Origin of the sequence: Pseudomonas sp. BF-R-30 (assembly GCF_019956175.1) — a bacterium.
Classification (GTDB): domain Bacteria; phylum Pseudomonadota; class Gammaproteobacteria; order Pseudomonadales; family Pseudomonadaceae; genus Aquipseudomonas; species Aquipseudomonas jessenii.
Map to the genome: position 1 here is coordinate 57,672 of NZ_JAHBDE010000011.1, position 57,671 is coordinate 115,342.

The following is a 57,671-nucleotide window of genomic DNA, read 5'->3' on the forward strand; positions in this document are numbered from 1 at the left end:
GCGCACCCACCATCCTGACTTGAACCTTGTGGCGATGCCCAACGTCAGTTCGGCGCTGCAGGCGCTGGCCATCGACGAAGTAGACGCAGTGGTAGGCGATCTGGCTTCCAGCGTCTGGAGCCTGCGCCAACTCAAGCTCGATGGGTTGTATGTCAGCGGTGAAACGCCCTATCGCTATCAACTGGCCATGGGTGTACCCCGCAACAACAAGATGCTGGTCGGCATTCTCGACAAAGTCCTGGCGGACATGAGCCCGGCTGAAATCAGCGCCATTCAGGAGCATTGGGTCGGGAACGTCCTCGATCATCGAACTTTCTGGAGTGACTTGCTGGTGTACGGCCTGCCCGGATTGCTGCTGCTGACTACCGTGCTGGCGGTGGTTATCCGCATCAACCGCCGCTTGAGCTCGGAAATCGCCCGCCGGGTCGACCTTGAACAGGAACTGCGCAGCAGCGAATACCACTACCGCGGCCTGGTGGAGAGCCTGTCGGCAATCGCCTGGGAAGCAAAAGTCACGGACTTCACCTACAGCTATGTATCGCCCCACGCCGAAGACCTTCTCGGCTATCCCCTGTCCCATTGGCTGATTCCAGGCTTCTGGCGCAACATCATTCACCCCGCCGACCTGACCCGAGCCCAGACCTTCTGCGATCACGAAGTACTGGCCGGGCGCGATCACCGCCTCGATTACCGGGTGATCACCGCCGACGGCCGCTGCCTGTGGGTGCGAGATATCGTCAGCCTGATCGAGCACGGGCATGAGCCGGTGCTGCGCGGCTTGATGATCGATATCACCGACGCCAAGCGCACTGAAGAAGCACTGCGCCTGTCGGAACAGAAATTTGCCTCCGTGTTCCAGCAATGCCCGGACATTCTGGTGATCGCGCGCCTGAGCGACGGTTGCCTGCTGGAGGTCAACGAAGCGTTCGAGGAGCAAATCGGCCTCAAGGCCGAGGACGTCATTGGCCAGACCGCCACCAACCTGAACATCTGGGGGATTCCCGGTGTCGGGCCGGGCCTGCTGCAACGCTTGCAGGCCGGCAGCATCCGCAACCTGGAAATGCCCTTTCGCCGCAGCAACGGCCAGGTGTTTACCGGCCTGATCTCCGCCGAACCGTTCGACCTCGACATGACACCGGCGCTGGTGGTCGTGGTGCGGGACATCACCCAACTCAAGGAAACCCAGCAACAGCTGCAAACATCCGAAGAAAAGTTCGCCAAGGCCTTCCACGCCTCCCCCGACGGTTTGCTGCTGTCACGGCAAAGCGATGGCTTGCTGTTGGAGGTCAACGACGGTTTTAGCCGCATCACCGGGTTCAACAGCGCCATGTCGGTGGATCGTTCGGCGCTGGACCTGGGGATCTGGGTCAACCTCAATGAACGCAAGCAAATGCTCGATCTGCTGCGCCGCGATGGTTTTGTCCGCGACTTCAGCTGCCATATCCGCCGCAGCGACGGGCAGATCCGACTCTGTGAAGTATCCAGCCGACCACTGCCGATTGGCGATGACGACTGCATGCTGACCATCGCCCGGGACATCACCGAGCGGCACCTGATGCAGGAAAAACTGCAACAGGCCGCCACCGTGTTCGAAAGCACCGCCGAAGGCGTATTGATCACCGACACCCAACAGCACATCAGCGCGGTCAACCGTGCTTTCACCGAAATCACCGGTTACAGCGAAAGCGAAGCCCTGGGCCACACGCCACGCCTGCTCGCCTCGGGCCTGCATGACAGCGCGTTCTACGCGGCCATGTGGCATCAATTGACCGCCGAAGGCCACTGGCAAGGCGAGATTTCCAACCGACGCAAGAATGGCGAGCTGTATCCAAGCTGGCTGACCATCAGTGCCGTGCGCAACCGGGAAAACTTCATCACCCACTTTGTCGCGGTGTTCGCCGACATTTCCAGCCTCAAGCACGCCCAGGCCAAACTCGACTACCAGGCACACCACGACCCGCTGACCGGCCTGCCGAACCGCACGCTGTTCGAAAGCCGCCTGCTGACGGCGCTCAACAGCCAGCAGGAAAACGGCGGCCAGGGCGCGGTGCTGTTCCTCGACCTCGACCGCTTCAAACACATCAACGACAGCCTCGGCCACCCGGTCGGCGACCTGCTGCTCAAGGGCATTGCCGTGCGCCTCAAGGAGCAGTTGCGTGACATCGATACCGTGGCGCGCCTGGGGGGTGACGAATTCATTATCCTGCTGCCGGGCCTGCAACAATCCAGCGATGCCGACCACATCGCCACCAAACTTCTCAACTGTTTCGCCGCGCCGTTCCAGGCCGGTGAACACGAGTTTTTCATCAGCGCCAGCATCGGCACCAGTCTCTATCCGAAGGATGGCTGCGACGTTGCCACACTGATCAAGAACGCCGACGCCGCGATGTACCGCTCCAAGGCCAAGGGCCGCAACCGTGTCGAAAGCTACACCCGCGACCTCACCGCCCAGGCCAGCGAACGCGTGGCGCTGGAACACGAACTGCGCCGTGCCATCGAGCGCAACGAGTTGCGCCTGTGCTACCAACCGAAAATCAGCCTCGAAGACTACAGCCTGGTCGGCGCCGAAGCCCTGATCCGCTGGCACCATCCGACCTTTGGCGACGTGCCGCGGGAACACTTCATCCCGCTGGCCGAAGAAAACGGCATGATCCTGCAAATCGGCGACTGGGTCCTGGAAACCGCCTGCCGGCAGATGGCCGAATGGCACCGGCTGTACGAAAATCCCGGCCCGCTGTCGGTCAACCTGGCCGGCGCCCAACTGCGCCAACCCAACCTGCTGGGCCGCATCGAACAGTTGCTCAAGGACAACGGTCTCAACCCCGGTTTCCTGCAACTGGAAATCACCGAAAACTTCATCATGAGCCAGGCAGAGGAAGCGCTGGCGGTATTGCATCAACTCAAACAACTGGGCGTGCAACTGGCCATCGATGACTTCGGCACCGGCTACTCGTCCTTGAGTTACCTCAAGCGCCTGCCGCTGGACATTCTCAAGATCGACCAGTCCTTCGTCCGCGGCCTGCCGGACGATCCCCACGACGCGGCGATCGTCCGCGCCATCATCGCCCTCGGACGCAGCATGCAGTTCACCGTGATTGCCGAAGGAGTCGAGACCCACGCGCAACAGCAATTCCTCGCCGCCGAAGGCTGTGAACAAATCCAGGGCTACATCGTCAGCCTGCCCCTACCCCCCGACGAATTTGCCGCAACGTTTCTTCGTACAGCAGTAAAGGCTTTTTCGGATAGCACAGTCGCAAAACCGTCGCTATAATCCGCGACCTACTGAGGGCCTATAGCTCAGTTGGTTAGAGCAGAGGACTCATAATCCTTTGGTCCACGGTTCAAGTCCGTGTGGGCCCACCAAACAAGAAAGCCGCGCAATGCGCGGCTTTTGCGTATCTAAATAGCCCAAAACCGTAGAGCCACGTTTTAATCGTTCAGTTGGCAAAGTTTTCGATCTTTACCTGGCCCTCGGGGAAGGTGGCGATGATTTCCAGCTCGCCACCCATGGCGCGGATGTAGTTGCGCAAAGTACTGATGTACATGTCCGTTCGCCGCTCCATCTTGGAGATCGCCGCCTGGTTGACATGCAGTGTCCTGGCCAGTGTGTCCTGACTCAACGCTTGCGCCTGGCGCAACTCGTGCAGCGGCATTTGTGCTCGTAGCTTCTGATGCAAGGCCTCAACACGCGCTTGAGACTCTGGAGAGCGACGCGCCACCAAATCAGCAAATTTTTTAGCCATTGTCATAGCCCTCTTTCTTCAGTGTTTCCAAGTGCTCGTCGTAGAGACGTTCGGCCAGTGGCACGTGTTCCGTATACCAACGCTCCTGGCCGGTTTTATCACCGCCAATCAGCAGAATCGCGCTGCGCCGTGGATCAAACGCGTACAGCACACGGTACGGCCTGCCAGCATGCTGCACTCTTAACTCACGAAGGTTGCCATGCCGTGAACCCTTGATATCGCTGGTATATGGAAAACCCAAGTGTGGACCATCCTCGCCCAGCAACATCACCGTCGCCTGAACCGAGTCCTGTTCGGCCTCGCTCAGGTGATCCCACCAAGCCTCAAATTCATCCGTGTATTCGACGTCCCATTTCATACAAATATGCCATCAAAGGAATATAACCTCAAAGGAATAAATGTATGAGCTTCAGAGGTGCCCAACCACCCTGATTCCTCTGTCAATTGTTAACGACGGTTACTGGTAGAGGGTTTGCTGTTTCGCCAATTGCTTCAGTGCCCTCATGACAACGCGGGAATCAGGCGTTTGGCTCAACTAGTCAGTGGATGCACCAGCCTGGAAAATCGCTCGTCGCGCGAGTCTTCGTTTACTGAGGGTGTCGCAATATCGGATGACGTCCGTAAACCTTGTAGGCAAACTCCGAATCTTGCGTTTGGGCACTTTGCCGCCTTGTTGCGCTTTTCTTCGACGGGATAGTCTCCGGACGTCGCTGACCATTCAGCGATCGGGCTTGAAAACCCGTCGAACTCTAGTCGCAACAGCGCCCTCATCACGATTGCTTGTATTGTGTGATCCTGAGCCTCAGACCTGAAAACCGTCGGCTTCACACCCTTCCTGTACCTCTCGGATCAACCTCTGTTCCACGTCTGCCGCAACGTCCCCATCGCCGACGCTCTGGCCCAAGACTCCAACCGCCACGCCTGGGCCGCGCATTACCTGACGACGATGAGCAAAGCGGTGATTGATAATGTGGTGAAGGTGCTGACGCGGCGGCCTGTTCAAATGAGAAAGGAAGCAGACCCATCGAAAAACAGATAATCACGGCAGAGTTGATAATTCCCAAAAAGGGACCTATCGTTCCCTTTTTGGGACTTACTGAGTCGACCATGCCTGCCATCCCGCTAAGCGATGCTCTCTTTACTGCCACCCAGCAAAAAGTGCTGGGCATGTTGTATGGCAAACCGGATCAGAGCTTCTATGCCAATGAAATATCCCGCTGGGCGCAGGTCGGCAAGGGCAGCCTGATGCGTGAGCTGGAGCGTCTGCATGGCGCAGGCATTCTCACCATGAGTCGACGGGGTAATCAGACACACTACCAGGCCAACCCTGAGTGCCCCATCTATGTTGAATTGCTTGGGATAGTGCGTAAAACTTTTGGCATAGCAGAGCAGCTGCGTGCGGCATTGTCTCCACTGTCTGATCAGTTGGTATGGGCGTTCATCTATGGCTCCATTGCCAAGGGTAACGAGCATGCAGGCAGTGACATTGACCTGATGTTGATTGGCGAAAATCTCAGTTACAGCGACTTGATGGAACGGGTACTACCCGTAGAGGAACAACTAGGCCGCACCATTAACCCAACGCTCTACACCCTGGCCGACTGGCAAGCCAAGAAGGCGGCCGGCAACAGTTTTGTAGTGCGGGTTGAACAACAGGACAAAATTGATTTGATTGGCCGCAATCCAGCAGAGGTAGCCGATGGGCAGTAACGAAAATCTGGAGAACCTGGTGCGTAGCGGCGGCCTCAAAGCCGAACCTCCAGATCGCAAGGAATGTGAAGGGCTGCTTAGATCGGCCACGGACCGTTTGAAGGATGCTCACAGTTCGGCCCTGTCCTTCGCCAGTCGCTTCGACCTCGCCTACAACGCTGCACATGCCCTGGCACTGACGGCCATGCGTCTACAGGGTTTTCGCTCTGACCGCCGTTATCTGGTGTTTCAGTGCCTTGTACATACTCTCGGTCTGAACAAAATCCAGGTACGCCTGTTTGCGCTTTGTCACGAGCGCCGCAATCTGGCTGAGTACGAAGGTTATATGGATGTGGACGAAACCCTTCTGGCTGAGCTACTAGGGGCGACTGATGCACTGTTGCTACGGGTACAAGACACAATGTTTGATAGCAAATAACACTTCAGCTCTTCGTTATTTCCAGTACTGAACGGCATCACTGCAACTGTCAGTCCAAACACGTAACGAAGGGATGGCCTGCACCGCCCGCAACCGTTCCAGCATCAGCCCGGTGTACACAACCTCATACGTATCCGCCCCCCGCCCCCATTGCTCAACGAGCACCATGCCGTCGACCAATGTCGCCGCCAATTCGGCAATCGTAACGGCCTGATCTTCGATAATTCCTTGAGTCCGAATCCAAACCCGATCTGTCATCGCTTTAAGCTCCGCCGCTATCTGCTCAGACGACGCAAGATCGGTATCGGGGCAAGTGATATTGCGCAGCAGATGCTGAAGCTCCCTGATTTTTGCGTAATCCTGTTCCGCCCCCTGCCCGCCTTTGAGGATGGCTGTGGCTTTCGGCTTGTCGACGCGTTTGGCGGCTGAAGGTTTTGAAGGCAGTGTTTGCGCCATTGCGCCAGCCAGGAGCACCATCATCCGGGCTTCCAGATGCTCCTTCATGGCTTCCATCGACGAAATCGGGCGCACCAGCGTAATGCAGGCCCCTCCCTGGTGCCGCAGATCCATAGTCACCGTCAGGGTCACGCCGCCCGTTTCAAACCCCAGGGCGCGGGCCACGACGTAGTGGCCCATTTCGTGGTGGGCGATCTGCAGGGCATGATCGCGTACTGCGGGGGGCATCTTCCTCGTCATATCCATTGCCTCGGAACCTTCGTTCTCGCATTCGACTACGAGTGACGGTCGCTGTCCATCCTGTCGCCCCGCACAATAATGTAGGAGCGAGCCTGCTCGCGATGGACTTGAACGCACCGCGTCCATCCAGACAGCAAGCGTTATCGTTCACGACCTTCGCGAGCGAGCTCGCTCCTACATCACCTTATTTGGGCAAAGCATAGGCAATCACATAATCCCCACGATCGGTCGACTGCCGCGCACCGCCCACCGTCAGCAGGATGTACTGCCTGCCGGTTTTCGGCGATACGTAAGTCATCGGCCCGGACTGGCTGCCCACTGGCAAACGCGATTTCCAGATTTCGTTGCCGTTGCCGGTGTCGAAGGCGCGCAGGTAGAAGTCCTGGGTGCCAGCGAAGAACAGCAGGCCCGACTGGGTGGCCAGCGATGCGCCGAGGGTCGGCATGCCGATAGGGATCGGCAGGTGCATGCGGATGCCCAGCGGGCCGGTGTCTTGCACGGTGCCGACCGGGACTTGCCACACCAGCTTGTGGGTCTTGAGGTCGATGGCCGACATGGTGCCGAACGGTGGTTTCTGGCACGGAATGCCGACCGCCGAGAGGAAGCGCTCGCGCATGGCGCCGAACGGCGTGCCTTCCTGCGGTACCACGCCCATTTCGATACCGCTGGCCCCGGCTTTGATCTTGTCGCGCGGAATCATGTAGTTGGCCAGGCCCAGGCGCATGTCGTTGACGAACATGTAGTGGGTGTTCGGATCAACCGAGACGCTGCCCCAGTTCATGCCGCCCAGCGAGCCGGGGAATTGCAGGGCGCGATCCATGCCCGGCGGGGTGTAGACGCCTTCATGGCGCATGCCTTTGAACTGGATGCGGCACATCAACTGGTCAAACGGCGTGGCGCCCCACATGTCGGATTCAGTCAGGGTCTTGTTGCCGATTGACGGCATGTCCACCGAGAACGGCTGGGTTGGCGAGTAGCGTTCGCCGGGAACCTTGCCTTGCGGCACCGGGCGCTCTTCGACGCGGGCGATAGGCACGCCGGTTTCGCGGTTTAGCAGGAAGATCTCGCCCTGCTTGGTGACTTGCGCCAGGGCTGGCTGGGTGCCGCCCTTGTCGTCCGGCACGTCGTACAGCAGTGGCTGTGCCGGCAGGTCAAAGTCCCACAGGTCGTGGTGAGTGGTCTGGAAGTGCCAGCGTACCTGGCCGGTCTTCACATCGATAGCGACGATGGACGAGCTCCACTTGTCGTCGAACTTGGTACGTTGGCCGCCGAAGAAGTCTGGCGTCGCGTTACCAGTCGGCAGGTACACCAGACCGAGCTTGGCGTCGTAGGACATGGCCGACCACACGTTCGGCGTGCCACGGGTGTAGGTCTCGCCAGCAGGTGGGCGTTTGGTGGTGTAAGGGTTGCCCGGGTCCCATGCCCATACCAGTTCACCACTGCGTACGTCGTAGGCGCGGACTACACCCGGTGGTTCGCCGGTGGAGTAGTTATCGGCCACGCGACCGCCGACGATCACTACGTCCCCAGCGACCAATGGGGTCGAGGTTTGCTGGTAGTAACCGGGCTTCACTTCGCCCATGTCAGTGGTCAGGTCAACGGTGCCTTTGTTGCCGAACTCTTCGCAGGGCTTGCCGGTGTCGGCGTTGATGGCGATCAGACGCGCGTCGCCGGTCGGCAGAAACAGACGTTTCGTACAGGCTGCTGGCTGATTGTCCGAAGACACCGGGGTTTCGGAGTAACCCAGACCACGGCAACGCTGCCAGTTGGGCGCGGTGCCTTGCGGGTCGAACTTCCAGCGCTGGGCGCCGGTGTCGGCATCCAGGGCGAAGACTTTGCCGTAGGCGGTGCAGGTGTAGACGGTGTCACCGATTTGCAGTGGAGTGTTCTGGTCTTCGGCGCCGGCACCGGTGCTTTGCGGAATATCGCCGGTGCGGAAGGTCCAGGCGACCTGCAATTTGTCGATGTTGCCCTTGTTGATCTGGTCCAGGGCGGCAAAGCGATTACCGGCGGTAGTGTTGCCCCAGTGCGCCCAGTCTTTCTGTTCGGTGCCCGGAGTGACCGGCGTTACCGCAGGTTCGGTGGTGGCCTTGACCACGTGGGTCGGCACGAACATGTAGGCCATCGTCGCAACGACTGCGACACCCAAAATGCCAGCCAGACCATAAGCGCCACGCCCGCCGGTCGCGCCCGAAGCACGGACCAGGGTCGGATAGATCAGCGCCACAACCAGACCGATCACGGCAAAGGTCAGTATCCGTGAGACCAGCGGCCAGTATTCGAGGCCCGCATCCCAAACGGCCCAAATCGCAGTGAGGGCCAACGCCACACCATACAGCCAGGCGCCGAGCGGCTTGCGCCGGGCAATCATCAACCCGGACGCCAGCATCGCCAGCCCCATCAGCAGGAAATACCAACTGCCACCCAGCGCGATCAGATAACCACCGCCACCGGCCAGGCCGAGCCCGATCAGTGCAATCAGCACACCCAGCCCCGCCAGCAACCATTTACTGCCGGCGGCAGCCCCAGAATTGTTCATGTCGGAAATTTTCCCCATTTGTGACAAGAGCAGAATAATGTACTACCTAGTTACTTATGGCAATTTGTCGCAGGCAAAAATGTCATGAACGGTGATTGAGGCTAGATCAAATCTCCGTCGCGAGCGTCCTGCAGAAACTGCCTGTAACATGCTTGCGCACTGATCCATGCCGCTGGAGATAACCCTTTGCCTGACACTCGCACGCCTGTTCTCGATGAAATCGACCGCCAACTGATTGCCGCCCTGCAGATCAACGCCCGCGAGAGCGTGGCCATGCTCGCCCGGCAATTGGGCATTGCCCGCACCACAGTGACGTCGCGCCTGGCGCGGCTGGAAAAGGCCAAGGTGATCACCGGTTACGGCGTGCGCCTCGGGCAGCGGGTGGTGGATGGCGGGTTGCAGGCGTATGTGGGGATCACCGTGCAACCACGCTCCGGCAAGGAGGTGCTGCGGCGCCTGAGCGCGATGGCGCAGGTGCAGCAGTTGTGTGCGGTGAGTGGCGAATTTGATTATGTGGCGTGGTTGCGCACCGATTCGCCGGAGCAGCTGGATCAGTTGCTGGACCAGATTGGCAGTGTGGATGGGGTGGAGAAGACCACGACTTCGATCATCTTGAGCAGCAAGATTGATCGGGGGCAGCCGGTTTGAGTTTCTGCCTGTAGTTTTTTGGGTGCCAGAGCTGGCCTCTTCGCGGGCAAGCCCGCTCCCACAGTGGTCAGTGTGTATTGATAGATCGTCATACTGATCAAACAAATAGCAAAATGACGACACTTTGCGTCTTATTAACGTGTTCCGTGCTCTCTAGAATGGCTGGCATCTTTTCCTATACTCAGATGCGCATTGCGCGTCGGGTCGCCAGCAAGGTCAGCCATGAACAAGAACAATCGCCATCCTGCAGACGGTAAGAAACCAGTCACCATTTTCGGCCCGGACTTTCCTTTCGCCTTCGACGACTGGATCGAACACCCGGCCGGGCTGGGCAGTATTCCCGAGCACAATCACGGTGCCGAAGTGGCGATTGTCGGCGGCGGGATCGCCGGCCTGGTGGCGGCGTATGAGTTGATGAAGCTGGGCCTGAAACCGGTCGTCTACGAAGCTTCGAAAATGGGTGGCCGTCTGCGCTCCCAGGCATTCAATGGCGCCGAAGGCATCGTTGCCGAACTGGGCGGGATGCGCTTCCCGGTGTCGTCAACCGCGTTCTATCACTACGTCGACAAACTGGGTCTGGAAACCAAACCTTTTCCCAACCCGCTTACGCCCGCGTCGGGCAGCACGGTGATCGACCTCGAAGGTCAGACCCATTACGCACAGAAGCTGTCGGACCTTCCTGCACTGTTCCAGGAAGTGGCTGACGCCTGGGCCGATGCCCTGGAAGCCGGCTCGCAGTTCTCCGATATCCAGCAAGCCATTCGCGACCGCGACGTCCCGCGCCTCAAGGAGCTGTGGAACACCTTGGTGCCGCTGTGGGACGACCGCACCTTCTACGACTTCGTCGCCACGTCCAAGGCGTTCGCCAAGCTCTCGTTCCATCACCGTGAAGTGTTCGGCCAAGTCGGTTTCGGCACCGGCGGCTGGGATTCGGACTTCCCGAACTCGATGCTGGAAATCTTCCGCGTGGTGATGACCAATTGCGACGATCACCAGCACCTGGTGGTCGGCGGCGTGGAACAGGTGCCACAAGGCATCTGGCGCCATGTGCCGGAGCGTTGCGCGCATTGGCCGGTCGGCACCAGCCTCAGCTCGCTGCACAACGGCGCACCGCGTACCGGCGTGAAGAAGATTGCCCACGCGCCGGGCGGCCGTTTCGCCGTCACCGACAACTGGGGTGACACCCGCGAATACGCGGCCGTACTGACCACCTGCCAGAGCTGGCTGCTGACCACCCAGATCGAATGCGACGAAACCCTGTTCTCGCAAAAAATGTGGATGGCTTTGGACCGCACCCGCTACATGCAGTCGTCGAAGACTTTCGTGATGGTCGACCGCCCGTTCTGGAAGGACAAGGATCCGGAAACCGGTCGCGACCTGATGAGCATGACCCTCACCGACCGCTTGACCCGTGGCACTTATCTGTTCGACAACGGCGACGACAAGCCGGGGGTGATCTGCCTGTCGTACTCGTGGATGAGCGACGCGCTGAAAATGCTGCCCCAACCGGTGGAAAAACGCGTGAAACTGGCGCTGGATGCACTGAAAAAGATCTACCCGAAAGTCGACATCGCCGCGCGGATCATCGGCGACCCGATCACCGTTTCGTGGGAAGCCGACCCGCATTTCCTCGGCGCGTTCAAAGGCGCCCTGCCCGGCCACTACCGCTACAACCAGCGCATGTACGCCCACTTCATGCAGGACGACATGCCAGCCGAACAGCGCGGGATCTTCATCGCCGGCGACGACGTTTCGTGGACGCCGGCCTGGGTTGAGGGCGCGGTACAGACCTCGCTCAACGCAGTGTGGGGCATCATGAAACATTTCGGCGGTGCAACTCACGCCGAGAATCCGGGTCCAGGAGATGTGTTCAACGAGATCGGACCGATCGCCCTGCCCGAGTAAGAGGAATCCGAAATGCGCGTAGCCCTTTACCAATGTCCGCCGCTGCCCCTGGATGTCGTCGGCAACCTGCAACGCTTGCAGCAGCTTGCGCTGGAGGCAAAAGGCGCCGATCTGCTGGTGCTGCCGGAGATGTTCCTGACTGGCTACAACATCGGCGTCGATGCCGTCAGCGTGCTGGCGGAGGTGTACAACGGTGAGTCGGCGCAGCAGGTTGCGCGCATTGCCAAGGCTGCCGGGATCGCCATTTTGTATGGCTATCCCGAGCGCACCGAGGACGGACAAATCTACAACGCCGTGCAGTTGATCGGCTCTGACGGCGAGCGCGTCTGCAACTACCGCAAAACCCATCTGTTCGGCGATCTGGATCACTCGATGTTCAGCGCAGGTTCCGACGAGTTTCCCATCGTTGAGCTCAACGGCTGGAAGCTCGGCTTCCTGATCTGCTACGACCTGGAATTTCCGGAGAACGCCCGACGCCTGGCCCTGGCCGGTGCCGAGCTGATCCTGGTGCCGACTGCGAACATGATTCCGTTCGATTTCGTCGCCGATGTCACCGTGCGCGCCCGCGCCTTCGAAAACCAGTGCTACGTGGCTTATGCCAATTACTGTGGGCACGAAGGCGACATCCACTACTGCGGCCAGAGCAGCATCGCTGCGCCGGATGGCAGTCGCATCGCTCAGGCGGGACTGGATGAATCGCTGATTGTCGGCGAGCTGGATCGTCAGTTGATGGTCGAATCCCGCGCCGCCAATCGCTACCTCCTCGATCGCCGCCCCGAGCTTTACGGCGAGCTGAACAAGTCCTAATCCGCTAGCATTGGCACTTCACTGTTCTGGAAGTGCCCATGCCCGCGCTGAATCACCCTCGCCCCCACACTGAAACCTTGGCCAATGGCCTGCAGGTGACGCTGCGTCATGCCCCGAATTTGAAGCGTTGCGCAGCAGCGTTGCGGGTGGCCGCGGGCAGCCATGATGTGCCGCTGGCGTGGCCCGGCCTGGCGCACTTTCTTGAGCATCTGCTGTTTCTGGGCACTGAGCGTTTTCCCGCCGGGCAAGGGTTGATGGCCTACGTCCAGAGTCATGGCGGCCAGGTAAACGCGCGGACCAGCGAACGCACCACGGACTACTTTTTCGAACTGCCACCCCAGGCGTTTGCCGGTGGGCTGGAGCGTCTGTCAGACATGCTCGCCCATCCGCGTATGAATCCGGACGACCAGCAGCGGGAACGGGAAGTGCTGCAGGCAGAGTTTGTCGCCTGGTCGCAGGATGCCAAGGCGCAGCAGCAATTTGCGCTGTTCAATGGCCTGGCCGAGGCTCATCCACTACGGGGTTTTCATGCCGGCAATCGCGACAGTCTGCCACTGCAACAACCCGAGTTTCAGCAGGCGCTGCAGGATTTTTATCAGCGGTTTTACCAGACCGGGCAAATGACCTTGAGCCTGGCCGGGCCACAGAGCCTCGTTGAGTTGAAGGCAATGGCCGAAGCCTTTGGCAGTGTCATTGCCAAAGGCCAGACAACCACTCAACTGCCCCCAGTACCGCTGATGGACGCCTCAACCAACAGTTATCAACAGACTGGCGAGCGACGCCTGGATCTGCTGTTTGCCCTTGAAGTGCAGCCAGATTTCTCTGCCGATGCGTTGGCGTTCCTGTGCCACTGGCTGAACCTGGCAAAACCCGGTGGCTTAATGGCGGACCTGCGCGAGCGCGGGCTGGCCGATCACCTCAAAGCCCAGCCACTGTACCAGTTCGCCGGGCAAGCCTTGCTGCATATCGAATTCACCCTGCCCACCGCAGACCCGGCTTCAGGCATCCGCGAACGCTTGATGGATTGGCTCGGTTTCTTTGCCGCGCAAGACTGGAGCCGATTGCGCGAAGAGTACGCCACCCTGCTCCAGCGCCAACAGCAAGTCAGCGGCGCCTTGCAACTGGCCCGACTGGACAGCGAACAACGCGAAGTCGGGTTATCCGAGCCGGGTGTTACAGCCCTCAAGCAAATCCTTCAACAAATCGGCGCTGTGGATAACTTCAGCGGCCCATGGCAACTGCCAACACCCAACCCGTTCTTGTGCGCCGAAGCACCGGCAGCCAACGCCGGATTGATTCGTGGCCAGACCAGCGCCCACCGAGGCCTGCGCACTTTTGCCCAGGACCGTTCGCGCAGCCGTCGTGAACGTTCGCCGATGCAATTCAGCCAGGCATGGCCAGACAACGGTGCTGAAGGCGCGATTTATCTGCGCTGGCGTCTGGACTCGGCTCCTGGCAGCCACCTTCAATCACGGCTGGAAAACCACCTGCAACCGTTACGCGAAGACGCGCACCAGGCCGGTGTGGAATTTTCCTTCAGTGCATCGGGCAACGAATGGCTGCTCAAACTGAACGGGCTACAGGAGCCGATGCCCAGCGTCCTGGAGCATGTGCTGAAAGAACTGACAAAACCTGACGCCGCTGTCTCACAAGCCGAATCGACGAGCGTTGCGCCAATACCGATTCGACAACTGCTCAAGGCATTACCCGAACACTGCCTCGGGCAGTCCGCGAACTCGGATGACGTGCAGCCACTCTGGTCGAGTGCGCGATGGGATGGGCTGGCCATCGGGTTATCGGCTCAGACTCAAGCGGCTATGGGCCTGGCCTTGAGCCGCATACCCGGCACGCCGGACAATCAACTGACGCCGCCCTCTTCGATCCTTGCACGGCATCTGTGGAGCACTGTCGATACCGCCTCCAGCGAGCACGCGTTGCTGCTGTTCTGTCCTGCAGCCACCCAGGAAATGGCCGACGAAGCCGCGTGGCGTTTGCTCGCGCATGTCTGCCAGACACCGTTCTACCAACGCCTGCGGGTGGAGTTGCAACTCGGCTATGCGGTGTTCAGCGCCCTGCGGCAGATTCACGGGCAAACCGGGATGCTGTTCGGCGTGCAATCGCCAAGCGTTGCGCCTGTGGAGCTGCTGCAACACATCGAGCAATTCCTGAATCGATTGCCGGAACTGATCAACGCACTCGACGACACCACCTTCAACGCTCAACGCCAGGCTCTGGCGGATCAGTTTTGCAGCGCTGCGCTCACCACGGCTCAAGCGGCCGAACTGCTCTGGCAAGGCAAACTGGCCGGCCGCTCGTCGGATTATCTGACGCACCTGCCCGAGGCCATTGTGCGCATTGACCGGAGCGTTCTACTGGCTGCGGCCCAACGCCTGAATCAGGCCGAAGGCGGCTGGCTGTGCCTTGCCAACAGCGTTACCCCGGGTGCGCCATGGCAAGCGGCAAAATGATCATTACCGGGGCTGCAAGGAGCTTTCTCAAAGTTTCACGGGCAATTTCTTTGAAATTTTGAGTAACATAGCAACCTAACTATCTGGAACCTCTCTGATTTGAGGTGGACTATACCTATAGATAGCGCTGTCCTACCCTACCTGAAGGAGTTCAATTTATGGCCTGGACCAAACCGGCTTACACCGACCTGCGTATTGGCTTTGAAGTCACCATGTACTTCGCAAGCCGCTAATCTCAGCTTTGGCAGAGATGCAGCACAACGCCTCGGTTATCCGAGGCGTTTTATTTTCAGCGTTGAAATGATGGAGCGTCCATGTTTGTCCAGATTCTAGGTTCCGCTGCCGGCGGTGGCTTCCCCCAGTGGAACTGCAACTGCGTGAACTGCGCGGGCTTTCGCGACGGCAGCCTGCGGGCCAAGGCGCGGACGCAATCGTCCATCGCGATTTCCGATGACGGCGTGAACTGGGTGCTGTGCAACACCTCCCCGGACATCCGCGCCCAACTCCAGGGCTTCGCCCCGATGCAGCCGGGCCGCGCCCTGCGCGATACCGGGATCGGCGCGATCATCCTGATGGACAGCCAGATCGACCACACCACCGGCCTGCTCATGTTGCGCGAAGGCTGCCCGCATCAGGTCTGGTGCACCGACATGGTCCATGAAGACCTGAGCACCGGATTTCCGCTGTTCACCATGCTCAACCACTGGAATGGCGGGCTGACCTGGAATCGCATCGAACTCGACCAGAGCTTCAGCGTACCGGCATGCCCGAACCTGCGCTTCACCCCGCTGCCGTTGCGCAGTGCCGCGCCGCCGTACTCACCACACCGCTTCGACCCCCATCCGGGCGACAACATCGGCCTGATCGTCGAAGACCTCAACACCGGCGGCAAACTGTTCTACGCACCGGGCCTGGGCAAGGTGGATGAAGGGCTTCTGGAAATCATGGCCGGCAGCGATTGCCTGCTGGTCGATGGAACGTTGTGGGATGACGATGAAATGCAGCGTCGCGGCGTCGGCACCCGCACCGGTCGCGAGATGGGACACCTGGCGCAGAGCGGCCCCGGTGGCATGCTCGAAGTGCTTGAGCAATTGCCCAACCAGCGCAAAGTACTTATCCACATCAACAACACCAACCCGATTCTCGATGAAGACTCGCCAGAACGCGCGGAACTGGATCGGCGTCAGGTTGAAGTGGCGTATGACGGCATGAGTATTGTGCTGTAGCGGATGGCCCTATCGCGAGCAAGCTCGCTCCCACAGTTGACCGCATTCCCCTGTGGGAGCGAGCTTGCTCGCGATGAGGCCGGCAGCAGCAACACATATCCTGGTTGTTCCCCGGAGAACCGCAATGACTGACACCCCGATGTCCCCCGCCGAATTCGAAGCGGCTCTGCGCGCCAAGGGCGCCTACTACCACATCCATCACCCCTATCACGTGGCGATGTACGAAGGCCGGGCCACCCGCGAACAGATCCAGGGCTGGGTCGCCAACCGTTTCTACTATCAGGTGAACATCCCCCTGAAGGACGCGGCCATTCTGGCCAACTGCCCGGACCGCGAGATCCGCCGCGAGTGGATTCAACGCCTGCTGGACCACGACGGTGCGCCCGGTGAAGACGGCGGCATCGAAGCCTGGCTGCGCCTGGGCCAGGCCGTGGGCCTCGACCCGGACCAACTGCGTTCCCAGGAGCTGGTACTGCCCGGCGTGCGCTTCGCCGTGGACGCCTATGTCAATTTCGCCCGCCGCGCCAGTTGGCAGGAAGCCGCGAGCAGCTCGCTGACCGAACTGTTCGCCCCGCAGATCCACCAATCGCGCCTGGACAGTTGGCCCCAGCACTACCCATGGATCGACCCGGCCGGCTACGAGTATTTCCGCACGCGCCTGGGCCAGGCACGGCGTGATGTCGAGCATGGTCTGGCGATCACGTTGCAGCACTACACCACCCGTGAAGGCCAGGAGCGCATGCTGGAAATTCTCCAGTTCAAACTGGACATTCTTTGGAGCATGCTTGATGCCATGAGCATGGCCTACGAACTGAAGCGCCCGCCGTATCACAGCGTGACCGGGGAACGGGTCTGGCACAAAGGAATCACCTTATGAGTTTCGATCGCAGCAAGACCCCGACCTGGCGTCCCGGCTACCGCTTCCAGTACGAACCGGCGCAAAAAGGCCACGTGCTGCTGTACCCGGAAGGCATGATCAAGCTCAACGAAAGTGCCGCGCTGATCGGCGGTTTGATTGATGGTGAACGGGATGTCGCGGCCATCATCAATGAGCTCGACCAACAGTTTCCCGGCGTGCCCGAACTCGGAGACGACATCGAGCAATTCATGGAGGTTGCCCGTGCGCAGCACTGGATCGAACTTGCCTGATTCATCAAGGCAAGTACCGCCCAAACCCGAGGTTGGCTTGCCGCTGTGGCTGCTCGCCGAGCTGACCTATCGCTGCCCGCTGCAATGCCCATACTGCTCCAATCCGCTGGATTTCGCCGAGCAAGGCAAAGAGCTGAGCACCGAGCAGTGGATCAAGGTGTTTCGTGAAGCGCGGGAAATGGGCGCCGCGCAGCTTGGCTTTTCCGGTGGCGAACCGCTGGTGCGTCAGGACCTCGCCGAGCTGATCGTTGAAGCGCGCAAGCTGGGTTTCTATACCAACCTGATCACCTCCGGCATCGGCCTGACCGAACAGAAAATCAGCGACTTCAAGAAGGCCGGTCTCGATCACATTCAGATCAGCTTCCAGGCCAGTGACGAGCAGGTGAACAATCTGCTGGCCGGCTCGAAAAAGGCCTTCGCGCAGAAACTGGAGATGGCCCGGGCGGTGAAGGCCCACGGTTATCCGATGGTGCTGAACTTCGTCACCCATCGGCACAATATCGACCAGATCGACCGCATCATCGAGTTGTGCATCGCACTGGAAGCGGACTTCGTTGAGCTCGCTACCTGCCAGTTCTACGGCTGGGCGCAACTCAATCGCGTTGGGCTTTTGCCGACCAAGGAGCAACTGGTGCGCGCCGAACGCATCACCAACGAATACCGCGCAAAACTGGAAGCCGAAGGGCATCCGTGCAAGCTGATTTTCGTCACACCGGACTATTACGAAGAACGCCCGAAAGCCTGCATGAACGGCTGGGGCAGTATTTTCCTGACGGTCACGCCAGACGGAACCGCCCTGCCCTGTCACGGTGCCCGACAGATGCCGGTGCAGTTTCCCAACGTGCGCGACCACAGCATGCAGCACATCTGGTACGACTCGTTCGGTTTCAACCGCTTTCGCGGGTACGACTGGATGCCCGAGCCGTGCCGCTCCTGTGACGAGAAAGAAAAAGACTTCGGCGGCTGCCGCTGCCAGGCGTTCATGCTCACCGGCGATGCAAGCAACGCCGACCCGGTATGCAGCAAGTCGCCACAACACGGCGTGATCCTCAAGGCTCGCGAAGAAGCCGGGCACGCGACCCAGACCATCGACCAACTGGCCTTTCGCAATGAACGAAACTCACGCCTCATCGCCAAAAGCTGAACCTTTCAGCGCTGCCAAAGCCGTGGCCGCCGGTATCGACTTTGCCGAACTGCAGGTCGGTCGACAGGGCCTGTTCTGGAACGAATACCGCCCCGAAGACGCTGCGTGCCGGATCTGGCATTGGCGTGACGGCGCAGCGAAATGCCTGACGCCACCAGAGTTCAGCGTGCGCAGTCGGGTGTACGAATATGGCGGTGGAGCGTTTTGTCTGACGGACGATGGAATCGTTTTCGTCAATGAGGCCGACCAGCAGTTGTATCGGCAATCACTGCAAGACGAAGCGCCCGAAAGGCTGACGTCCGGAGCGTGCCGTTATGGCGATCTGCAGTTCGCCAACGGGCAAGTGCTGGCGGTCGAGGAGCACCGCGATCAACACCGATTGGTGGCGATCGATCTGTTGGATGGCGCACGTCACTTGCTGGCCGAGGGTGCTGATTTCTACGCGGCACCGACACTGAGCCCTGATGCCCGGCGCCTGGCCTGGATCGAGTGGAGTCGCCCGGATCAGCCATGGACAGCGACCCGTTTGATGGTTGCCGAGCGCCTCGCCAACGGCGGCTTTGCCGAGGCTCGTTGTGTGGCGGGCGACGGCACTCAAGAGTCTGTGCAACAACCGCGGTTTGATGCCGGCGGTCGCCTGTATTGCCTGACGGATCGCGCAGGTTACTGGCAGCCATGGAAAGAGTCTGAAAAAGGCCTGAGCCCATTGCCAAGTGCCAGCGCCGACCATGGCCCCGCGCCCTGGCAACTCGGCGGCAGCACCTGGTTGCCGCTGAGCGATAACAGTTATCTGGGCAGTTGGACCGAGGGCGGGTTTGGCCGACTGGGCATAGGCGGCGACTCCAGCGCCGACTTTACCGGCGACTACAGCCGCTTCCGCCATCTCGCCGTGGATGAGCAGTTCATCTATTGCATCGCTGCGTCGCCCGTCAGTTCAACCGCGGTCATCGCCATCGACCGTCAGAGCCGGCAAGTGCAAGTGCTGGCCGGCGGCATCGCACCGCTTGCTCCCGAACAGATCAGCCGCCCGCAAACCTTGTGCTACCCAAGTGGCTCAGGCGAAGCACACGGCTTCTTCTACCCGGCGATGACCGGCGAGGCGAAACCGCCATTGGTGGTGTTCGTCCATGGCGGACCGACTTCGGCGTGTTACCCGATGCTCGATCCGCGTATCCAGTACTGGGCACAGCGCGGCTTCGCCGTGGCTGATCTCAACTACCGCGGCAGCAGCGGTTACGGCCGGGCCTATCGCCAGGCATTGCACCTGAGTTGGGGTGATGTTGATGTGCAAGACGCCTGCGCCGTGGTCAGTTTCCTCAAGCAGCGAGGCCTGATCGACGGCGACCAGGCGTTCATTCGTGGCGGCAGCGCCGGCGGCTACACCAGCCTTTGCGCCTTGGCCTTTCACAACGTGTTCCGCGCCGGCGCCAGCCTGTATGGGGTCAGCGACCCGGTGGCGCTGGGGCGCGCGACCCACAAATTCGAAAGCGACTATCTGGATTGGCTGATCGGCGATCCGCAACTGGATGCCGAACGCTACGCCGCACGCACGCCGCTGCTGCATGCCGGCAACATCCGCGTGCCGATGATCTTCTTTCAAGGAGAACTGGATGCCGTGGTCGTCCCGCAACAGACCCGCGACATGGTCACCGCACTGCAGGACAACGGCATCCTGGTCGAAGCGCATTACTACGCCGATGAACGCCATGGCTTTCGCAAGGCCGGTAACCAGGCCCATGCGCTGGAGCAGGAGTGGTTGTTTTATCGGCGGGTGATGGATTCAGTGGACTGAAGCCCGCGCTCATTGCCGAAACGGTGGCGTCCCCTTCGCGGGCAAGCCCGCTCCCACAGGTTCTGCTGCGTGCACAAATCCTGTGGGAGCGGGCTTGCCCGCGAAAGCGATCGATCTAACGCCGCAAAAATTCAGCGCTTGGCGATGATGTACACCGCATGCACGATCCCTGGAATGTAACCGCACAACGTCAGCAGAATATTCAGCCAGAACGCCCCGCCGAATCCTACTTGCAGAAACACACCCAGTGGCGGCAACAGGATGGCGATGATGATGCGAATAAAGTCCATGGGACAGCTCCTGATTGGGGGTGGACTCGTTCGAGCCCTACAGCTAATCGACCTGCGCCGTTTGTCAGGGTTCAGCCCGATTCCTCAGGCCAGTATCTCCAGACCGTGTTTGCGCACGATACTCAGCAACTTCAACGCCATGCCACTGGGGTGCTTATCCCCTGCTTCCCATTGCTTGACCGTGGAAGCACTGGTGTTCAGGTAGCGCGCGAACACCGGTTGGCTGACATTGTTGCGCTCGCGCAGTGCCTTGATCTCCTGCGCGGGAATCGCATCCGGCACTCTTGCAAGACAGGATTCATCGAACTCACGCATGGTCGCCTTGCTGATTGCACCTATGGCGTACAAGGCACTGGCCGATTCGTGGATCGACTCCGATAGCTCACTTTTGAATTTTTTACTCATTTAGTATCTCCACAAACTCCTTTGCATCCAGCAATTGCTGAATTTCCATTTCGGTCAGTCCACCATATGTCTTGGCCAACTCTCGCAAGTCGAGCAACTGCCTGGGACTGATATTGCTCTGATCTTTTTTTGCGTACAGAAACTGATAGACCCAATGAGCACCGCCCCTGGCCAGGATAATCGAGCGATGGCGGTTGGCATTCAAGCGCTTCTTCCAGACCCCGCCACCCAAATTGTCAGCCCGACCATTGAGCATTTCGGTGAATGCCTCCCGGAGCTCGTCATCACCGATCCAGGCCTTGGCAGCCTGCATTGCGAAGCGCTTTGTCTTGAACAGCCTTGGTGACATGGGCATCCCTTCCATAAAACATACCACTCAGTGGTATAGAAATCAAAACCAACGCGACAGCAACACCGTTTCGCTGGTACCGGCACTCCCTGCCGATGCACGCTAGAAAGCCATTAATGTGTTAACCGCTCAAGCCGAAACTGCCTTTGGAAAAAACCGGCCACAAAAAAACGCCCCACGCCAAAAGTGTCGGGCGTGAGGCGTGCGTTATACCGCGAGACGGTTCTGGAATGTGTACAGGGCGCGCCTGATCAGACGGCAATCCCTTTGCGGCACTGCAATTGTGCGGTTCGCACTCGGGAGAAGGCGCGCGCCAGGCGCAGGAGCATTTCATCGATGTTGGCGTTGCTGACATTTAGCGCTGGGGTAAAGCGCAGGCAGTCGGCTTGCGGGGCATTGAGCAGCAAGCCTTCGTACAGCGCGGCCTTGACCACCGCGTCAGCGGAGTCGTCCGACAGCGTCAGCCCCCAAAGCAACCCTTGTCCGCGCAACTCGCCGTGACCGTAACGATGGGCCAAACGCCCTAACCCTTCACGCAGGTGTTGACCGGCCTCTGCGACGTGCTTGAGGAAAGCCTTGTCCTGCACGGTATCGAGCACCGAAAGCCCCGCCGCGGTCATCAACGCATTACCGTGATGAGTACCTGCCAACTCGCCAATGTCGAAACAGCAAGCTTTGCCCCGCGCCAGCAGTGCGGCCAATGGCACGCCGCCGCCCAAGCCTTTGCCGAGCACGACGATATCCGCCGTGACGCCGCAGGACTGTTCCGCGAGCAAGGTGCCACAACGGCCGATGCCGGTTTGCACTTCGTCGAAGATCAGCAAAATGCCGAGTTCACGGCACAAGCGTTCGACGCCCTTGAGGTAGTGCGCGGCGGCCGGGATCACGCCGGCTTCGCTCTGGATCGGCTCGAGCATGATCGCTACGGTTCGTTCATCCACGGCCGCATGCAACGCTGGCAGGTCATTGAACGGAACACGACTGAAGCCTGGCAATTGCGGCTCGAACCGGTTGATCAATGTCGAACTGTCCGATGCCGAAATCGTCCCCAGGCTGCGGCCATGGCAACCGTTGTTGGCCACAATGATTCGCGACGCACCGCCGCGATGCCGTTGACCCCATTTACGCGCCAGTTTGATCGCCGCCTCGCAGGCTTCGCTGCCGGTATTGAGCAGGTAGGCCTGGTCACTGCCGGTGCTGGCACACAAATGTTCGGCGAGGCTGAGCATGCCACGGTTATGCAGGCCAAAACCCGGGTTGATCAGCGACTGAGCCTGGGCTGCGATTGCATTGACCAGTACCGAAGGGCTATGACCGAGGCTGTTGGCCCCGCCGCCCTGGGAAAAATCCAGGTACGCACGGTCATCGCTGTCCCACAACCATGAACCCTGGCCACGCACAAACACCTGTTTTGGCCGCTCGACACTGGGCATCAAGTACTCGCTGGAAAGGTTAACGCCTTGGGATGGCGGGGAGGTGTCCATGACCAGATCATCAAGACTGGGAGGACTGCGGCGCAGACTGAACAGATTCATCTGAAAAAAACCATTTTGAGGTTTTTTGCCTTACCTATGTAAATACCATCGAAGCAAAGGGTATTCATCGCGCTCTGTGGCCCTGTAAGCCCTGTGAATGCGGTTAGACTAGGCTCAGGCGAGGCGTTCAGCCATTTCGATTTCCCAGCATTTTCGATAAGTAATACTTATGGATTTCAAGCAACTGCGTTATTTCGTCGCGGTCTATGAAGAAGGCCACGTGGGCCGGGCCGCCGAGCGCCTGTCCATCTCCCAGCCGGCGCTGTCCCAGCAAATCCGCCACCTCGAGCAAAACCTCGATGTGAGCCTGTTCGAGCGCAGTAGCAAACGCCTGTTGCCGACTCTCGCGGCCCACACGCTGTACAACCATGCCCTGCCTTTGCTCGATGGCCTGCAACGGGCACGGGAAGCGCTCGGCAACTTCAAGGGTCAGGCGCTGCGCACCCTGGCTATCGGTGTATTGCAAACCGTGCACACCAGCCTCGTTCCGCAGATGCTCGAGCGGGTGCGCAAGGCGCAGCCGCATCTGGTGGTGCAGATCTACGAACTGACCGGCCTGGAAATCGAGCGGCGACTGCTCAACGGTTCTCTGGATATCGGCATCAGCTACCTGCCACCCCGCCAGCCTGGCTTGCATGGCGTGATGCTGTACGAAGACGAACTGACCCTGGTCATCCCGGCGGAGCATCCGCTGCGTGAATTCAAGAAGGTGTCCATGAGTCAGGCTGCCGAACTGCCGATGTTGCTGCTGGGCGAAGAGTTTCAGATCAGGCAGATCTGGCAGGCACAGCTGACAAGCCTCGGACGTCGCCCACAGGTGCAAGCCGAATTGAACAACATGGCCGGCATCCTCGACAGCCTGCCCCATACGCGCCTGGCGACGGTGTTGCCTGGACGCTCGCAAAAGACCCATGGCAATCACGAACTGCTGTGGAAACCCCTGAGCGAACCGCGAGTGCCGCTGAAAGTCGGGTTGGTGTGTCGGGATGTGCAACGGCAGCAGGCCTCGCTGGCATTGCTGCGGACATTGCTGGAAGAAGTGATAAATGGCCCGGACGGGCGCTTGAACAGCGCGCAGGCTCTGGATGGGCCAAGCTGAAAACTTTTCTTCAGGCAAAAGAAAACCCCGCCGAAGCGGGGCTTTGCAGACTGTTTCCCTGACATCCATTTCACTCCGCCGTCCTGGCAGAATCCTACGTGTCCCTGTTGTTGCTTTGCGCTTCCTGCGCTACGTCCATGAGAAGTAGATTAGCTCTGGATCCAATTTGCATCTATGGGAGAACAGCAGCACGTTATGTAAGAGAATGCTTACATAACGTTACTTCATCAGAATTGTCCCGCATCCAGCAGGAACAACGATTCGCTACCGGCCTTCACCGACGCGCTCAACGAGTGAATGCGCGGTAGCAGGCGGGCAAAATAGAAGCGCGCCGTGCCCAGTTTGCTGGCGTAGAAATCGTCCTGCGCTTCCTTGCCGAATGCCGCCTTGGCCATCAGGGCCCACATGTAGGCGTAGGCCACGTAGCCGAACACCTGCAGATACTCGACCGACGCCGCGCCGATTTCGTTCGGATTGCTCTTCGCCCGGTCCAGCAACCACGCAGTCAGTTCATCGAGGGAAGTCACGGCGTCGTTCAGTGGCTTGGTGAACTCGACGAGGTCCGCGCTGGCGGTCGCCGTGAAGTGGCGAATCTCGTCGGCGAACAGGTTGTAGAACGCCCCGCCGCTGCCGACGATCTTGCGCCCGACCAGGTCCAGTGCCTGGATGCCGTTGGTGCCTTCGTAGATCTGGGTGATGCGCACGTCACGCACCAGTTGCTCCTGGCCCCACTCACGGATGTAACCGTGGCCGCCGAAGATCTGTTGGCCGTGTATGGTGGTTTCCAGGCCGAGGTCGGTGAGGAACGCCTTGGCCACCGGGGTCAGCAACGCCACCAGGTCTTCCGCGCGCTTGCGGGTGGCGGCGTCTTCGCTGAACTTGGCGGTGTCCAGTTGCATCGCCACGTAGGTGGAGAACGCACGCCCCCCTTCGTTCGAGGCTTTCATGGTCAGCAGCATGCGCCGCACGTCCGGGTGGACGATGATCGGGTCAGCCACTTTGTCCTTGTTCTGCGCGCCGGTCGGCGAACGGCTTTGCAGACGGTCACGGGCGTATTCCACGGCGTTCTGGTACGAGCGCTCGCCCGTGGCCAGGCCCTGGATACCGACGCCCAGACGCTCGTAGTTCATCATGGTGAACATCGCCGCCAGGCCTTTGTTCGGCTCGCCGACCAGGTAACCCACGGCTTCATCAAAGTTCATCACGCAGGTCGCGGAGGCCTGGATGCCCATCTTGTGTTCGATCGAGCCGCAGTTTGCCGGGTTGCGCGCGCCCAGGCTGCCATCGGCATTGACCATGAACTTGGGCACCAGGAACAGCGAAATGCCTTTCGGACCCGCCGGTGCATCCGGCAGCTTGGCCAGCACCAGGTGGATGATGTTTTCGGTCAGGTCGTGTTCGCCACCGGTGATGAAGATCTTGGTGCCGCTGACCTTGTAGGAACCGTCGGCCTGAGGCTCGGCCTTGGTGCGGATGATCCCCAGGTCGGTACCGGCGTGGGGTTCGGTCAGGCACATGGAGCCGGCCCAGATGCCGGCGTACATGTTCGGCAGGTACGCGGCTTTCAGTTCTTCGCTGGCGTGGGCGTTGATCGACAGGCAAGCGCCGGCGGTCAGCATCGGGTACAGGCCGAACGACAGGCTGGCGGAGTTGACCATTTCCTCGACCTGGGCCGAAACGGCTTTGGGCATGCCCATGCCGCCGTAGGACGGATCACCACCGACACCGACCCAGCCGCCTTCAGCGTAGGTCTGATAGGCCTGTGGGAAACCTGCCGGCGTGGTGACGGCACCGTCCGCCCAATGGCAACCTTCTTCGTCAGCGGCACGGCTCAGCGGTGCGATGCTTTTGCTGGTGACTTTGCCGGCTTCTTCCAGGATGGCTTCGACGGTTTCTGCATCGACGGTTTCGGCCAGTGCAGGCAGTTCGGCCCAGAGTTTGGCGACCTCGAAAACTTCATTGAGGACGAAGCGCATATCGCGCAGGGGCGCTTTGTAGTCAGCCATGGCAAACCTCGCAAGATCTATACAGGTGATTCACAGGAAGAGTGTTTTCGTTGGGCCGGAGTGTACCTCAACAACTTTTGCGACACATAGGGTCAACTCATGACCATTTTGTTATTTTTAGTCATTGCCGCAGGCGGGAGTGAACGGATGAAACTGTAGGAGCGAGCTCGCTCGCGAAAAACCCGAAGACGCCGCGGGCATCGGGTTTTACGCGTTTTCGTTGACGACCATCGCGAGCAGAGGGCGATGTCAGAGCGCAAACAGCTCCGCCGGCAGTTGCATCAGACAATCGCTACCTGCTTCGACGGCCGCCCGATGAGCGGCAGTGCGTGGCAACAGACGCTTGAAGTAAAACTCGTTGGTCGCCAGTTTGGCCCGGCAAAAGTCACCATCACCGCTGCCCGCATCGAGCTGCGCCTGAGCCACCAGCGCCATGCGCAACCACAGGTAGCCGAGGATGATGTAACCGCTGTACATCAGGTAATCCACCGACGCAGCACCGACTTCGTCCGGGTTTTTCATCGCTGCCATACCGACCCTGGTGGTCAACTCACCCCACTGCTGGTTCAGTTGATTGAGCTGCGCCACATACCCGGCCAGTTGTGGATGTTCGGCGTTCGCCGCGCAGAACTTGTGGACGATTTTGGTGAAGCCACGCAGCAGTTTGCCCTGGCTGCCGAGTACCTTGCGCCCGAGCAGGTCCAGCGCCTGAATGCCGTTGGTGCCCTCATAGATCGGCGCGATCCGGCAGTCGCGTACCAGTTGCTCCATTCCCCATTCACGAATGAACCCGTGACCGCCAAACACTTGCATGCCGTGGTTGGTCACCTCCAGCCCGGTGTCGGTCATGAAGGCTTTGCAGATTGGCGTGAGGAACGCCAGCAAGTCTTCGGCATCCCGGCGCGCCGTTTCGTCCGGGCTCAGGTGTGCAACGTCGAGCAACTGTGCGGTGAAGTAGGTCAGCGCGCGGTTGCCCTCGTTGAAGGCTTTCATGGTCAGCAACATCCGCCGCACATCAGGGTGCACGATGATCGGGTCGGCGGCCTTTTCCGGCGCTTTCGGGCCGGTCAGCGAGCGCATCTGCAAACGGTCGTTGGCGTATTTGATCGCGCCCTGAAAGCTCGCCTCCCCCAGACACAGCCCTTGCATGCCGGTGCCCAGTCGCGCGTGGTTCATCATGGTGAACATGCAGTTGAGGCCCTTGTTCGGCTCGCCGATCAGGAAGCCCTTGGCCTCGTCGAAGTTCAGCACGCAGGTGGCCGAGGCCTTGATGCCCATTTTGTGTTCGATCGAGCCGCAGGACACGCCGTTGCGCTCGCCCGCTTCCCCCGTCGCATCGGGCAGGTACTTGGGCACGATGAACAGTGAAATGCCCTTGGTTCCGGCCGGTGCGTCCGGCAATTTGGCCAGCACCAGGTGAATGATGTTGGCGCTCATGTCGTGCTCGCCGGCGGAGATGAAGATCTTGCTGCCGGAGATCGCATAGCTGCCATCGGCCGCAGGCACGGCGCGGGTCTTGATGATGCCCAGGTCGGTGCCGCAATGGGCTTCGGTCAGGCACATGGTGCCGGTCCATTGGCCAGCGGTGAGCTTCTTCAAATAGGTCTGCTTTTGCGCCTCGGTTCCATGGGCGTGGATCGCCGACATCGCACCGTGGGTCAGTCCGGGGTACATGCCCCATGAGGTGTTGCTGGAAGCCACCATCTCGCTGATCACCAGACCCAGAGAGATCGGCAACCCTTGACCGCCGTAAACCGGATCCGCCGCCAGGCCATGCCAGCCGCCCTCGACATATTGGGCGAATGCCTGCTTGAAGCCCGCGGGCGTCGTGACCACGCCATTGTCGAAATGGCAGCCTTCTTCATCGCCACTGCGGTTCAGCGGCGACAGTACGTTTTCGCAGAACTTCGCCCCTTCTTCGAGGATCGCATTGACCATGTCCGGGCTGGCATCGGTGGCCCCCAGCGCGGCGTAGTTGCTGTGAAAGTCGAAGACGTGGTCGATCAGAAAGCGCATGTCGCGCAAGGGAGCTTTGTACTCGGGCATGGTCATTCTCCGTCGGCAGATTTCTCCAACCTACTGCTGCCGACCACGCCTCACAATCACTTTGCGCTCGCTGAATGCGCCATCATCACTCAACCGTAGCGGCGTCCATGCGCACGGCGCCACGGCGGTTCTGCCCGAACGCCATCACGCAGTTGCGCCCGGCGCCCTTGGCGCTGTAGAGCGCCTGGTCAGCGGACTTGAGCACCTCTTCGGGGGTGCGTTGTTCGATCCGTTCGGCAACGCCGATACTGACCGTCACCGACACACTCGACGCACCGGAACCGGCACGCCGCTGGCGCCCCTGACTATCGTCCTGCGGGCGGTTTTCCTGATTGCGCAGCTGAATGTTGTAAGTGGCGATGGACTCGCGGATGACTTCCAGGTGCGGCATGCACTCTTCGAGGGTCTTGCCTGCAAACACCAGGGCAAATTCCTCGCCGCCATAGCGATACGCCTTACCGCCACCGCCGATTTTCGACAGCTTGCTGGCCACCAGTCGCAGCACCTGGTCGCCGACGTCGTGGCCGTGGGTGTCGTTGAATTTCTTGAAGTGGTCGACGTCGCTCATGGCCAACACGTAGTTGCGCCCCAACCGTTGCATGCGCTCATTCAACGCGCGACGACCCGGCAGCCCGGTCAGTTCGTCGCGGAACGCCATTTGATAAGCCTCATGGGCAACGGCAGCGGCAATCATCAGCATCACCTGGCTGCACATGATGTTCAGCGTGAACGGCAGGATGAAGGTTTTCGGTAGCATCCAGAACAATCCGAGCAGCCCCACCCATTGCGCGGCATGCAGCGGTCGCGGGTTGCGCCAGTATTGCCAGGCCAGCAGCAGGAACGCCGCAATGAACACCGGATAGGACAACTGGATCAGGCTCATCCAGGCGCCATGCAAGGCGGGCCAGCGAATCTCCGACAACCAGATCAGCAGCGCGTGCGGATAGCTTTGCTCAAGCCCCAGCGCCACGCTGCCGACCGCCAGCAATACGGCGAAACGCGCCACCATGTCCTGAAACAGATGGGTGCGCTCCTGCCATGCCGCGAAGATGCCAAACAGCAGCGGCAGCAGCAGGCAACACAAATGAAAGACCACCGCGGCATCGTCACGCACCTTGCCGTTGTCGCGGTAATAGTCAGTCTGGGTGTCGAGCAGGAAGTAGGCGATGTACACCGTGACCATCAGAAACAGTTCACGCTGGCGTCGGTATACCGCGCAATAGGCGCCACCGAGCAACAACACCAGGGTGGGCAGCACGTTGAACAGCGAAGTGAAAAAGACGTTCAGCTCCTTGATGTATGCAGCCGCTAGCCCCGCCAGTAACAGCAGCAATGACGGCAGGAAGTGACTGAAACGCACAGCGGAAGAGCGCGGCAAGGGTAAAGCTCCGACCGGTCAAATCAATTGATGGCAATGTGCCAACCACTGTAACGGCAGAAAGCCTGAGTTGCTGAGTGAATTACTGAGGTATTTTTCAAAGGGCGTTACAAACATTTTCCACCGGCAACCTTTTAAGCAAAAAAGCCGCTGTTCCCGAAGGAGCAGCGGCTTTTTGAAGTACTTCGCTAAGGCTTAGTAGCCCAGGTCGAAGTTCTCTTCTTTCATGTCCATCAGGTTGTTGGCGCCCGACAGCATGGTTACGACGTGAGTGCGGGTACGCGGCAGGATGCGCTGGAAGTAGAAGCGCGCAGTCTGCAGCTTGGCGGTGTAGAACGCCTCTTCGGAGGTGCCGGCAGCCAGTTTCTCGGCGGCCAGGCGCGCCATGTCAGCCCAGAAGTAGGCCAGGCAGGCGTAACCGGAGTACATCAGGTAATCCACGGAGGCCGCGCCGACTTCTTCGCGATCTTTCATGGCGGCCATACCGACCTTCATGGTCAGCTCGCCCCATTCCTTGTTCAATGCGGCCAGCGGAGCGACGAACTCTTGAACCGCTTCGTTGCCTTCGTTGGTCTGGCAGAACTTGTGGACGATCTTGGTGAAGCCTTTCAGAGCTTCGCCCTGGGTCATCAGCACTTTACGGCCCAGCAGGTCGAGTGCCTGGATGCCGGTGGTGCCTTCGTACAGCATCGAGATGCGGCTGTCGCGGACGTTCTGCTCCATGCCCCACTCGGCGATGAAGCCGTGGCCGCCGTAGATCTGCACGCCATGGTTGGCCGATTCGAAACCGACTTCGGTCATGAAGGCTTTGGCGATTGGAGTCATGAACGCCAACAGTGCGTCGGCTTTCTTCTTCTCTTCTTCGTCCACGCCGTACTTGACGATGTCGACCTGCTTGGCGGTGAAGTAAACCATTGCGCGGTTGCCTTCGGCGAATGCCTTCATGGTCAACAGCATGCGGCGTACGTCAGGGTGCACGATGATCGGGTCAGCGGCTTTGTCCGGTGCTTTCGGACCCGTCAGCGAGCGCATCTGCAGACGGTCGCGAGCGTATTTCAGGCCGCCCTGGAAACCGACTTCAGCGTGGGCCAGGCCTTGCAGCGCGGTACCCAGACGTGCGGTGTTCATGAAGGTGAACATGCAGTTCAGGCCTTTGTTCGCCGGGCCGATCAGGAAACCGGTAGCGCCGTCGAAGTTCATCACGCAGGTAGCGTTGCCGTGGATGCCCATCTTGTGTTCCAGGGAACCGCAGGACACCGCGTTACGCGCGCCAACCGAACCGTCGGCGTTGGGCATGAACTTCGGCACGATGAACAGGGAGATGCCTTTGGTGCCGGCCGGGGCATCCGGCAGGCGGGCCAGTACGATGTGGACGATGTTGTCGGCCATGTCGTGTTCACCGGCCGAGATGAAGATCTTGGTGCCGGAAACCTTGTAGGAACCGTCGGCCTGAGGCTCGGCCTTGGTGCGCAGCATGCCAAGGTCTGTGCCGCAGTGCGGCTCGGTCAGGCACATGGTGCCGGTCCACTCGCCGGAAACCAGCTTGGTCAGGTAAGCCTCTTGCTGCTCAGGGGTGCCGTGCTCGGAGATGGTGTTCATCGCACCGTGCGACAGGCCTGGGTACATGCCCCACGACCAGTTGGACTCGCCAACCATTTCGCTGATGGCCAGACCCAGGGACTCCGGCAGGCCTTGGCCGCCGTGCTCTACGTCGTGAGCCAGGCTTGGCCAGCCACCTTCGACGAATTGCTTGTAGGCTTCCTTGAAGCCAGTCGGGGTCTTAACGCCGGACTCGCTCCAGGTGCAGCCTTCGAGATCGCCCACGCGGTTCAGCGGAGCCAGTACCTGCTCACAAAACTTGGCGCCTTCCTCAAGAATGGCGTCAACCATGTCCGGAGTTGCGTCGGCACAAGCCGGAAGGCTCTGATAGTGCGCTTCGTAGCCGAGCAGCTCGTCACGAACGAAGCGAATATCACGCAAGGGGGCCTTGTAGTCAGGCATAGCGATAAACCTCTGCTGATGTAACCGGGAATGAACGACCGCATTGATTTGTTGTTGCGATCAAACAGTTGTTTGAAACATACGTTTACGCCCAAATCTTGTCAAGCGTCGATCTTTTTCCATTCGTCACCGCCGATCAGGCACATCTGCGCGCAACCGCACGACGGGCATAGACCGAGCGAGCCACCCTGCAGAAAAGATTAGTTGAGTGAGAAGGACTTACGCAGAAAAACGCCGCGAACAGGCGCGGCGTTGGAGAGACGGATTCAATGAGGATCAGGCGAAAGTATCGATCAGCGTTCCGAGCACTTCGTCGGATGCCTTGGCGACTTTGGCGCCCAGTTCGACCTGAAATTTGCCTTGGGCCATTTCGACCACATTGCTGGCCAGGTCCGATTGCCGGCTGCGATCAACCGATCGCAGACGATCGACCTGCGCCTCGGAGGACTGGCTGGTGACCGAGCGCTCGATCGTCGTGTTGGCGATCTGCCCGGCGGCTTGATCGACACGGTTCTGCCCTGTCTGAAGAGTGCTCAGACCGGCATAAAAAGCGGTGTTTCCTGAGATTTCCAAGGGAGAACTCGTCCTTTCAAAGGATCAATAGTGCCCATTGAAGCAGAGTGGCCGGTAAAACACTCGACAAAAACACTAATGGCACAGTGCCTTGCCATAGGCAAAGCCCGCAAACCACTCGCCTCAGTCCAACAGGTCCAGTTGCAAGTGCTCGGCCACTGCCTCGGCCGTAACGGCCTTGAGTTTCGGCACACGCCCCAGGCACGGCGCCGGGAGGCGCTCGGCCAGGGTAGCCAGGTTTTCTTCCAGCCGCGAGGTCTTCGGGTCGATGATGTTGGCCACCCATCCCGCCAGTTGCAAACCGTCCCGGGCAATCGCTTCGGCGGTCAACAGGGCATGGCTGATACACCCCAGGCGTACACCGACCACCAGGATCACCGGCAGTTTCAATGCGATGGCCAGGTCCGACAGATTGTCCTGATCCGCCAGGGGTACGCGCCAGCCACCAGCGCCTTCGATCAGGGTGAAGTCCGCCTGCATGCCCAGAATCTGCCGCATCGGCGCCAGCAACGACTGCACCGTCAGCGCCACGCCCGCCTCTCGCGCCGCCAGATGCGGGGCAATGGCTGGTTCGAAGGCCATCGGATTGACCTGTGCATAGGTCAGCGGCAGCGAACACTCCGCCAGCAAGGCCAGCGCATCGGCATTGCGCAAGCCTTTGGGTGTCACATCGCAACCGGAAGCGACCGGCTTGCCCGCCGCCGTGCTCAAACCCGCCGAACGCGCCGCATGCAGCAGCCCCGCAGCGACCGTGGTTTTACCGACATCGGTATCCGTGCCGGCGATGAAATAGGCTGCGCTCATAAGGGTTTCTCCAAAACGGCGTACACCACTTGATAAGTCGCCGGCAGTCCCTGGGCCTGACGAAACTGTTCGTAAGCCTCGATCAAACCCAAAATCCGCGCCCGGCCGGTCAAGCCACCCGGCCGCCCGGGATTGAGATTGTGCGCACCCAACGCCTTGAGTTCATGGGTCAGGCTGCGCACATCCGGGTAATACAGCACGTGCGCAAGGTTTTGCAGACTGACCATCCTCAAGCCGCTGGCCGCACACAGTTGTTGATAAACACCAAACTCCCGGAAGCGGTTGACGTGCACCATGCCGTCGACTTCGCGCCAGCTGTCGCGCAATTCAAACAACGTCCCTACACACAGACTAGCAAACGCGAAAATGCCGCCCGGTTTCAGTACTCGAAAGGCTTCACTGAGCACCGATTCGAAGTCCGCGCACCACTGCACCGCCAGGCTGGAGAAGATCAGGTCGCAAGACGAATCCTGCAGTGGCAGTCGCTCGGCATCGCCGGCCACGAAGTATGTGGCACCGCCCAATGGCCGGGCGTGGTTGAGCATGCCCTCGGCAATGTCCAGCGCCACCCCGTGGCTGCCCGGAAATCGCTCACCCAGGGCACGACTGAAATGCCCGGTGCCACAGCCCAGGTCCAGCCAGCGCCGCGGTACGAAGTCCTGCGGCAAGCGCCCGAGCAATTGGCTGCCCACATCACGCTGCAGCTCGGCCACGCTGTCGTAGCTTGCTGCCGCGCGGGAGAATGAGGCTGCTACCTGGCGCTTGTCGGGCAAGGCGCCGGGCAGGTTGGGAAGGGATAAATCAGTCATCGCCGGACTCATGCAAAAAGGCCTGGATCGCCCCCGCCACACCGTGGGGATCCTCCAGGAGAAACACGTGGCTGGCCTGTTCAATCAGACCGATTTCGACATCCGGCAGCAATGCCAACAACTCGCCCGCCGCTTCCACCGGCACCAGCCCGTCGAGGCCGGCGAACAGATGCAATTGCGGACCGCGGAACGAATGCAGCGCCTGTCGTGTATCCAGTTGCGCGAGCACTTGCAGACCACTCAGCAACACCGGCGCAGCGGTGTTCGGGGCACCGCCGAGCAACAACCGCGACAATCCGCGTGGGTCTTCGGCGCCTTGGGCGCAAAGCAGTGAAAAGCGTTTCAAGGTCGCGCGCGGATCGGCTTCACATCCCGCCAGAAACGCATCGAAGGTTTCCCCGGACATGGCGCTTGTCCATTGATCATGAGCGACAAAAGAAACGTTGCTGGCCAGGGTGAACACACCACAGCAGCGATCGCCACGCCGGGCCGCCAATTCGCAGGCGAGCATGCCACCCAATGACCAACCGCCCAGCCACACGTCTTGCGGCAAGGTCGAATCAAGCTCATCGAGCCACTCTTCAAGATCGCTCGACGCCAGCTCCGGCAACGGCTCGATCTCGACGCGCAGGCGCTCATCCAAACCGCGCAAGGCCGCCGCCAGAGGCTCCAGCGGTGAAACGCCAAGGCCCCAGCCGGGCAGCAGAATCAGACGATCACGCATGGCTTGGCTCCGGCTTCAGTTGTTGAAAACAATCGGCCAGTGCGTTTAACAATAGCTGTACCTGAGCCTCACTGTGGGCAGCCGTCAACGTGACCCGCAGCCGGGCACTGCCGGCGGGTACGGTCGGCGGGCGAATCGCGGTCACCATCAACCCGCGTTCACGCAGCATTTGCGAAAGGCGCACCGCTCGCCCCGCGTCACCGATCATGATCGGCTGGATCGGCGTGAAGCTGTCCATGAGTTCCAGGCCAATCTGCTCGGCACCTTTGCGGAACTGGCGGATCAGCGTCTGCAAATGCTCGCGGCGCCAGTGTTCGCTGCGCAGCAGTTCCAGGCTTTTCAACGTGGCGCAGGCCAACGCGGGGGGCTGGCTGGTGGTGTAGATGTAGGGGCGGGCGAACTGGATCAGGCTTTCGATCAGCTCTTCGCTGCCAGCCACAAAGGCACCCGCCGTACCGAACGCCTTGCCGAGGGTGCCGACCAGCACCGGAACGTCATCCTGGCTCAAGCCAAAGTGTTCGACGATGCCGCCACCGTTGGCACCCAGCGGTCCAAAACCATGGGCATCGTCGACCATCAACCAGGCGCCTTTGGCCTTGGCTTCTCGGGCCAGCGCCGGCAAGTCGGCAATATCACCGTCCATGCTGAACACGCCGTCGGTGACCACCAGCGTATTGCCGGTGGCTTTTTCCAGGCGCTTGGCCAGGCTCGACGGGTCGTTGTGCAAGTAGCGATTGAATCGCGCGCCGGACAATAGCCCCGCGTCGAGCAGCGACGCATGATTGAGCCGGTCTTCGAGCACCGTATCACCCTGCCCCACTAACGCCGTGACTGCGCCGAGGTTGGCCATGTAGCCGGTGGTGAACAGCAACGCCCGCGGGCGACCGGTCAGGTCGGCCAACGCTTCTTCCAGGGCATGGTGCGGGGAACTATGGCCGATGACCAGATGCGATGCCCCTCCGCCCACACCCCACTTCGAAGCGCCGGCACGCCAGGCTTCGATCACTTGCGGATGATTGGCCAGGCCCAGGTAGTCGTTGTTACAGAACGCCAGCAACGGCTGGCCATCGACCACCACTTGCGGCCCCTGCGGGCTTTCAAGCAGCGGGCGCTGGCGGTAGAGGTTTTCGGCACGACGGGCGGCAAGGCGTGCGGCGAGATCAAAAGACATGCAGGCCTCGACTATCAAATGACATAGAGCTTTTTGTGGGAGCGGGCTTGCTCGCGAATACGGCCTGACATTCAACAAAGATGTTGACCGATACACCGCCTTCGCGAGCAAGCCCGCTCCCACAGGGTTTTGCATTCATTCAGTGGAAGCAGTGATTGCTCAAACAGCCGCGTTGTAAAACTGCTCGCTGCTCTTCTGCTCCACCAGCGCCTGCTCGATAGCTGCCTGATGCACCTCGTCGGCGTGCTCTTCGCGGGCTTCCGGCAGGATGCCCAGGCGCGAGAACAGTTGCATGTCCTTGTCGGCCTGCGGGTTGGCGGTGGTCAGCAGTTTTTCGCCGTAGAAAATCGAGTTGGCACCGGCGAAGAACGCCAGGGCCTGCATCTGCTCGTTCATGGCTTCGCGGCCGGCGGACAGGCGCACGTGGGATTGCGGCATCAGGATGCGCGCGACGGCGAGCATGCGGATGAAGTCGAACGGATCGACGTCGTCGGCATTTTCCAGCGGCGTACCGGCGACTTTCACCAGCATGTTGATCGGCACCGACTCCGGATGCTCAGGCAGGTTGGCCAACTGGATCAGCAGGTTGGCGCGGTCGTCCAGCGACTCGCCCATGCCCAGAATGCCGCCGGAGCAGATCTTCATCCCCGAATCACGCACGTACGCCAGGGTTTGCAGGCGTTCGCTGTAGGTGCGGGTGGTGATGATGCTGCCGTAGAACTCCGGCGAGGTATCGAGGTTGTGGTTGTAGTAGTCGAGGCCGGCCTTGGCCAGCGCTTCGGTCTGCTCCTGATCCAGGCGACCGAGGGTCATGCAGGTTTCCAGGCCCATGGCTTTCACGCCTTCGACCATCTTCAACACGTACGGCATGTCCTTGGCCGACGGATGCTTCCACGCCGCGCCCATGCAGAAGCGGGTCGAACCGATGGCCTTGGCGCGAGCGGCCTCTTCGAGGACCTTCTGCACCTCCATCAGTTTCTCTTTTTCCAGGCCGGTGTTGTAGTGACCGGACTGCGGACAATATTTGCAATCTTCCGGGCAGGCGCCGGTCTTGATCGACAGCAGGGTCGACACCTGGACGCGGTTGGCGTCGAAATGCGCACGGTGCACCGTCTGCGCCTGGAACAACAGGTCATTGAATGGTTGAACGAAGAGTGCTTTGACTTCGGCCAAAGTCCAGTCATGACGCAGGGTGGCAGTGGTGCTGGCGCTCATGGGCGTTTCCTTTGAATTATGCTTTGGCAGTCGGCTGGGTAATGGAGTTTCACAGCCGCTTCACAGATGTTTCGGCATATTTAAGGAAGAGCGATGCGCTGTCAACCACGATACGAAGGACCGGTTTACATCTGGTTAAAAAACAAACAATCATGCCTTTTGTGCGATGAAACGGCCGACGGCATCCCTCCTGTCTGCACGGCCTGCGAAATCGAGTTGCCCTGGCTCGGTGATCACTGTCTGACCTGCGCCCTGCCGCTCCCGGCCGCGGGACTGACCTGCGGCCATTGCCTGAAGCAGCCACCGGCCTTCGAACAAGTGATTGCGCCCTGGACCTACAGCTTTCCGGTAGACAGCCTGATCACCCGCTTCAAACACAACGCCAAGTGGCCGTTTGGTCGCCTACTCGCCGAACTTCTCGCTCAATACCTGCAACATCGCTTCGAAGACGATCTGCTGCGCCCCCATGCGCTGATCCCGGTGCCGCTGGCCAATCGGCGCCTGCGCCAGCGCGGGTTCAATCAGGCGGCGATGCTGGCTCACTGGTTGAGTGCGAGTCTCGATATCCCTTGCGACGAACGGTTGCTGCTGCGCACTCAAGACACCGACGCCCAACAGGCATTGAACGCCGAAGCCCGTCTAAGAAACCTGCGCAATGCTTTCGCCCTGGCACCCGGCGCGGTCGTCAAAGGCCGGCACCTGGCTCTGGTCGACGACGTACTGACCACCGGAGCCACGGCCCAGGCCCTGGCTCGCCTGTTGATGGACGCCGGGGCGGCGAGGGTCGACGTCTATTGCCTGGCCCGCACGCCCAAACCCGGCGAGACACCCTGACTTGACTCGCGCGGCCCAAGCGACCAACGTCCTCACCATCGTCACCACCCAAAGCGACTTGTCATGTCTTTGCCAACCTTGCTGTCCCAGCACATTGTCCGCCGTCCACAGCGCATCGCCCTGCTGCAGCACATCGCCGAACAAGGCTCGATCACCCGCGCGGCAAAAAGTGCGGGCCTGAGCTACAAAGCTGCCTGGGATGCGATCGATGAGCTGAACAACCTGGCGCAGAAGCCGCTGGTGGAGCGGATTGTCGGCGGCAAGGGCGGCGGCGGTGCGCGCCTGTCCAACGAAGGTGAGCGGGTGTTGCGCCTGTATCAGAAGCTGCAAGCCTTGCAGGCCCAAGTGCTGGAAGCAACTGAAGACGCGAGCGATCTGGATCTGCTCGGGCGCCTGATGCTGCGCACCAGCGCGCGCAATCAGTTGCACGGCAAGGTGATTGCGATCGAACCTCAGGGACGCAACGACCTGATTCGCCTCGAAGTCGCCGAAGGCGTGATCGTCGCCGCGCAAATTACCCACGACAGCACCGAGCGCCTGGAACTGCAAATCGGCACTGAAGTCGTGGCATTGATCAAGGCCGGCTGGCTCGACGTGCTGCAAATCGACTCTGTCGAAACGCCTGAAAACAATTGCCTCAGCGGCATCATCGAAAAAATCCTCGACGCCGACGACGGTCCCAGCGAAGTGCGCATCACCCTGCCCAACGGCCTGACTTTATGCGCCTTGGCCGAACAGAGTCATCTGCAAGCATCGGAGCTGACGTGCGGCAAACCGGTGCGCGTGGAGTTTTCGCCGTCCAAGGTACTGCTGGGCACACCACTGTAAGCAGAACTGCAACAAAAGGTTCATGACTCATCATTAAGGTGTCTGCAAAATCCGCAGGGAGCCTGAAATGAGCCTATTAGAAGAAAACCAGTCCACCGACCTCGAAACCATGGTCGGCCTCAGCCGTCGCGGCTTCATCAGCGCAGGTGCCCTGTGCGGCGCGGCGATGTTCCTTGGCGGCAACCTGCTGAGCCGCAGCGTGATGGCCGCCAGTGTCAGCGCCGGCAACAGCCAGTTGCTGGGTTTCGACAGCATTGCCGCCGCCACCAGCGACACCATCACCCTGCCACCGGGCTACAAGTCCTCGGTGCTGATCAGCTGGGGCCAGCCCCTGCACAAGGACGGTCCGGCGTTCGACCCGAGCGGCAACGGCAGCGCCGAACATCAGGAAGTCCAGTTCGGCGACAACAACGACGGCATGAGCCTGTTCGAGTTTCCGGGTGAAAAAGACCGGGCGCTGATGGCGATCAACAACGAATACACCAACTACCGCTACCTCTACGCCCACGGCGGCATGCCGCAATCGACGCAAGAAGTGCGCAAGGCGCTGGCCTGCGAAGGTGTGTCGGTGATTGAAGTGCAGCGCAAGAACGGCCAATGGCAGTTCGTCCAGGGCTCACGCTACAACCGCCGCATTCACGGCAACGCACCGATCACCCTGAGCGGCCCGGCCGCCGGACATGCCTTGCTCAAAACCAGTGCCGATCCGCACGGCAAGAACGTCCTGGGCACCTTCCAGAACTGCGCCAACGGCAAGACGCCGTGGGGCACCTATCTGACCTGTGAAGAGAACTTCACCGACTGCTTCGGCAGCAACAACGCCGAGCAGAAGTTCGACCCGGCGCAAAAACGCTACGGCGTGGTGGCCACCAGCAAAGAAATCAACTGGCACCAGCACGACGAGCGCTTCGACATGGCGAAGAACCCCAACGAGCTCAACCGTCACGGCTGGGTGGTGGAGATCGATCCGTTCGATCCGAAATCGACGCCGGTCAAACGCACGGCCCTGGGCCGCTTCAAGCACGAAAACGCCGCACTGGCCGAAACCGGCGACGGTCATGCCGTGGTGTACATGGGCGACGATGAACGCGGTGAGTTCATCTACAAATTCGTCAGCCGCGACAAGATCGACCACAAGAACCCCAAGGCCAACCGTGACATTCTCGACCACGGCACCCTGTACGTGGCGCGGTTCGATGCCGGCGACGGCAACGTCGATCACCCGAAAGGCCAGGGTGAATGGATCGAACTGACCCACGGCAAAAACGGCATCGACGCCAGCAGCGGTTTTGCCGATCAGGCCGAAGTTTTGATTCACGCGCGTCTCGCCGCCAGTGTGGTGAAAGCCACGCGCATGGACCGCCCGGAATGGATCGTGGTCAGCCCCAAGGATGGCCAGGTCTACTGCACGCTGACCAACAACGCCAAACGCGGCGAAGACGGGCAACCGGCGGGCGGGCCGAACCCGCGCGAGAAGAACGTCTACGGCCAGATCCTGCGCTGGCGCACCGAGCGTGACGATCACGGCTCGAAAACCTTTGCCTGGGACCTGTTCGTCGTCGCCGGTAATCCGGGGGTTCACGCCGGCACACCAAAAGGCGGATCGTCGAACATCACGCCGCAGAACATGTTCAACAGCCCTGACGGCCTGGGCTTCGACAAGGCCGGACGCTTGTGGATTCTCACCGACGGCGATTCGAGCAACGCCGGAGACTTTGCCGGCATGGGCAACAACCAGATGCTCTGTGCCGATCCGGTAACCGGCGAGATTCGTCGCTTCATGGTTGGCCCGGTAGGTTGTGAAGTGACGGGGATCAGCTTCTCGCCGGACCAGAAAACCCTGTTTGTCGGGATTCAGCATCCGGGTGAAAACGGCGGTTCTACCTTCCCCGAGCACCTGCCCAACGGCAAGCCGCGGTCTTCGGTGATGGCGATTTCGCGGGAAGATGGCGGGATCGTCGGCGCCTGATCCGGCCTCTTCGCGGGCAAGCCCGCTCCCATAGGATTGGCGCGATTTCAAATCTGGCGCATGACCTGTGGGAGCGAGCTTGCTCGCGATGGCGGCAGCCCAGACACCACACATCCACTAAAACCGCGCCGTCTGCGCTACCATGCCTGGCCGGACGCAGCAGCCTGCTGCGCGCAGGAGTCAGCATGGCCCACCCGTTTGAAACCCTCACACCAGACCTCGTGCTCGATGCCGTCGAAAGCATCGGCTTTCTCAGCGACGCGCGCATCCTGGCGCTCAACAGCTACGAGAACCGCGTCTATCAGGTCGGTATCGAAGACGCCGAGCCGCTGATCGCCAAGTTCTACCGGCCGCAACGCTGGAGCAACGAAGCGATTCTGGAAGAGCACCAGTTCACCGCCGAACTCGCCGACTGCGAGGTGCCGGTCGTGGCGCCGTTGATCCACAACGGTGAAACCCTGCACGAACACAACGGTTTCCGTTTCACCCTGTTCCCCCGCCGTGGCGGCCGAGCACCGGAGCCGGGCAACCTCGACCAACTCTATCGCTTGGGCCAGTTGCTCGGGCGTCTGCATGCGGTCGGCTCGACCCGGCCGTTCGAGCACCGTGAAGCGCTGGCGGTAAAAAACTTCGGCCATGACTCGCTGGCCACATTGCTCGACGGCGACTTCATCCCCCGCAGCCTGCTGCCGGCCTACGAGTCAGTGGCCCGCGATCTGCTCAAGCGTGTGGAAGATGCCTACAGCAACACGCCGCACCAGAACATCCGCATGCACGGTGACTGCCACCCCGGCAACATGATGTGCCGTGACGAGATGTTCCATATCGTCGATCTCGACGACTGCCGCATGGGGCCGGCGGTACAGGACATTTGGATGATGCTCGCCGGCGATCGTCAGGATTGCCTGAGCCAGTTGTCGGAACTGATGGACGGCTACAACGAATTCCACGACTTCGATCCCCGTGAACTGGCCTTGATCGAACCGTTGCGCGCCCTGCGCCTGCTGCATTACAGCGCCTGGCTCGCCCGCCGCTGGGACGATCCTGCCTTCCCCCGCAGTTTTCCGTGGTTCGGCACCGAGCGTTATTGGGGTGATCAAGTGCTGGCGTTGCGCGAGCAGTTGGCGGCGCTCCAAGAAGAGCCACTGAAGCTCTTCTGACCCACCCTGCCCCCCTGTAGGAGCGAGCCTGCTCGCGAAGAACGCAAGGGCGACGCGTTTATCCAGACAGCACGCGTTATCGTTGACGTCCATCGCGAGCAGGCTCGCTCCTACAGATACCGATGTTCACAAATGTCCTACCTATTCAGTCAGGACATTCGCAAACAAATCTCCTTACAATCCCCTCTTTGTTAGCTGCCTAAGCAAGGATTCTGCATGCAAGCCGCCAACCCGCGTCGCGGGTACATTCTAGGCCTGAGTGCCTACATCATCTGGGGGCTTTTCCCCCTCTACTTCAAAGCCATCGCCAGCGTGCCCGCAGTGGAAATCATCATCCACCGGGTGCTGTGGTCGGCGCTGTTCGGCGCCTTGTTGCTGATGGTCTGGAAGCATCCCGGCTGGTGGCGCGAGCTGCGGGAGAACCCCAAGCGACTGGCGATCCTGGCCCTGAGCGGTGCGCTGATCGCGGCCAACTGGCTGACCTACGTCTGGTCGGTGAACAACGGCCGTATGCTGGAGGCCAGTCTCGGCTACTACATCAACCCGTTGGTGAACGTGCTGCTGGGCATGCTGATCCTCGGCGAACGGCTGCGGCGCATGCAATGGATTGCCGTCGGTCTGGCGGCTGTTGGGGTGGCGCAACAGGTCTGGCAAGTCGGCAGCCTGCCGTGGGTGTCGCTGGTGCTGGCCCTGACCTTCGGCTTCTATGGCCTGATTCGCAAGCAGGCACCGGTCAAGGCACTGCCAGGGCTCGTGGTGGAAACCTGGATGCTGGTGCCGATTGCCCTCGGCTGGTTGCTGCTCAACCCGACGGCCAGCAGCGCCCAGGCCGAATTCTGGACCACTTCCCAAGCCTGGTGGCTGGTCGCCGCTGGTCCGATCACGCTGGTGCCGCTGGTCTGCTTCAACGCTGCTGCACGGCATTTACCCTACACGACACTGGGGTTTCTTCAGTACCTGGCGCCAACCCTGGTGCTGCTGCAAGCCGTTCTGCTGTTTGGCGAGCACCTGTCGTCCAGCACCTTGGTAGCGTTCATGTTTATCTGGGCCGGTCTGGCGGTTTACAGCGTCGATGCGTGGATAAGTTTGCGCCGCCGCAGCTGATCAAAAAACGCACAAAAGCCTACAGGCCACGTCTCCCGTGGCCTGCATCATTCCTTCCCAAGGTTATCCACAGCGTGATCCCCGCCGATTGTGCGCAAGTGGCTGAAACTGCTGGTTTTTTGATCAGATCATGAAGAACCCCGGTCGGCGTGGCCTGGCGGGGTGTCTCTACAGGTTATCCACAGGCCGGTGCACGTTTAACTTGGATAACCTGATCAGGGATCACTGCGTAGCACCAACTCGACCATCAGATCGTCCGCCAGGGTTTCCAGGCGCGATTGCAGCACGTCCAGCGACAACGTCAGCGGGACGGCAAGAATCGCTTCGGCATGGAACAACGGTTCGCTGCTCATCGGGGCCGGGCGCACTTCGGTGACCAGCCGTTCCAGACTCACCCCCTGCTCGCTCAACAAGCGTGTGATGTCACGCACGATCCCCGGACGATCATTTCCCACCAGTTCCATGGCGATCGGCTTCCAGGTGCAGGATTGTTCGATGCTGCTTTCGGCGACCAACACGCGAATGCCCTGGGCGGACAAGCCCTGCAGGGCATCGACCAATTCGTCGTAGGCCTCGGCCGGCACGCCCACCCGCAGAATGCCGGCGAATTGTCCCGCCATGCGCGACATGCGGCTTTCCAGCCAGTTGCCGCCGTGCTCGGCAATGCATTGGGCAATGCGCTCGACTTGCCCCGGCTTGTCCGGAGCAAAAACAGTGAGAACGAGGTGGTCCATGGCGCAGCCCTCCAGTCATGACTTTTGTTATAGAGAACCAAGTATAGGCAAGGGGAACATTGTGGCGAGGGGGCTTGCCCCCGTTCGGCTGCGCAGCAGTCGCAAAATGAGCGGATGTAATTTTTCGTGGTACATGCACGGGAGCGGCTTCGCCACTCAACGGGGCAAGCCCGCCACAAAAACAGGCACCCCATAGCAGAGCACCAAAGATAATGTGTACAACTTTTGATATTTAACTGGAACAATCCAATAGTTTTTTGAGAACATCACGCTCCCCGACGTGACCGCAATGCGTCATGGGGTCGCAGAACGACGTAATTAGTCTAATTTTCACAACCGCAATTCATCATGTAGTATGCCGCAGCGCGCACTACATAACGTTGGATCGATGTCTGCCGCAGGCACGTTCGCAACCCTGAAAGCCCTGTCAGCAAGGCCCCAAGCCGTTGATTGGTCCCAACCCAGCCGCCCGTCGTGGGCATGTACTGGTAGAGGGGTTTGTGGTTTAAATGGCCAAAGGCTTCATTGTTAAATTGAAGAGCTGAAAAGCGAAATAGCTGAGCAGAGTGAGGCAAGCAATGACTGAACACGTTCAAGTCGGTGGCCTGCAGGTCGCCAAAGTCCTGTTCGACTTCGTGAACAACGAAGCCATTCCCGGTACCGGCCTCACCGCCGATAAGTTCTGGGCCGGTGCCGACAAGGTCATCCATGACCTGGCACCGAAGAACAAAGCCCTACTCGCCAAACGCGATGATTTCCAGGCTCGTATCGATGCCTGGCACCAGGAACGTGCAGGTCAGGCGCACGACGCCGTGGCCTACAAAGCTTTCCTGCAAGACATCGGTTATCTGCTGCCAGAAGCGGCCGATTTCCAGGCAACGACGCAAAACGTCGATGAAGAAATCGCCCGCATGGCCGGTCCACAACTCGTGGTACCGGTGATGAACGCCCGCTTCGCTCTCAATGCTTCGAACGCCCGCTGGGGTTCGCTGTACGACGCGCTCTACGGCACCGACGCCATCAGCGAAGACGACGGCGCGGAAAAAGGCAAAGGCTACAACAAGGTTCGCGGCGACAAGGTCATCGCCTTCGCCCGTGCGTTCCTCGATGAAGCCGCGCCATTGGCTGCCGGCACTCACGTAGACTCCACCGGCTACAAGATCGTCGATGGCAAACTGGTGGTCGCCCTCAAAGGCGGCAGCAACACTGGCCTGCGCAACGATGCGCAACTGATCGGCTTCCAGGGCGATGCCGCTGCACCGACCGCGATCCTGCTGAAAAACAACGGCCTGCATTTCGAAATCCAGGTCGACGCCAGCACCCCGGTCGGCCAGACCGACGCGGCCGGCGTCAAAGACATCCTGATGGAAGCCGCGCTGACCACCATCATGGACTGCGAAGACTCGGTTGCCGCGGTCGATGCCGATGACAAAGTGGTGATCTACCGCAACTGGCTCGGCCTGATGAAGGGCGATCTGTCGGAAGAAGTCGCCAAGGGCGGTCAGACCTTTACCCGCACCATGAACGCCGACCGCACCTACACCGCCGTCGATGGCAGTGAACTGAGCCTGCACGGTCGTTCGTTGCTGTTCGTGCGTAACGTCGGTCACCTGATGACCATCGATGCGATCCTCGACAAAGACGGTAACGAAGTGCCTGAAGGCATTCTCGATGGCCTGGTGACTTGCCTGGCATCGATGCACAACCTGAACGGCAACACCTCGCGCAAAAACACCCGCACCGGCTCGATCTACATCGTGAAGCCGAAGATGCACGGCCCTGAAGAAGCGGCGTTCACCAACGAGCTGTTCGGTCGCATCGAAGACGTGCTGGGCCTGCCGCGCAACACCCTCAAAGTCGGGATCATGGACGAGGAGCGTCGTACCACGATCAACCTCAAGGCCTGCATCAAGGCGGCGAGCGAGCGTGTGGTGTTCATCAACACCGGTTTCCTCGACCGCACGGGCGATGAAATCCATACCTCCATGGAAGCCGGCCCGATGGTGCGCAAGGCGGACATGAAGGCGGAAAAATGGATCGGCGCCTACGAGAACTCCAACGTCGATATCGGTCTGAGCACCGGCCTGCAAGGTCGCGCACAGATCGGTAAAGGCATGTGGGCCATGCCGGACCTGATGGCGGCGATGCTCGAACAGAAAATCGCTCACCCGATGGCCGGTGCCAACACCGCCTGGGTACCCTCGCCGACCGCTGCTGCCCTGCACGCGCTGCACTACCACAAGGTTGACGTGTTCGCCCGTCAGGCCGAACTGGCCAAACGTGCCCATGCTTCGGTAGACGACATCCTGACCATCCCGCTGGCGGTCAACCCGCAGTGGACCGCCGAACAGATCAAGAACGAACTGGACAACAACAGCCAGGGCATTCTCGGTTACGTGGTGCGCTGGATCGACCAGGGTGTCGGCTGTTCGAAAGTGCCGGATATCAACGACGTCGGCCTGATGGAAGACCGTGCAACGCTGCGTATTTCCAGCCAGCACATCGCCAACTGGCTGCGTCACGGCATCGTCACCGAAGAGCAAGTGATGGAAAGCCTCAAACGCATGGCGCCGGTGGTTGACCGTCAGAACGCCGGCGACGCGCTGTACCGTCCGCTGGCCCCGAACTTCGACAGCAACATCGCCTTCCAGGCGGCGGTCGAACTGGTGGTCGAAGGCACGAAGCAGCCGAACGGCTACACCGAGCCGGTCCTGCACCGTCGTCGGCGCGAGTTCAAGGCTGCCAATGGCCTGTAACTGAGCGTCTGCGCCGGATATGAAAAAGCCCTGATCGAAAGATCAGGGCTTTTTCTTTTTGGGCTGTCCGCGATCTTCCACAGAGGTAGTTCAGGGCTGACAGGCTTGGACTAAGGCTCCACCCCAAGTTCATGCTTAACCAGTTCCAGCAGCTTGCCGGCATCAATCGGCTTGAGCAGAAAGTCCACCACATTCAAATGCATCGCGGCGATCGCATCTTTCACGTCGGCATCACCCGAGACGATGATGATCGGCAACGCCGCCCGTACCGACTCGCGCACCTGTCGGATCAGGTCCAGGCCGTCGACGAGGCCCATGCGCAGGTCGGTAATCACCAGTCCGATCGAAGGTTTCTCCTCCAGCATCTTGAGTGCCACTTCGCCACTGGCCGCCGTCATGCAGTGAATACCGTCAAGCGCCAGGATCTCTGACAGCAGTTCCCTGGCGTCTTTATCGTCATCGACGATCAGCACCCGTTGTGGCGGCAGGTCAGGTTCCAGCATGACGGCGCTCAACGCCTCGCGCTCGGCGTCGCTCAAAATATCGTGGTCGGACATGGCTTTCTCTACATGTTCAATTCATTTCCCTAGCACAGTGACGAGACATCGCTAAGCAGGCCTTAAATGTGCGCTTCGTCGGATATTTTTCCAATAGGGGGACAGAGAGGTTTTTCGCACAGTTGCGTAGGATTCTTCCGACATTTCAGCATACCAATCGCCTACCTAGACTTACGTCCAATGGGCACTCCGGCCACAGGGGTCGACCATGTCTGGGTCATCCGACAACAACAATTCAAAAAAGACTGCGGTAATGGTTATGAGTAAAGCGGACGCCTTCACACAGGCAGGGAAAACCGCGGTGTTGCAGAACATCCAGGGCACGTTGCAATTCCTCCAGCGCTTCCCGCCTTTCAATCAGATGGAACACGCTCACCTGGCGTATCTGGTCGAGCAATGTCAGATGCGTTTTTACGCCCCCGGCGAGAGCATCATCAAACCCGCTGACGGCCCAGTCGAGCACTTCTATATCGTCAAGCAAGGCCGGGTCGTGGGCGAGCGTCCGCATACGGTAAACGGTAGCACCGAAACGGTTTTCGAGATCACCACTGGCGAATGTTTCCCTCTCGCGGCGTTGCTGGGTGAACGGGCGACCCGGACCGAGCACCTGGCCGGCGAAGACACCTTCTGCCTGCAACTGAACAAGCCGGCATTCATCCGCCTGTTTTCGCTATCGGACACCTTCCGCAACTTCGCCCTGCGCTGCGTCAGCAGCCTGCTGGATCAAGTCAACCAGCAAGTGCAGCAAAAAGCCGTGGAAACCCTGGGCACCCAATATTCGCTCAATACCCGACTGGGCGAATTGGCCATGCGCCACCCGGTGACATGCGCCCCGCAGACGCCATTGCGCGAAGCCGTGACGTTGATGCACGAACAACAGGTCGGCAGCATCGTGGTGGTCGATGAACTCAAGGCGCCACTGGGGATTTTCACCCTGCGCGACCTGCGCCAGACCGTGGCCAACGGCAGCAGTGATTTCAACGAGGCCATCGAAGGGTACATGACCCGGGCGCCGTTCTTCCTGTCGCCGGATCAGAGTGCATTCGACGCGGCGATTGCCATGACCGAGCGGCACATCGCCCATGTCTGCCTGGTCAAGGACCAGCGTTTGTGCGGCGTGGTTTCCGAGCGCGATCTGTTTTCCCTGCAACGGGTCGACCTGGTGCATCTGGCGCGCACTATCCGCAATGCCCAGAAAGTGGAAAACCTGATGGCGCTGCGGGGCGAAATCGGTCAACTGGTCGAGCGCATGCTGGCCCACGGCGCGTCTTCGACGCAGATCACCCACATCATCACCTTGCTCAACGACCACACCGTGTGCCGAGTGATCGAACTGACTCTCGCCGAAAAAGGTGACCCCGGCGTGCCGTTCAGCTGGCTGTGTTTCGGCAGCGAAGGCCGTCGCGAGCAGACCCTGCACACCGATCAGGACAACGGCATTCTGTTCGAAGCCAGGGATGCGGCCCATGCCGCCGAGATTCGCGGCAAGTTGTTGCCCATTGCCCAGCAGATCAACCAGAGCCTGGCGCTGTGTGGCTTCACCTTGTGCAAGGGCAATATCATGGCTGGCAATCCTGAGCTGTGCCTGTCCCGGGCCGAATGGGCGCGGCGCTTTGCGGCGTTTATCCGCGAGGCAACCCCGGAGAACCTGCTGGGTTCGAGCATCTATTTCGATTTGCGCGTGGTCTGGGGCAGCGAGCAAGGCTGTGAGCAATTGCGCCGGGGCATTCTCGACCAGGTCGGCGACAACCGCTTGTTCCAGCGCATGATGGCTGAGAATGCGTTGCGCAATCGCCCGCCCGTAGGGCGTTTCCGCGAGTTCGTACTGGCGCGCAAGAATGGCGAGAAGGCCACCCTGGACCTGAAGACTCAGGGTCTGACACCCTTTGTCGACGGCGCCCGGTTGCTGGCCCTGGCCCACGGTATCGAAACAAACAACACGCTGGAGCGTTTTCGCCAGTTGGTCGACAAGGAGGTCATCGATCCCCTGGACGGCGCCGCGTACGAAGAGGCCTATCACTTCATCCAGCAAACACGCATGCAGCAACATCAACTACAGACCCGAGAGAATTTTCCTTACTCAAATCGGGTCGATCCCGACAGCCTCAATCATCTGGACCGGCGCATCCTGCGTGAGTCCCTGCGCCAGGCACAGCGCCTGCAAAGCAGCCTGACCTTGCGGTATCAGATATGAGCCTGTTTTCATGGCTGCGCCCGGCCGGCCCGAGCTTGTCCGCAGACCTGCAACTACGTCTTCAACGCCTGCCGACGGTCACCGGATTGAGTGAATGCAGCCTGCGCGAGCAGCGCTGGGTAGTGCTCGACCTGGAAACTACCGGGCTGAATATGAACAAGGACCGGGTACTGTCCATCGGCGCCGTGGTGATCGAGGATGGCGCGATCGATTTCAGTCGACAGTTCGAGCGAACCTTGCAATGCGGCGAACTCAAACTCGGCCCCAGTGTGCTGATTCACGGCTTGGGCCCCAGTGCAATTGCTGCCGGCAGCGATCCGGCCGAGGCGCTGCTCGAACTCATGGAGTTTGTCGGCGACAGCCCGGTGCTGGCCTTCCATGCACCGTTCGACCAGCACATGTTGGGGCGCGCCCTGAAGGATCATCTGGGTTACAAGTTGCAGCATGCCTTTCTGGATGTGGCAGATATTGCGCCACTGCTATGCCCCCAGGCGCACATTCGCGAGGCCGGGCTGGACGATTGGATCGACTGGTTCAAGCTCGAAGTCTTCGAGCGCCACCACGCCAGCGCCGACGCCCTGGCCACCGCCGAACTGGCACTGATCCTGTTCAGCCGTGCGCGGCAGCAGCAGATTCATAGCCCGTTGAATTTGCAACAGCGCTTGAGTCAGTGGAAGCGCCGGCAGCAGGCGCCTTCCTTCTGACCTTCAGGCCCCTCCTGTAGGAGCGAGCTTGCTCGCGATGGTCGTGAACGGTGACGCGTGCTGTCTGGAAAAATGCGTCGCCTTCAAATTCATCGCGAGCAAGCTCGCTCCTACAGAGGCCTTCGCCAAATCCCCACCCGACCAACGCCAATTGCTTACCTCCCTCGCCTCTGCCACAATCGCGAACAATTCTCGTTAGTTAATACTTCCCAATCGGTGATGCGGCGTGTCGTCAGTCCCAAGCCCTCAAAGTGAGCTCGTCGGTGCGTTATATCGCGACCATCGCGGTTGGCTATTGGCCTGGCTTCGACGCAACGTCGCCTGCCCCCAGCGGGCCGAAGACCTGAGCCAGGACACTTTCGTGCGTTTGCTGGGCCGTGAGGAACTGAAGGCACCGCGCGAGCCGCGGGCATTCCTCGTGGCGATCGCCAAGGGCCTGCTGTTCGATTATTTCCGTCGCGCCGCGCTGGAACAGGCCTACCTCACCGAGTTGATGCTGATTCCCGAAGCCGAACAACCGTCGGCGGAAGAACAGCAAATGATCCTCGAAGACCTGAAAAACATCGACCGCTTGCTCGGCAAACTTTCCAGCAAGGCCCGGGCGGCATTCCTCTACAACCGCCTCGACGGCCTCGGTCACGCGGAAATCGCCGAGCGCCTCGGTGTGTCGGTGCCGCGGGTGCGCCAGTACCTGGCCCAAGGCATTCGCCAGTGCTATATCGCGCTGTATGGTGAGCCGACATGAACCCGGTCAGTTCCAAACCGGTATCGGCCAGCGTGCTGGACGCGGCGATTGCCTGGCAGCTGTCCATGGACTCCGCCAACCCGGTAGAGCGCGAAGAGTTCGCCAAGTGGCACGCGGCCCATGAAGAACACGCCCGCGCCTGGCGCCAGCTGGGCATGCTCGACCAGCGTTTCAGCGTGGCCAGCGGCCCGGCCCGCACTGCCTTGCTGCAATCGCGCGAAGGCATTCGTCGGCGAGTGCGCAAGCTTGGCAACGGTGTCGCCAGTTTCGTTGCCGTGGTCGGCCTGGCCCTGTTCGCCGGGGATCGTTACCTGCCGATCGACTATTGGCTGGCCGACCAGCGCACCGCCGTTGGCGAGCAACGCACCCTGCGTCTGGCTGACGGCACGCTGATCAATCTCAATACCCACAGTGCGCTGGATGTGCGTTTCGATGAAAAGCAGCGGCGCATCGTGCTTCAGGAAGGCGAAATACTGGTTGAAACGGGCCATGGCGATCCCCGGCCGTTCATCGTCGAAACCCGCGAAGGCAGCATGCGTGCGCTGGGTACGCGGTTTCTGGTCAAGCGCGAGGAAGACGGAACGCGCTTGAGCGTATTGCAGTCGGCGGTGGCGGTTCACCCTGAGTCCAACCCTGACGAAAGGATTCTGCGCGAAGGCCAGCAGGTACTGATCCGTAACAACGGCCTGGGCCCGGTTCTGGCCGTCAACCTCGGTGCGGATGCCTGGACCCGCGGCATGCTGGTGGTGGACAACACACGGCTGGAAGACCTGGTGCATGAAATCGGCCGCTATCGAAACGGTTACGTCGGGGTCGCGCCGGAAGTGGCCGACCTGCGCATCACCGGCAGTTTCCCGCTGCGCGACACCGACCTGGCACTCAACGCCCTGCTGCCGACCCTGCCGGTGCAGATCGAACAGCACACGCAGTGGTGGGTGAAGGTCGTGGCCAAGGCCGATACCAAACCCTGAACCCGCACACAGAACCCTGTGGCGAGGGGGCTTGCCCCCGTTGGGTCGCGAAGCGGCCCCCTGCATTTTTCTGACTGACTGTGTTCGCTGACGTCACGACTGCTACGCAGCCGAACGGGGGCAAGCCCCCTCGCCACAAAATGCGCATGCCTGAAGCTCCTCGATGTTTATTGAATAACTGAATCGAAATTATTTTCATCCAGCCCTATCACTTTTTGATTTTCGTACGGCACACAGGCAATTGAGAAATGTTTCCATTCAGGAGCCGCTGTATGCCTCGTTCGCTAGACTCCCTGTTACGCCGCAGTTTGCTGGCGGTTGCCATTGCCCTTTGCACCCCTTTGGCCAGCAGCCAACTGGTCGCCGCTGAACAGGCGTCCGGCGTCCGCGCTTACAACCTGCCGACCGCTCCACTGGTCAACACCCTGAACCAGATTGCCAGCCAGGCCGGCCTGGCCCTGTCGTTGAATCCATCCCTGGCGGCGGGCAAGACCTCGGCGCCGGTCAAAGGCCAGTTCGACGCAGCCGGCGCCCTGCGCGAAGCCCTGCGTGGCACCGGGCTGCAACTGGAACAGAGCAGTGCGGGCACCTACAGCCTGGTGGCCGTGCCCGAGGGTGTGATGGACCTGCCGGTAACCAGCGTGATTGGTGTGCAAGACACTGAAAGCGCCTGGGGCCCGGCACAGGGCTACCTGGCCAAGCGCACTGCCGCCGGCACCAAGACCGACACCGCGCTGGTCGAGGCACCGCGTTCGATTTCGGTCGTCACTCGCGAGCAGATGGACGACCGCAACGCACACACCCTCGACGATGCCGTGCGCTACTTGCCGGGCATCACCTCCAGCAGCTTCGGCAGCGACACCCGCGCCGACTGGTTGCGTGTGCGAGGTTTCGAGCCGACTCAATTCCTCGACGGCCTGCCACTGCCAAAAGGTGTGTACTCCAACCCGAAACAGGAAACCTGGAACCTCGACCGCCTGGCGCTGCTGCGCGGCCCGGCCTCCTCCGTGTACGGCCAGACCCCGCCGGGCGGCCTGCTGGACATGGTCAGCCGTCGCCCAAGCGCTGAAGCCAGCAGCGAGATCCAGCTGCAATACGGCAGCGACAATCATCGCCAGATCAACTTCGCCAGCACCGGCAAGATCGATGACGAAGGCCAGTTCCTTTACAGCCTCAGCGGCGTCCTGCGCGACGGCGGCACCCCCATCGACCACATCGATGACAAGCGCTACAACATTGCGCCCAGCCTGACCTGGAACATCGACGAAGACACCAAATTCACCCTGCTCACGCAGTTCACCCGTGACGATACCGGTATCACCAGTCAGTTCTATCCGATCCAGGGCACCAAGATCGACATGCCGTTCGGCGATATCTCCCACCACAAGAACCTGGGTGACCCGAACTACGACTTCTACGACCGCACCTACTACGCACTGGGTTATGCCTTCGAACACCGCTTGAACGATGTCTGGCAGTTCCGCCAGAACCTGCGCTACACCAAGTCGGAGCTGTCGTTCCAGGCCGTGACCGTCAATAGCTACGGCCCCTCTTACGGGTCTGTCGTCGACGATCAAGGCAACACCGGCCGTGGCACCACCAATGTCGACGAAGACATCGCCCAATTCGCCGTGGACAACAACTTCCAGGGCGACTTCGTCACCGGCGACGTCAGTCACACCTTGCTGATCGGCCTGGACCACCAGCGCAACACCACCAACTACCTCTCGATCTTCGGCACCGCGCCGGGCATCAACGTCAACGACCCGGTCTATGGCTTGCCGATCGAGCGTCCGGCACGCTCCACAGCCTTCTATGACTACGAACAGAAGACCCAGCAGACCGGCCTGTACATCCAGGACCAGATGGCCCTCGGCCAATGGCGCCTGACCCTCGGCGGTCGTGAAGACTGGGTCCACACCGGTACCACGTTCTTCAACAAGGGCGATGCCACCAACACCGAACGCGACAAGAACTTCAGCGGCAACGCGGCGATCAGCTACGTGTTCGACTCGGGCTTCGTGCCTTACCTGTCCTACGCCGAATCGTTCCAGCCGACCAGCAATGCCGTCGCCTCGCCGACCGAGTCGTTCAAGCCGACCGAAGGCAAGCAATGGGAACTGGGGATCAAGTACCAGCCACCGGGCAGCAACACCCTGCTGACCGCGGCTGTGTATGACCTGACCCAGAAAAACGTTTCCGTCACCAACAACGTGGGCAACGTGACAGTCACCAGCCAGACCGGCGAAGTGAAAGTCAAAGGCCTGGAGCTGGAAGCCGTTTCCGACGTGACCGAAAACCTCAAGGTCACCGCTGCCTACACCCTGGCCAAATCCGAAGTGCAAGAGGGCATCTACAAGGGCAATCGCCTGCAACTGATGCCTAACCAGCAAGCGTCGGTGTGGGGCGACTACACCTGGCACAACGGCGTGCTGGATGGCTTCGGCATCGGCGCCGGCGCGCGCTACACCGGCAATACCTATGGCGACCAGGCCAACACCTGGCTGGGCAAGGCCGACGCCTACACGGTGTTCGACGCCGTGGTTCACTACGACCTCGGTCGCCTGGACAACAGCCTCAAAGGCGCTTCGCTGGCCGTCAACGCAACCAACCTGCTCGACAAGGACTACATCTCGACTTGCGACAGCTACTACTGCTACTACGGCGACCAGCGCAGTGTCGTCGCCAGTGCAACCTACAAGTGGTAACGCTTTGAGCTGACACGCCCAATGACCAGGCCGTCCTTCGTGGGCGGCTTTGGTTTTTCTGAAGGCTATGAAATGAAAAGTAAAACAATTCGCCGCTGGTCCTTCGTCCACACCTGGTCCAGCCTGATCTGCACAGCGTTTCTGCTGATGCTGGCACTGACCGGCCTGCCGTTGATCTTTCACCACGAGATTGACCACTTGCTGGGCGATGCGCCTGAAGTGAAGGTAATGTCGGCGGACACCCCGCACCTGAATTTGCAGCAGTTGGTGGACGCGGCCGAGAAACATCGTCCCGGTGAAGTCATGCAGTACTTCGGCTTCGAGGAGGATGAGCCCAACGCAGTGCTGACCATCATGGCCGCGACCGCAGGCACCGAGCCGAACTCGTCCCACACCTTCATGCTCGACGCCCGTACTGGCGAAGCGCTGGAAACGCCATCGGCCAACGGCGGCTTCATGATGGTCATGTTGCGCCTGCACGTGGACATGTTCGCCGGCTTGCCGGGCAAGTTGCTGCTGGCGTTCATGGGAATTGTCTTCGTGGCAGCGATCGTTTCCGGCACGGTGCTGTACTTGCCGTTCATGCGCCGCTTGAAATTCGCCACCGTGCGCCAGGACAAATCCACTCGCCTGCGCTGGCTCGACCTGCATAACCTGATCAGCGTCGTGACGTTGACCTGGGCGCTGGTGGTCGGCGTAACCGGCGTCGTCAGTGCCTGCGCAGACCTACTGATTGCAGCATGGCGCAACGACACACTGGCCGCGATGATCGCGCCGTATCGCGATGCACCCCCGCTGACTCAACTGGCGCCGGCCAACCGTTTGCTCGACATCGCCAAGGAAGTCGCACCGGGCATGCAGCCGGACTTCATCGCCTTCCCCGGCACACGCTTTTCCAGTGAGCATCATTACGCAGTGTTCATGAAGGGCAGCACGCACCTGACCTCGCACCTGCTCACGCCGGTTCTGATCGATGCCAGCACTTTGCAAGTCACCGCAGTGGTCGAACGCCCGTGGTACATGGACGTCATGGGCATGTCACAACCGCTGCACTTCGGTGACTACGGTGGCATGCCGATGCAGATACTCTGGGCGACCCTAGATGTGCTGACCATCATCGTGCTCGGCAGCGGGGTCTACCTGTGGGTGGTGCGGCGCAAGGCTGCCAGGCCTGTGCTGGAAAAAGCGGAGAGCGTGGCATGAAGCCCCGGCAGTCGAACTTCTGGAAAGTGTTTAGCACTCCAATCGTCATCGCCTTGTTCAGCGCGGCAGGGTTGTTTGCCGCGTTGCTCGGGGATGGTGTGTGGGATTCGCTGAGCTGGCTAGGCTTGGGCATCCCCGCCGCTGTTGCCCTGCGGGGCCTCCTGCAACGCCGCTGAAGCGACATCCCCCCCTGTAGGAGCGAGCTTGCTCGCGATGCACCCGAGAACTCCCCGGGGTGTCAGTCTTCCAACGTCATCGTTGACGACCATCGCGAGCAAGCTCGCTCCCACAAGGGGTCAAGCCATGATGCTTGAGCAATCAGACCAACGCGCTATGCTGCCCGACACTGCCACCGACCGAGACGCTGCCATGTCCGCCCCGAGCATGACCCTGTACCACAACCCGCTTTCCCCCTTCGTTCGCAAAGTCATGGTGCTGCTGCACGAAACCGGACAACAGAACCGCGTGGCGTTACAGACCAGCGTACTGACCCCGGTCAACCCGGACCTGACCCTGATCGACGACAACCCCCTGAGCAAAATCCCGGCCCTGCGCCTGGCCGATGGCAACATCATTCACGACAGCCGGGTCATTCTCGACTACCTCGACCACCAGCACGTCGGTAACCCGCTGATCCCCCGCGAAGGTTCGGCCCGCTGGCGACGCCTGACCCTCGCTTCGCTGGCCGACGGGATCATGGACGCGGCCGTGCTGGTGCGCTACGAAGTCGCCCTGCGCGCCCCGGAGAAACACTGGGACGAATGGCTCGACGGCCAGCGCGACAAGATCCGCCGTGCCTTGGCGCTGCTGGAAAAAGACGCGATTGCCGAGCTGACCTGCCATTTCGACGTGGCCGCGATCAGCGTGGCCTGTGCATTGGGTTACCTGGACCTGCGCCATCCGGATCTGGACTGGCGCACAGCGAATCCGCAGTTGGCGGCGTGGTATTTCGAGGTGAGCCAGCGGCCTTCGATGATTGCGACGATGCCGAAGGTTTAGCCTGGAGATGCCAACGCACTATCAGTTCTGCTAGTAGGCAAAAACTGAAAAAGCTCCGATGCTCAAGGTCCTGCTATCCGGACCTTGAACGGAGTTCAGCCGATGCCCAATTCAACCCGTGAAACCGTACTGTGCCGCTACCATTACGATCCGCTGGATCGCCAGAATGGCTGTACGGCACTTCAGCAGCCCGTCATTCAGCGTTTTCATTGCAAAAGTCGACTGGCCACCGAGATTCAGGGCTCCGCTCGGTGGAGCATCCTTCAGCACGACGACCAGTTGCTGGCCCAGCAAAATCGCCTCGACGCCAAGGTGAGCACCACACTGCTCGCTACTGACCAACAACGATCCGTGCTCAACGCACTAGAGGCGACTCAACCTAATCCCCTCGCCTACACGCCCTACGGTCATCGCCCGGCGAAGAACAGTTTACTCAGCTTGCTCGGGTTCAACGGCGAACGGCCGGACCTGGTGACCGGGCATTATCATTTGGGCGATGGGTATCGGCAGTTCAATCCGGTGTTGATGCGGTTTAACAGCCCGGATAATTGGAGTCCGTTTGGGGAGGGTGGGTTGAATGCGTATGGATATTGTGGGGGGGATCCCAGGAATCGGATAGACCGAACTGGGCACGCTTGGCATTCGTTTCTAAGTAAACTTTCGGAACTTCGCCCTATACCGAAAATTCCACGAATAAAAGTCAACCCTAAATCCGTAAAAACTACGCTATCACAACAACGGACGTCCACTGAGAACACTATGTATTTAGACCACCATGGGCTTCCGCTGAAAAGAGTCATTAACAACGATGGAAAGATCTTTAAGGTACCCACTGAAACACTAAGGCGTACGCAGGAACCGGCGCGGGCCAAAGTGCAAGTGCAAGTGCAAGTGCAGAAGCAAAACCGTGCTTCGGCAAATATACAGTCGCGTAGGAATGCGCCCGAAGAATATTCGGACCAGATGTCCCAAACAAGCAATGAAAGCAACCGAGACAGTAGTTGGTACATCAAACAAGAATTCAAACTTGAAAAGGCTAGAAAAGGTGAACGCCACAGCCACAACTCGAACGAAGTTAATTATTATAATGAAAAGATACGTAATGGCCCACCAAAAAATGGGGACGTGAAAAAATGGATGAAAAAATGGGGACGGATTTATTTAAATGAATCCGCCCCATGACTCGCGCTATACCCTACCTTTTTTGACTGCCTGCCAAGCGGAAAACAACTTCACGATCCGCATCGCCAATAGCCGAGCCTCCCGCTGATCCTCCCGCAACCCCAACGACCGGCTCATTGCACCGCTCCAATATCGAAGTTCAGCGGTTTCCCCGTTTTCTGCCCAACCCCATACCAATCCAGCTTGCGCGTCAGCACCATGAACACGCCGAGCAAACCGAACAGCAACAACGACCCCATCAACAGCGCGTAATCCTCTGCACTCAACAGCCCATAGAGCAGCCCATACAACGCCGCCAATCCCACAGAAAAACTCAAGCCGTGACGCACGCTGCGCAACACGTGGCAAACGTAGAATCCAATCAACAACACAC

The 57,671-nt window shown here is 60.2% G+C and carries 51 protein-coding genes and 1 tRNA gene (2 of these 52 cut by a window edge); 31 read left to right on the plus strand and 21 right to left on the minus strand.

All coding sequences use genetic code 11. The annotated features are described in order from the left end of the window. Both KGB20_RS07075 and KGB20_RS07080 read left to right on the plus strand, forming a co-directional pair. Positions 1-3,271, plus strand: the 3' portion of a protein-coding gene (locus tag KGB20_RS07075) for a bifunctional diguanylate cyclase/phosphodiesterase (RefSeq protein WP_150814000.1). The gene continues 476 nt to the left of window position 1, outside the view; 3,271 of the gene's 3,747 nt are visible here — the last part of the coding sequence; the start codon falls outside the window, past its left edge; it ends in the stop codon at positions 3,269-3,271. A 15-nt stretch (positions 3,272-3,286) separates the two neighbouring features. Next, positions 3,287-3,363, plus strand: a tRNA-Ile gene (locus KGB20_RS07080). Between the two features lie 74 nt (positions 3,364-3,437). Here the strand turns inward: KGB20_RS07080 and KGB20_RS07085 are convergent. After that, entirely contained in the window at positions 3,438-3,743 is a 306-nt protein-coding gene (locus KGB20_RS07085; protein ID WP_008051594.1) for an XRE family transcriptional regulator, read from the minus strand. Next, positions 3,736-4,101: a type II toxin-antitoxin system RelE/ParE family toxin gene (locus tag KGB20_RS07090; protein ID WP_154909868.1), complete on the minus strand. Its 366-nt coding sequence runs from the start codon at positions 4,099-4,101 to the stop codon at positions 3,736-3,738. Before KGB20_RS07090 ends, KGB20_RS07085 begins: the two co-directional genes overlap by 8 nt. A 450-nt stretch (positions 4,102-4,551) precedes the next feature. Between KGB20_RS07090 and KGB20_RS07095 the strand changes: the two genes are divergently transcribed. The 3 genes from KGB20_RS07095 to KGB20_RS07105 all read left to right on the plus strand — a co-directional run bounded on the left by KGB20_RS07095 (position 4,552) and on the right by KGB20_RS07105 (position 5,871). After that, positions 4,552-4,782: a DUF3077 domain-containing protein gene (locus tag KGB20_RS07095; RefSeq protein WP_154909962.1), complete on the plus strand. Its 231-nt coding sequence runs from the start codon at positions 4,552-4,554 to the stop codon at positions 4,780-4,782. 68 nt (positions 4,783-4,850) lie between these two features. After that, positions 4,851-5,453, plus strand: a complete 603-nt coding sequence (locus tag KGB20_RS07100) for a nucleotidyltransferase domain-containing protein (protein ID WP_102670865.1) — start codon at positions 4,851-4,853, stop codon at positions 5,451-5,453. Further along, positions 5,443-5,871, plus strand: a complete 429-nt coding sequence (locus KGB20_RS07105; RefSeq protein ID WP_102670864.1) for a hypothetical protein — start codon at positions 5,443-5,445, stop codon at positions 5,869-5,871. The genes KGB20_RS07100 and KGB20_RS07105 overlap by 11 nt, the downstream gene beginning before the upstream one ends. A 15-nt stretch (positions 5,872-5,886) precedes the next feature. Here the strand turns inward: KGB20_RS07105 and KGB20_RS07110 are convergent, their stop codons facing one another. Together KGB20_RS07110 and KGB20_RS07115 are read right to left on the minus strand one after the other, a co-directional pair. Then, entirely contained in the window at positions 5,887-6,567 is a 681-nt protein-coding gene (locus KGB20_RS07110) for a peptidase M41 (protein ID WP_154909963.1), read from the minus strand. 184 nt (positions 6,568-6,751) lie between these two features. After that, positions 6,752-9,106 carry a glucose/quinate/shikimate family membrane-bound PQQ-dependent dehydrogenase gene (locus KGB20_RS07115; protein WP_154909870.1) on the minus strand — a complete coding sequence of 785 codons (2,355 nt, stop codon included), beginning with the start codon at positions 9,104-9,106 and terminating at the stop codon, positions 6,752-6,754. A gap of 186 nt (positions 9,107-9,292) precedes the next feature. Between KGB20_RS07115 and KGB20_RS07120 the strand changes: the two genes are divergently transcribed. From KGB20_RS07120 to KGB20_RS07165, 10 genes are all read left to right on the plus strand, one after another. Continuing rightward, positions 9,293-9,754 carry an Lrp/AsnC family transcriptional regulator gene (locus KGB20_RS07120; RefSeq protein ID WP_046039454.1) on the plus strand — a complete coding sequence of 154 codons (462 nt, stop codon included), beginning with the start codon at positions 9,293-9,295 and terminating at the stop codon, positions 9,752-9,754. A 222-nt stretch (positions 9,755-9,976) separates the two neighbouring features. After that, positions 9,977-11,659 carry a flavin monoamine oxidase family protein gene (locus KGB20_RS07125; protein WP_154861035.1) on the plus strand — a complete coding sequence of 561 codons (1,683 nt, stop codon included), beginning with the start codon at positions 9,977-9,979 and terminating at the stop codon, positions 11,657-11,659. A 12-nt stretch (positions 11,660-11,671) separates the two neighbouring features. Then, positions 11,672-12,466 (plus strand): carbon-nitrogen hydrolase family protein, encoded by a 795-nt coding sequence (locus KGB20_RS07130; protein ID WP_154909871.1) that lies wholly within the window; start codon positions 11,672-11,674, stop codon positions 12,464-12,466. A gap of 38 nt (positions 12,467-12,504) precedes the next feature. Next, positions 12,505-14,934 (plus strand): pyrroloquinoline quinone biosynthesis protein PqqF, encoded by a 2,430-nt coding sequence (pqqF, locus tag KGB20_RS07135; protein WP_154909872.1) that lies wholly within the window; start codon positions 12,505-12,507, stop codon positions 14,932-14,934. A 158-nt stretch (positions 14,935-15,092) separates the two neighbouring features. Then, positions 15,093-15,167, plus strand: coding sequence for a pyrroloquinoline quinone precursor peptide PqqA (gene pqqA, locus KGB20_RS07140; RefSeq protein ID WP_003444522.1), 75 nt, complete (start codon positions 15,093-15,095; stop codon positions 15,165-15,167). A gap of 81 nt (positions 15,168-15,248) precedes the next feature. Continuing rightward, on the plus strand, positions 15,249-16,160 hold the full coding sequence (gene pqqB, locus KGB20_RS07145) for a pyrroloquinoline quinone biosynthesis protein PqqB (RefSeq protein ID WP_090451766.1): 912 nt from the start codon (positions 15,249-15,251) through the stop codon (positions 16,158-16,160). Between the two features lie 124 nt (positions 16,161-16,284). Continuing rightward, positions 16,285-17,037 (plus strand): pyrroloquinoline-quinone synthase PqqC, encoded by a 753-nt coding sequence (gene pqqC / locus KGB20_RS07150; protein WP_007993179.1) that lies wholly within the window; start codon positions 16,285-16,287, stop codon positions 17,035-17,037. Continuing rightward, the gene (gene pqqD, locus KGB20_RS07155; protein WP_015097086.1) at positions 17,034-17,309 is read left to right on the plus strand and encodes a pyrroloquinoline quinone biosynthesis peptide chaperone PqqD; all 276 of its coding nucleotides are present in this window, start codon (positions 17,034-17,036) and stop codon (positions 17,307-17,309) included. Before pqqC ends, pqqD begins: the two co-directional genes overlap by 4 nt. Continuing rightward, positions 17,281-18,453 carry a pyrroloquinoline quinone biosynthesis protein PqqE gene (gene pqqE, locus KGB20_RS07160; protein ID WP_150814011.1) on the plus strand — a complete coding sequence of 391 codons (1,173 nt, stop codon included), beginning with the start codon at positions 17,281-17,283 and terminating at the stop codon, positions 18,451-18,453. The genes pqqD and pqqE overlap by 29 nt, the downstream gene beginning before the upstream one ends. Continuing rightward, complete coding sequence (locus tag KGB20_RS07165) at positions 18,419-20,245, plus strand: S9 family peptidase (RefSeq protein WP_154909873.1); 1,827 nt, start codon at positions 18,419-18,421, stop codon at positions 20,243-20,245. The genes pqqE and KGB20_RS07165 overlap by 35 nt, the downstream gene beginning before the upstream one ends. Before the next feature lie 131 nt (positions 20,246-20,376). Here the strand turns inward: KGB20_RS07165 and KGB20_RS07170 are convergent, their stop codons facing one another. The 4 genes from KGB20_RS07170 to KGB20_RS07185 all read right to left on the minus strand — a co-directional run bounded on the left by KGB20_RS07170 (position 20,377) and on the right by KGB20_RS07185 (position 22,824). Next, a complete protein-coding gene (locus KGB20_RS07170) occupies positions 20,377-20,535 on the minus strand; it encodes a YqaE/Pmp3 family membrane protein (RefSeq protein ID WP_003228885.1) in 159 nt (52 codons plus the stop codon). A gap of 84 nt (positions 20,536-20,619) precedes the next feature. Then, positions 20,620-20,940, minus strand: coding sequence for a helix-turn-helix domain-containing protein (locus KGB20_RS07175; RefSeq protein WP_046039442.1), 321 nt, complete (start codon positions 20,938-20,940; stop codon positions 20,620-20,622). Further along, positions 20,933-21,289 carry a type II toxin-antitoxin system RelE/ParE family toxin gene (locus KGB20_RS07180; RefSeq protein ID WP_154909874.1) on the minus strand — a complete coding sequence of 119 codons (357 nt, stop codon included), beginning with the start codon at positions 21,287-21,289 and terminating at the stop codon, positions 20,933-20,935. The genes KGB20_RS07175 and KGB20_RS07180 overlap by 8 nt, the downstream gene beginning before the upstream one ends. Positions 21,290-21,540: 251 nt before the next feature. Further along, entirely contained in the window at positions 21,541-22,824 is a 1,284-nt protein-coding gene (locus tag KGB20_RS07185; RefSeq protein ID WP_154909875.1) for an aspartate aminotransferase family protein, read from the minus strand. Positions 22,825-22,993: 169 nt separating this feature from the next. Here KGB20_RS07185 and KGB20_RS07190 point away from each other — a divergent pair, with 169 nt between their 5' ends. Beyond that, positions 22,994-23,923, plus strand: coding sequence for a LysR family transcriptional regulator (locus KGB20_RS07190; RefSeq protein WP_057713036.1), 930 nt, complete (start codon positions 22,994-22,996; stop codon positions 23,921-23,923). Positions 23,924-24,150: 227 nt separating this feature from the next. On the opposite strand, the gene KGB20_RS07195 is transcribed toward KGB20_RS07190, so the two are convergent. The 10 genes from KGB20_RS07195 to bioB form a co-directional block, all read right to left on the minus strand. After that, positions 24,151-25,929, minus strand: a complete 1,779-nt coding sequence (locus tag KGB20_RS07195; protein ID WP_154909876.1) for an acyl-CoA dehydrogenase C-terminal domain-containing protein — start codon at positions 25,927-25,929, stop codon at positions 24,151-24,153. Positions 25,930-26,178: 249 nt separating this feature from the next. Continuing rightward, entirely contained in the window at positions 26,179-27,975 is a 1,797-nt protein-coding gene (locus KGB20_RS07200; protein WP_154909877.1) for an acyl-CoA dehydrogenase C-terminal domain-containing protein, read from the minus strand. Positions 27,976-28,060: 85 nt separating this feature from the next. Beyond that, on the minus strand, positions 28,061-29,353 hold the full coding sequence (locus KGB20_RS07205; protein ID WP_150815173.1) for a GGDEF domain-containing protein: 1,293 nt from the start codon (positions 29,351-29,353) through the stop codon (positions 28,061-28,063). Positions 29,354-29,548: 195 nt separating this feature from the next. Then, a complete protein-coding gene (locus tag KGB20_RS07210; RefSeq protein ID WP_095944826.1) occupies positions 29,549-31,354 on the minus strand; it encodes a phenylacyl-CoA dehydrogenase in 1,806 nt (601 codons plus the stop codon). 276 nt (positions 31,355-31,630) lie between these two features. Further along, on the minus strand, positions 31,631-31,927 hold the full coding sequence (locus tag KGB20_RS07215) for a pyrroloquinoline quinone biosynthesis protein PqqE (RefSeq protein WP_090451779.1): 297 nt from the start codon (positions 31,925-31,927) through the stop codon (positions 31,631-31,633). Between the two features lie 123 nt (positions 31,928-32,050). Continuing rightward, entirely contained in the window at positions 32,051-32,731 is a 681-nt protein-coding gene (bioD, locus tag KGB20_RS07220; protein ID WP_154861025.1) for a dethiobiotin synthase, read from the minus strand. Further along, positions 32,728-33,540, minus strand: a complete 813-nt coding sequence (gene bioC, locus KGB20_RS07225; protein ID WP_154909878.1) for a malonyl-ACP O-methyltransferase BioC — start codon at positions 33,538-33,540, stop codon at positions 32,728-32,730. The genes bioD and bioC overlap by 4 nt, the downstream gene beginning before the upstream one ends. Next, positions 33,533-34,264 carry an alpha/beta fold hydrolase gene (locus KGB20_RS07230; protein WP_154909879.1) on the minus strand — a complete coding sequence of 244 codons (732 nt, stop codon included), beginning with the start codon at positions 34,262-34,264 and terminating at the stop codon, positions 33,533-33,535. The genes bioC and KGB20_RS07230 overlap by 8 nt, the downstream gene beginning before the upstream one ends. Then, positions 34,257-35,435: an 8-amino-7-oxononanoate synthase gene (gene bioF / locus KGB20_RS07235; RefSeq protein WP_154909880.1), complete on the minus strand. Its 1,179-nt coding sequence runs from the start codon at positions 35,433-35,435 to the stop codon at positions 34,257-34,259. Before bioF ends, KGB20_RS07230 begins: the two co-directional genes overlap by 8 nt. A 159-nt stretch (positions 35,436-35,594) precedes the next feature. After that, positions 35,595-36,650 (minus strand): biotin synthase BioB, encoded by a 1,056-nt coding sequence (bioB, locus tag KGB20_RS07240; RefSeq protein ID WP_057713026.1) that lies wholly within the window; start codon positions 36,648-36,650, stop codon positions 35,595-35,597. Between the two features lie 93 nt (positions 36,651-36,743). Between bioB and KGB20_RS07245 the strand changes: the two genes are divergently transcribed. From KGB20_RS07245 to rarD, 5 genes are all read left to right on the plus strand, one after another. Continuing rightward, positions 36,744-37,484: a ComF family protein gene (locus KGB20_RS07245; RefSeq protein WP_154909881.1), complete on the plus strand. Its 741-nt coding sequence runs from the start codon at positions 36,744-36,746 to the stop codon at positions 37,482-37,484. A 63-nt stretch (positions 37,485-37,547) separates the two neighbouring features. Further along, positions 37,548-38,312 (plus strand): TOBE domain-containing protein, encoded by a 765-nt coding sequence (locus tag KGB20_RS07250; protein ID WP_154861020.1) that lies wholly within the window; start codon positions 37,548-37,550, stop codon positions 38,310-38,312. A gap of 67 nt (positions 38,313-38,379) precedes the next feature. Then, positions 38,380-40,281 carry a PhoX family protein gene (locus KGB20_RS07255; protein WP_154909882.1) on the plus strand — a complete coding sequence of 634 codons (1,902 nt, stop codon included), beginning with the start codon at positions 38,380-38,382 and terminating at the stop codon, positions 40,279-40,281. 185 nt (positions 40,282-40,466) lie between these two features. Continuing rightward, positions 40,467-41,441, plus strand: coding sequence for a serine/threonine protein kinase (locus KGB20_RS07260; RefSeq protein WP_154909883.1), 975 nt, complete (start codon positions 40,467-40,469; stop codon positions 41,439-41,441). Between the two features lie 216 nt (positions 41,442-41,657). After that, positions 41,658-42,545 (plus strand): EamA family transporter RarD, encoded by an 888-nt coding sequence (rarD, locus tag KGB20_RS07265; RefSeq protein ID WP_057713021.1) that lies wholly within the window; start codon positions 41,658-41,660, stop codon positions 42,543-42,545. A gap of 215 nt (positions 42,546-42,760) precedes the next feature. Here rarD and KGB20_RS07270 read toward each other — a convergent pair whose 3' ends face one another. Continuing rightward, a complete protein-coding gene (locus KGB20_RS07270; RefSeq protein ID WP_008017358.1) occupies positions 42,761-43,279 on the minus strand; it encodes a glycine cleavage system protein R in 519 nt (172 codons plus the stop codon). Positions 43,280-43,857: 578 nt separating this feature from the next. On the opposite strand from KGB20_RS07270, the gene KGB20_RS07275 reads away from it, so the two are divergent. Beyond that, on the plus strand, positions 43,858-46,035 hold the full coding sequence (locus tag KGB20_RS07275; protein ID WP_150813807.1) for a malate synthase G: 2,178 nt from the start codon (positions 43,858-43,860) through the stop codon (positions 46,033-46,035). A 110-nt stretch (positions 46,036-46,145) separates the two neighbouring features. Here the strand turns inward: KGB20_RS07275 and KGB20_RS07280 are convergent, their stop codons facing one another. Beyond that, positions 46,146-46,592, minus strand: coding sequence for a response regulator (locus tag KGB20_RS07280; RefSeq protein ID WP_102670834.1), 447 nt, complete (start codon positions 46,590-46,592; stop codon positions 46,146-46,148). Positions 46,593-46,845: 253 nt separating this feature from the next. Here KGB20_RS07280 and KGB20_RS07285 point away from each other — a divergent pair, with 253 nt between their 5' ends. The 9 genes from KGB20_RS07285 (at position 46,846) to KGB20_RS07325 (ending at position 57,298) form a co-directional block, all read left to right on the plus strand. Beyond that, positions 46,846-48,786, plus strand: a complete 1,941-nt coding sequence (locus KGB20_RS07285; protein WP_154861016.1) for a putative nucleotidyltransferase substrate binding domain-containing protein — start codon at positions 46,846-46,848, stop codon at positions 48,784-48,786. Next, a complete protein-coding gene (locus KGB20_RS07290; protein ID WP_154861015.1) occupies positions 48,783-49,490 on the plus strand; it encodes a PolC-type DNA polymerase III in 708 nt (235 codons plus the stop codon). Before KGB20_RS07285 ends, KGB20_RS07290 begins: the two co-directional genes overlap by 4 nt. Before the next feature lie 226 nt (positions 49,491-49,716). Beyond that, positions 49,717-50,235, plus strand: a complete 519-nt coding sequence (locus tag KGB20_RS07295) for an RNA polymerase sigma factor (RefSeq protein WP_090451802.1) — start codon at positions 49,717-49,719, stop codon at positions 50,233-50,235. Beyond that, positions 50,232-51,206 carry a FecR domain-containing protein gene (locus KGB20_RS07300; RefSeq protein ID WP_150813806.1) on the plus strand — a complete coding sequence of 325 codons (975 nt, stop codon included), beginning with the start codon at positions 50,232-50,234 and terminating at the stop codon, positions 51,204-51,206. The genes KGB20_RS07295 and KGB20_RS07300 overlap by 4 nt, the downstream gene beginning before the upstream one ends. Positions 51,207-51,478: 272 nt before the next feature. Next, positions 51,479-53,914, plus strand: coding sequence for a TonB-dependent siderophore receptor (locus tag KGB20_RS07305; protein ID WP_154909884.1), 2,436 nt, complete (start codon positions 51,479-51,481; stop codon positions 53,912-53,914). Between the two features lie 72 nt (positions 53,915-53,986). Beyond that, complete coding sequence (locus KGB20_RS07310; protein ID WP_154909885.1) at positions 53,987-55,117, plus strand: PepSY-associated TM helix domain-containing protein; 1,131 nt, start codon at positions 53,987-53,989, stop codon at positions 55,115-55,117. Then, positions 55,114-55,293: a hypothetical protein gene (locus KGB20_RS07315; protein ID WP_085716476.1), complete on the plus strand. Its 180-nt coding sequence runs from the start codon at positions 55,114-55,116 to the stop codon at positions 55,291-55,293. Before KGB20_RS07310 ends, KGB20_RS07315 begins: the two co-directional genes overlap by 4 nt. Before the next feature lie 193 nt (positions 55,294-55,486). Beyond that, entirely contained in the window at positions 55,487-56,116 is a 630-nt protein-coding gene (locus tag KGB20_RS07320; RefSeq protein ID WP_057716548.1) for a glutathione S-transferase family protein, read from the plus strand. A 102-nt stretch (positions 56,117-56,218) separates the two neighbouring features. After that, on the plus strand, positions 56,219-57,298 hold the full coding sequence (locus KGB20_RS07325; RefSeq protein ID WP_223532185.1) for an RHS repeat-associated core domain-containing protein: 1,080 nt from the start codon (positions 56,219-56,221) through the stop codon (positions 57,296-57,298). Between the two features lie 113 nt (positions 57,299-57,411). Here the strand turns inward: KGB20_RS07325 and creD are convergent, their stop codons facing one another. Continuing rightward, positions 57,412-57,671 carry the end of a cell envelope integrity protein CreD gene (creD, locus tag KGB20_RS07330; RefSeq protein WP_154861010.1) on the minus strand. It continues 1,111 nt past the right edge of the window, so the window shows 260 of its 1,371 coding nt (coding positions 1,112-1,371); its start codon lies off the right edge, out of view — the gene reads right to left on this strand; the stop codon is at positions 57,412-57,414.

What these genes read in the sequence shown, in the direction of transcription:
- pqqB (WP_090451766.1), top strand. Translation starts at nt 15,249, where the DNA reads ATGTTTGTCCAGATTCTAGGTTCCGCTGCCGGCGGTGGCTTCCCCCAG.
- KGB20_RS07250 (WP_154861020.1), top strand. Translation starts at nt 37,548, where the DNA reads ATGTCTTTGCCAACCTTGCTGTCCCAGCACATTGTCCGCCGTCCACAG.
- bioF (WP_154909880.1), bottom strand. Translation starts at nt 35,435, where the DNA reads ATGTCTTTTGATCTCGCCGCACGCCTTGCCGCCCGTCGTGCCGAAAAC.
- KGB20_RS07125 (WP_154861035.1), top strand. Translation starts at nt 9,977, where the DNA reads ATGAACAAGAACAATCGCCATCCTGCAGACGGTAAGAAACCAGTCACC.
- KGB20_RS07200 (WP_154909877.1), bottom strand. Translation starts at nt 27,975, where the DNA reads ATGCCCGAGTACAAAGCTCCCTTGCGCGACATGCGCTTTCTGATCGAC.
- pqqC (WP_007993179.1), top strand. Translation starts at nt 16,285, where the DNA reads ATGACTGACACCCCGATGTCCCCCGCCGAATTCGAAGCGGCTCTGCGC.
- KGB20_RS07255 (WP_154909882.1), top strand. Translation starts at nt 38,380, where the DNA reads ATGAGCCTATTAGAAGAAAACCAGTCCACCGACCTCGAAACCATGGTC.
- KGB20_RS07260 (WP_154909883.1), top strand. Translation starts at nt 40,467, where the DNA reads ATGGCCCACCCGTTTGAAACCCTCACACCAGACCTCGTGCTCGATGCC.
- KGB20_RS07175 (WP_046039442.1), bottom strand. Translation starts at nt 20,940, where the DNA reads ATGAGTAAAAAATTCAAAAGTGAGCTATCGGAGTCGATCCACGAATCG.
- KGB20_RS07310 (WP_154909885.1), top strand. Translation starts at nt 53,987, where the DNA reads ATGAAAAGTAAAACAATTCGCCGCTGGTCCTTCGTCCACACCTGGTCC.
- pqqF (WP_154909872.1), top strand. Translation starts at nt 12,505, where the DNA reads ATGCCCGCGCTGAATCACCCTCGCCCCCACACTGAAACCTTGGCCAAT.
- bioB (WP_057713026.1), bottom strand. Translation starts at nt 36,650, where the DNA reads ATGAGCGCCAGCACCACTGCCACCCTGCGTCATGACTGGACTTTGGCC.
- KGB20_RS07110 (WP_154909963.1), bottom strand. Translation starts at nt 6,567, where the DNA reads ATGACGAGGAAGATGCCCCCCGCAGTACGCGATCATGCCCTGCAGATC.
- KGB20_RS07170 (WP_003228885.1), bottom strand. Translation starts at nt 20,535, where the DNA reads ATGGACTTTATTCGCATCATCATCGCCATCCTGTTGCCGCCACTGGGT.
- KGB20_RS07315 (WP_085716476.1), top strand. Translation starts at nt 55,114, where the DNA reads ATGAAGCCCCGGCAGTCGAACTTCTGGAAAGTGTTTAGCACTCCAATC.
- KGB20_RS07280 (WP_102670834.1), bottom strand. Translation starts at nt 46,592, where the DNA reads ATGTCCGACCACGATATTTTGAGCGACGCCGAGCGCGAGGCGTTGAGC.
- KGB20_RS07210 (WP_095944826.1), bottom strand. Translation starts at nt 31,354, where the DNA reads ATGCCTGACTACAAGGCCCCCTTGCGTGATATTCGCTTCGTTCGTGAC.
- KGB20_RS07195 (WP_154909876.1), bottom strand. Translation starts at nt 25,929, where the DNA reads ATGGCTGACTACAAAGCGCCCCTGCGCGATATGCGCTTCGTCCTCAAT.
- KGB20_RS07325 (WP_223532185.1), top strand. Translation starts at nt 56,219, where the DNA reads ATGCCCAATTCAACCCGTGAAACCGTACTGTGCCGCTACCATTACGAT.
- rarD (WP_057713021.1), top strand. Translation starts at nt 41,658, where the DNA reads ATGCAAGCCGCCAACCCGCGTCGCGGGTACATTCTAGGCCTGAGTGCC.
- KGB20_RS07245 (WP_154909881.1), top strand. Translation starts at nt 36,744, where the DNA reads ATGCGCTGTCAACCACGATACGAAGGACCGGTTTACATCTGGTTAAAA.
- KGB20_RS07090 (WP_154909868.1), bottom strand. Translation starts at nt 4,101, where the DNA reads ATGAAATGGGACGTCGAATACACGGATGAATTTGAGGCTTGGTGGGAT.
- KGB20_RS07115 (WP_154909870.1), bottom strand. Translation starts at nt 9,106, where the DNA reads ATGAACAATTCTGGGGCTGCCGCCGGCAGTAAATGGTTGCTGGCGGGG.
- KGB20_RS07100 (WP_102670865.1), top strand. Translation starts at nt 4,851, where the DNA reads ATGCCTGCCATCCCGCTAAGCGATGCTCTCTTTACTGCCACCCAGCAA.
- KGB20_RS07285 (WP_154861016.1), top strand. Translation starts at nt 46,846, where the DNA reads ATGGTTATGAGTAAAGCGGACGCCTTCACACAGGCAGGGAAAACCGCG.
- KGB20_RS07290 (WP_154861015.1), top strand. Translation starts at nt 48,783, where the DNA reads ATGAGCCTGTTTTCATGGCTGCGCCCGGCCGGCCCGAGCTTGTCCGCA.
- KGB20_RS07165 (WP_154909873.1), top strand. Translation starts at nt 18,419, where the DNA reads ATGAACGAAACTCACGCCTCATCGCCAAAAGCTGAACCTTTCAGCGCT.
- KGB20_RS07320 (WP_057716548.1), top strand. Translation starts at nt 55,487, where the DNA reads ATGTCCGCCCCGAGCATGACCCTGTACCACAACCCGCTTTCCCCCTTC.
- KGB20_RS07305 (WP_154909884.1), top strand. Translation starts at nt 51,479, where the DNA reads ATGCCTCGTTCGCTAGACTCCCTGTTACGCCGCAGTTTGCTGGCGGTT.
- bioD (WP_154861025.1), bottom strand. Translation starts at nt 32,731, where the DNA reads ATGAGCGCAGCCTATTTCATCGCCGGCACGGATACCGATGTCGGTAAA.
- KGB20_RS07300 (WP_150813806.1), top strand. Translation starts at nt 50,232, where the DNA reads ATGAACCCGGTCAGTTCCAAACCGGTATCGGCCAGCGTGCTGGACGCG.
- KGB20_RS07105 (WP_102670864.1), top strand. Translation starts at nt 5,443, where the DNA reads ATGGGCAGTAACGAAAATCTGGAGAACCTGGTGCGTAGCGGCGGCCTC.
- bioC (WP_154909878.1), bottom strand. Translation starts at nt 33,540, where the DNA reads ATGACTGATTTATCCCTTCCCAACCTGCCCGGCGCCTTGCCCGACAAG.
- pqqD (WP_015097086.1), top strand. Translation starts at nt 17,034, where the DNA reads ATGAGTTTCGATCGCAGCAAGACCCCGACCTGGCGTCCCGGCTACCGC.
- KGB20_RS07190 (WP_057713036.1), top strand. Translation starts at nt 22,994, where the DNA reads ATGGATTTCAAGCAACTGCGTTATTTCGTCGCGGTCTATGAAGAAGGC.
- KGB20_RS07275 (WP_150813807.1), top strand. Translation starts at nt 43,858, where the DNA reads ATGACTGAACACGTTCAAGTCGGTGGCCTGCAGGTCGCCAAAGTCCTG.
- KGB20_RS07230 (WP_154909879.1), bottom strand. Translation starts at nt 34,264, where the DNA reads ATGCGTGATCGTCTGATTCTGCTGCCCGGCTGGGGCCTTGGCGTTTCA.
- KGB20_RS07130 (WP_154909871.1), top strand. Translation starts at nt 11,672, where the DNA reads ATGCGCGTAGCCCTTTACCAATGTCCGCCGCTGCCCCTGGATGTCGTC.
- KGB20_RS07270 (WP_008017358.1), bottom strand. Translation starts at nt 43,279, where the DNA reads ATGGACCACCTCGTTCTCACTGTTTTTGCTCCGGACAAGCCGGGGCAA.
- KGB20_RS07185 (WP_154909875.1), bottom strand. Translation starts at nt 22,824, where the DNA reads ATGAATCTGTTCAGTCTGCGCCGCAGTCCTCCCAGTCTTGATGATCTG.
- KGB20_RS07180 (WP_154909874.1), bottom strand. Translation starts at nt 21,289, where the DNA reads ATGTCACCAAGGCTGTTCAAGACAAAGCGCTTCGCAATGCAGGCTGCC.
- KGB20_RS07085 (WP_008051594.1), bottom strand. Translation starts at nt 3,743, where the DNA reads ATGGCTAAAAAATTTGCTGATTTGGTGGCGCGTCGCTCTCCAGAGTCT.